Genomic DNA, 42,175 nt, shown 5'->3' on the forward strand with positions numbered 1-42,175 from the left:
CGTCTGGTACTGAGGTCGCCTGCGTCGACTTTGAGCCAGAATCTATCTCAAATTTCTATTAAGCGATTGGTTCTACTGGCTAACAGATATGCGCGAATACTAACAGGATTAAGCACTAGCATGGAAGTGACCATCCGTGACAGGACGTCACGGTTGAGCATCCAGGGATGGACTTGCTGCGAGTCACTGGAATGCAAGTGCTTGATAACATACCTAACCCTTATCGTTTCAAACTGAGTGGCAATAAGTATCTGGTACTTCGTCCGCCTGCGTCGGCTTTTACTAAAAAGCGCTGTTCGACCATTTGCGCAAGATGACGGGTGGCGGTGGCGCGACTCACCTTCGCGACTTTTTGATACTGGCTACTATTAATCCCTAGTTCAAAATCGCCGTCTAACATCCGATTGAGCACTTTAGCTTGCTCCTGACTCAATAAAGACTGGTCGACACTTTGCCAATACTGAGTTTTCGACAGCGTTCTGCTCACATCTGCCATCGCATTGAGTAAGCAATCATTGAGGGTTTCAAAAAACCAGACTAACCAAGGAGTAATATCTACATCGCCCCTTTGAGTGGACTCTAAAATATCATAGTAGGTTTGGCGACGGGCAAGAATACTGACCGACATAGCGTAAAAACGAATCGAGCGTTTTTCCGCTTGTGCCAAGGCCAAATCGGTCAATAGGCGAGTGATGCGCCCATTGCCATCATCAAGCGGATGCAGCGTCACAAACCAAAGGTGAGTTATCGCCGCGCGGATAAGCGGATCTAAAACCTGCGCTTGCCGTGATGCATTAAACCATTCGATAAACTGTGACAGTTCAGCATCCAAGGCTGCTCTAGAAGGTGCCTCAAAATGCACTGTTGGTTTATCAATCCGGCCAGAGACAACCTGCATAGGTGTATCGCCACGCAGCGCTCCGCCAATAACAGGGTTAAACAGCGTATAACCCTGGGGAAATAACTGTTTATGCCAACCTAATATCCGCTCAAGGGTTAATTCAGTCTCTAAATTTTTTAAGGCATCGAGCATAATGTCAGCCAAACCATCGGTTTGCGCTGTTGTCGGATACGGTTTATCTTCAGTCACGCCGAGTTTTTTAGCTAAGGATGAGCGCACCGAAGCCGCATTGAGCTTTTCACCTTCAATGGCACTGGAATGGATAATGTTAGCGAGTAAGGTGTCGAGTGCAGCGTCTGAAGTTAATAGGCTATCGTCGTGACTTAGCATTTGCTTGCCAAGCAACTGGCCCTGATTGAAATAGACCTGACGCAGCAAGGCATCAATGCTGCTGGTGTTCCAATGAAACTTAGGCCAATCGGCTTGCTGCCAAATCCACATATCTACCCCATGAGTCGAATAACAAGCCTATTCTACTCACATAATGAGGCGATTAACAAACCTATTTGCCTCACATTATGAGTCGAATAGCGTTAATAATCGCCTCATCAATACCAACATGGCTATGCAATGCAGAGAAATGAGCCTTGTTGGTAATCCGGGAGCTCGTTTCTAAGCCTTGCGGTCATCCACTTGTATTATTGTGCAGCTACAGTGCAGCTATCATACAATTTAGTGCCGCCTTTACTGTGGCGCATTGCCGTTGCGCGTGACTTTTATGTATAGCCACCGACAAATATGTATAGCCACGGACAAAGCCTTCGCGCTGAGATATACTGCCGCCGCTGATTTGACACGCCAATGTGACACGCCGAGGTGATAACTTACGGCTTTACCGCACCACTGACACACATTCTGAGCCTAACCTATGCCTGATAACGCCAACAATTCACCAACCTCTACTCACGTACAATGTACTGCTAATGCACAGCGTATCGGCAATGTTCAACCTACTGGTAATTCACCGATTGTTACGCCAGATGCAATGCATCCAGTCCAGTCGAATGCGCTCAGTGACGAACAGGTAAAGGTAAAAAAGCAGAAGGTCTTTATCATAGGTTTGCCACGCACAGGCACCACGAGTGTAAGTGTGGCGTTGTTGGAGCAAGGGCTAAAAGTGGCACACATGGCCTTTACTAAGCAGGCGTTTATGCTGGCCGACGCCGTGTCTGACACGCCTTGTTTCAGCGATTATCAGCAGTTGGATTTATTATTTCCCGAGGCTGTGTTTGTCTATCTCGACCGCGATATCAATACTTGGTTGCCTTCGATGCAGATGTTACTTGGTAAAATGGCACCCCATTTAGATGAAAAAACGGGCCGCTTCCATCCAATATTAAAGCGCAGTTTTAGGCATACTTTCGCCATAGATAAAGTGGCGGAACCTGCCAGCAGTGAGCACTTAATTGCTTGTTATCAAAAGCATCAGCAAGAAGTGTTCGCTTACTTTAGTGGGCGGGAAGACTTTATTTCAATTGATGTTAGCCATGCGGGGAGCTTGAGTCAGTTACTGCAATTTTTGGGAATGGAAGCAAACGCGGAGAATAGCGATGTCGTATTAGGTTTAAGCGAGCCACTGAGTTTCCCTAAACTTAACGTGGGCCGCAACGTGGCAAGTTGGGGCGAATATAAACACCCCAACAAGGTCAACACCAATAGCGCAGGCCCACAAAGCCGTAAGTTTTTCGACTACACGCTTTAACATTGGATCAGTACACAGATACCAATACACAGATATCCAAGCGCTGAATTAGAAATTAGCTTTAAGCACAGTCTCTTGGTCGAGCAAGCTTTGGTACAAGGTAAACTGGTTCGCGGCGCGGTCTAAATTATGGCCTTCGCGGTGGATATGGAAATACACATCACCATTAAGATAATCCGTTAAAAAACGAACACCTATCATCAAACAAATCACCCGAGCACCGAGCCACAGACTGCGCTTTTCGTCTTCCGTTAAAACGTCACCCAACTCACTCAAGTAGCCACGGCAAATCGCGGCGAAGATGTCTTGGCGCACTTGGACTTTATCTAAGGCCGTAGAGTCTTCCTCCTCTGGCGAGCAGAAAGTGCGGACCATGTCGCCAAAGTCATACATCAGATGACCTTTCATACAGGTATCTAAATCGATAATCGCCATGCTGGACATGTCGCGTTTATCGAAAAGCATATTATTGATTTTAGTGTCGTTATGGCAAATTCGCAGCGGCAGCTTTGGCGATATTTCTGCAAGTTCATCAAGCAACGCCTGCTGAGATAACGCGTAATCAACCCAATGACGGCAGAGCGCTAAGCGATGTTGACTATCGAGTTCACCGGCCTGCTTTAGTAAGGCCATGCGTCCCGGTAAATGGTGAAACTGAGGGATCACATCTTCAAGCTCTGTCGCATCAAAATCACTCAAGGCAGAGGCAAAATGACCAAAGGCCTTGGCCGCCATTTCCGCTTCTTGTTCCGACTTAACCACTTCAATGCTAAGACTATGGGGCAAGTAACTGATAGCACGCCAAAATCCTTGCTCGCCTAAATCGATAGCCAGCTCACCCTCTTGGGTTAAACATGGGCTAACGACTTTAAGGCCGTATTGTTGCTGCAACGACTTAGCGCATAAATGATGGCTAATTTTATCGGCATTGCAGACCAAAGCGTTGGGCGTTTTAAATACCTCAGTATTAATTCGCTGCAATACTAATTCGCCCGCAGGCCAGCGCACCAAAAGGGTGTCATTGATGTGGCCATTACCGAGGGCAGAAATTTTTGCCTCGGCAGATTCAATACCAAAATGAGGCAACACTGACTGCCTGATGAGTTTAATCACTCAATAACTCCGTTAATTTTTGTTTTACCCAGACAGTGTCCTGCGGATAAGTCACGCCAAGCCATGGCTCACAGGCAACATCGACATACACAGGCAAACCTTGCTCAATTCCTGCTTGTACTATGGCGGGTAAATAGCATTCAGACTTAGGTTGTTGCCCCTGTTGCCCGATAAATTCGGTTAATTCACGTTTAATAACATCAAATATGTTTGGGGAGAAGCCCCAGCATGTCATAGAGACCAAGGAGTGCGCCGGCAAATTAGCATGACCCTGCGGGCCATCACCCATTAAGTGGCCAGCTTGCTCGGCGATATTGAGCCATTCGGCGACCGATTTAAGCTGACCATTTTCAACCTGACACAAACCACGATTAACGCCACCGTGTTCCGACAACGTGAGTTCTATGGGATAGGCCACCATCATCCACTCAGTTGGCCTCATGCTTAAGCCTTTGGCTAAGGAAACAAAAGCGCTATCACCATAAAAATCATCGGCATTGATAACGGCCATTGGTCCTTTAACGAGATGGCGCGCACTCCAGAGTGCATGGGCCGTCCCCCAAGGTTTAAGCCTGTGGCTAAGATCCGCCAATTGCGCCGCTTCAGGTAAATCCGTTAAGACTTGATAGCAAAAATGATATTCAAAATCGGCTGGCAAAAATCGTGTCAGGATCTCAGTTAATTCACTTTCTAACTCTGGGCGGATCACCAGCACAGCACGCTGAAAACCACTGCGAATGGCCGACATGATTGATAGCACCAACATGGGTTCACCCGCGGGACCGAGTGCCGCCAATTGCTTATCGCCGCCGAAACGACTACCTAGCCCCGCAGCCATAATGACTAAGGTCAATTCTGTATTCATGCTGGATTGATATATTCAGTTCAAATTTAAAGGTGTTTCCCCAAACCGCAGCGACCTAAACAACCTAAAGTACGGTTTGAGAAAAAGAGGAGCAAAAGTGTAATCTACCCCTCTAATTGTGACTAGCATTTAAGCAGAATTTTTATCGACTTAGCTGCAGACTTTTTTAACGAGCAATATAATCGCCAAAGGTGCGATTTTGTTCCAATATCGCTTGGCTGCCCTTAAGACTGAACTTATAACCACACAGGCTAATATTACCTCGACGGGCGAGATCAATAATGATGGCCTGAGTATCGAGTGGTGAGAATCGCGCCTCTGAAGCGGAATCCGCTTTCAGATCCACAGTCACAGGGCGATAGTCAGTGCCATTGTTAAAGGATAAGACGCTGCAGGTTTTATCTCCCTTTGCCGTCGCTAAGGACCACAGGTTTTGTGCTTTACCTTTCTCACCGAGCCAACGCATGATCAAGATGTCATCCTCCAGCGCCACAGAAAAACCGTCCGGTAACGCGAGCGTCACCCGCTCACCCGCATAGGGCGCAATCGCGTTAACTGTGACAACTTCTGCACCATCACCCGTTTCTGCGTCGCCATTTGGCCAAAGGCCCCACACCAAGGCAATCAAGAGCACCACACCACAGCCAATTCCTGCTGGGCGCCAATAACGGCGTTCTACTTTCGGCAGTTTAATCTTAGGCAACACCAAGAAACGCTTTAGTGGCGCCAAAAACTCAAATAAACCGCGAAATAGCTCGGTCATCGAACCAGAATCTTTTGCTTCGGCGCGGCGCTGACGCACTTCTTCGGCATGATCTCTATCGTTAAAGCTGTCAGACTCATCATCTTCTTCGGCGGTAAAACGCCAACCGGGTTCAGCACTACGCTCGGCAGGATCTAATTGCGCCGCAGTAAAGTCGACATGTTTCAAATCAACATTGTCCACATCGACATCGACCAACTCAATGTGGGTCTGTTCAACGCGGCTAGTATTAGCAGGACGGAAATCCGCATGGCTGTCTGGTATCACAAAATCGGCAGGATTCTGCGTCATTCGAGTTAACGCATCAAAGCGCAGCTCATCTTGACGCAACGCCTCTCGCTCTGCCTCCGCCGCGCTAACACTCGGCTCAATCCTCGGCGATGTTAAAACAGATTCAACATGGGTCGATAAATCGACCTCTGGCTCAGACACAGTCTCAGCACTAATGGTTTGGGCATGAAGCTGATCAACATGCGGCTCATGCCTTTCAGCTTGAGGTTGTGCTTGAATATGAGAGGTAGATTTTGCCGATTGTCTTACCGCAACGTCTTGAGCAACAATAGGTTTAGGATCAATGATGTTAGGATCTATGGCAGTTTTAGATGCCATGACTTTAGTGTCTATGGTTTTAGGATCTACGATTTTAGGATCTACGATTTTAGGATCTATGGTTTTAGGTGCGATGGTTTTAGGAACGATAGTCGGTTCCACACGGCGCCTAGGCATTGCCTGTGATGTTGGTGCATCCAGCTCAGGACCGAAATAACCGTAGCGATAATCCACTATCGTTGGTGCAGGAAAGCGCCAGCCCCAAAATGTCAGTCCCACGGCTAACGCTAAACTCAATCCAATTAAGGCAATATGCACACCGGCCGCTAACAGGCCGATGAAAATTATTAACGGCAATAGAAATACGCCAATCAAGCCTTTTGACTTATCGGCATCAGCCAAACGACGCAAACTGGTGAGCCCTAATAAAGGTAGACCCAACAATGCCAGCAAATACATCAGAAAATTAGCCCCAAAAGCAGCGGCTGCAAATGCAATACAGACGTAAACGCCAACACTGATTGCGACAAAACGGGGACGAGAATCACGCCCGTGAAGGCAGAAAAGAGATTTTAACAGCACGACCCTTCCTTTATTGTTGTAAAAACGAGATACAAAAAGACACTCATTGCCTTATTCGCACGAGCGTAACCAATTTACCCGCAATTGTCAGTGCCTACGACCCAAGTCGGATAAAAATGCACATAATATCGAAGTAAATCTAAAATAGGCTTAAATTGCCAGCCAACAAGCCCTAGTATTTCTATGGTCAAAATCGGTATAATGCTCGGCTTTCTGGGCCCTTCTTGCGTTAACCCATTGGATATTTAGCTCATGACCGCACGCGGAAATTTATTTATTGTGTCGGCGCCAAGTGGCGCAGGTAAATCCTCGTTGATTTCAGCCTTGCTTAAAGACAAGCCAGCCGACATGCAGGTTTCGGTATCTCATACCACCCGCGCACCACGCCCAGGTGAAGTTGATGGTCAACACTATCACTTCGTTAATGTTGAGCAATTCAAAGCCTTAATTGCTGAAAATGCCTTTTTTGAATGGGCAGAAGTGTTTGGCAATTACTATGGTACCTCGCGCCATGTGATCGAGCATACGCTCACCCAAGGTATCGATGTTTTCCTCGATATCGACTGGCAAGGTGCCGAACAAGTTAAAGCCGTGATGCCAGAAGCCGTTGGTGTGTTTATTCTACCACCCTCTAAAGCCGAGCTAGAGCGCCGCCTCACTGGTCGCGGACAAGACAGTAGCGATGTTATCGCCAACCGTATGGCACAAGCCGTATCGGAAATGTCCCACTATAAAGAATATGATTTTATTATCGTCAACGACGATTTTGACACTGCCTTAGCCGATTTGCGTGCCATCATTCGCAGTCAGCGCTTAACAGGTGCTAGTCAGATCCACGCGCAAAATGATATGCTTCACGATCTGTTGGCAGGATAGCTGTCATAGTGTACAATTTTGCGTCATTTTTTCCCTAGATAAACTGGAGTTTCAACACATGGCTCGCGTAACTGTAGAAGACGCCGTAGAACAAATCGGCAACCGTTTTGATATGATCTTGGTTGCGGCGCGTCGTGCTCGCCAAATCGCCGTGCAGGGTAAAGACCCTATGGTTGAAGAGATGAACGACAAACCCACGGTTATCGCCCTGCGTGAAATCGAACTAGGTTTAGTTAATGCTCACACCTTAGATGCCGATGAGCGTCAAACGGTACGTGAACGTGAAGCCGCTGAAATTGCAGCGGTTGCAGCCATTGCTGAAGGTCGTTCATTATAGTTTTTGAGTAAAAACCTATTTAGGTAAAAGGAGAGCTGCCACTTGTATCTGTTTGAAGGTCTAAAGGAGTCTGCTTCCGGTTACTTAGAACCTGAACAGGTAGAATTGCTCAAGCAGGCGTACCAGATTGCGCGCGATGCCCACGAAGGGCAAATGCGCACGAGTGGCGAACCTTATATTACTCATCCGGTTGCGGTTGCCCGCATCCTTGCTGACATGCGTCTTGATCATGAGACGCTGATGGCAGCACTACTCCATGACACCATCGAAGATACCCATGTCACCAAAGACGACTTAGCCGAACTATTCGGTGTCGCGGTGGCCGAACTCGTCGAAGGCGTGTCAAAACTCGATAAGCTAAAATTTCGCGATAAGAAAGAAGCTCAGGCTGAAAACTTCCGTAAAATGATGATGGCGATGACGCAGGATATCCGCGTTATCCTCATCAAGCTTGCCGATAGAACCCACAACATGCGTACCTTAGGCGCACTGCGTCCCGACAAACGTCGCCGTATCGCCCGCGAAACCTTAGAAATCTACGCACCTATCGCTAACCGTCTTGGTATCCATAACATCAAGACTGAGTTAGAAGACTTAGGTTTCCAAGCTTATTATCCAATGCGATATCGGGTGCTTAAAGAAGTCGTTAAAGCCGCCCGTGGCAATCGCAAAGAATTGATCCAAGGCATCGAAGCCGCTGTGTATACGCGCTTAAACGATGCGGGTATTCCAGGGAAAGTCAAAGGTCGCGAGAAAAACCTCTACTCCATCTATAACAAGATGCAGAGTAAAGAGCTGCAATTCCAAGAAGTGATGGATATCTACGCCTTTAGGGTGATAGTCGATTCCATCGACACTTGTTATCGCGTACTCGGTGCCATGCACGGACTGTACAAACCTCGTCCCGGTCGTTTCAAAGATTATATCGCTATCCCCAAAGCCAACGGTTATCAGTCTCTCCATACCTCTTTATTTGGTCCACACGGCGTGCCCGTTGAGATCCAAATTCGTACCGAAGATATGGATCAGATGGCCGACAAAGGGGTCGCCGCACATTGGGCCTACAAAGGCGGAGCACAAACAGGCCAAGGCACGACGACTCAAGTACGTGCCCGTAAGTGGATGCAAAGCTTGTTGGAGCTACAACAAAGCGCTAGCACCTCATTCGAATTCGTTGAAAACGTGAAGACTGAACTCTTCCCTGAAGAGATTTATGTGTTCACCCCTGAAGGTCGCATTCTGGAATTACCCGTCAATGCCACCGCGGTAGACTTTGCCTACGAAGTGCATACGGACGTAGGTAATACTTGCGTCGGCGCCCGTGTTAACCGCCAAGCGTATCCGCTTAGCCAACCGTTAATTTCAGGCCAAACCGTTGAAATCATTACCGCTAAAGGCGCGCGTCCTAATGCCGCTTGGCTGAACTTTGTGGTAACCGGTAAGGCCCGCGCTAAAATCCGCCAAGTGCTGAAAAGCCTTAAGGGTGATGACGCAATTGCGCTCGGTCGCCGCCTGCTCAACCATGCGCTCGGCAAGACTAAGCTCGACAGCATTGCGCCTGAGCAGATTGAAAAAGTGATCCGCGATACTAAACATACGACGCTCGATTCGCTGCTCGCCGATATCGGCCTTGGCAATGCCATGAGTATTGTTATCGCCCAGCGTTTGATTGGCGATAATCTTGAGAATCAAGAGAGCCGCGACGGCCACATGATGCCAATTCGTGGCGCCGAAGGCATGCTCGTTACCTTCGCTAACTGTTGCCGCCCCATCCCAGGTGATGCTGTGATAGCCCACGTGAGCCAAGGTAAAGGCTTAGTGGTACACATGGAAAACTGTGCCAATATTCGCGGTTATCAAGGTGAGCCAGACAAGTATATTCCCGTACAATGGGATAATGTTGAAGGCGTTGATTACCAAGCCAATCTGCGGGTGGAAATTGTTAACCACCAAGGTGCACTGGCAAAGATCACCTCGATCATTGCCGCCGAAGGTTCAAACATTCACAACCTCAGCACTGAAGAACGTGATGGTCGCGTGTATTTGATCAACCTGCGGATTTCGGTGAAAGACAGGATCCATTTAGCCAACGTGATGCGCCGAATTAGGGTACTGCCCGAAGTACTGCGCACGTCCCGTAATCGTTAATTAACTCAACACTAGAGAGAGCGTCATGGCAGAAAAAATCATCATAGCGACCGAAAACGCCCCTGCGGCCATAGGCACGTATTCACAAGCGGTTAAAGTCGGCAGCACAGTGTATTTATCTGGCCAAATTCCGCTCGTGCCAAGCACAATGCAAATTGTCAGCGATGATTTTGAAGCACAAGTCGTGCAAGTATTTGAAAACCTGACGGCAGTTTGTACTGCTGCGGGTGGTTCAATCAACGATATCGTTAAGCTCAACATCTTCCTGATTGATTTAAGCCACTTCGCTAAAGTGAATGAAATCATGAGCCGTTACTTCAGCCAGCCATACCCTGCCCGTGCTGCTATCGGCGTGAAGCAATTGCCGAAGGATTCTCAAGTTGAAATGGACGGCGTGATGGAGCTGTAAGCGCTAGCATTTCACCTTCTATAAACGAAAAGGCGCTACGGCGCCTTTTTGTTGCCAACACAATCCAATCCCCGCTCGCCACTCTCTTCATCTTGCTTTCATACCAATCACATTAAATATCTAATCAGTTCAGAGCCTCACAGGCATTTCAATCCAAGGCGCATTGACGCAGAAATGGTTATTCCCTTTTAAGTCAATGCAACACCGGAGTGGGATGCCTGTGTGGCTCCCGAAGGGCGGCTGATGTTCACTACATGGCAACGTGCTTTATACTGCGTTTAAGGCTTTCGACAGAGCACCACTATGCCTTCAAGCCTTCGCCTTGTCTAAAGCGCGTTGAACTCCCGCTGAATGAACAGATATTTAATACGATTGGTATAACACTCAACTTGTAGGCTTTGCGCTCCATTCTCATATTTTACAATCTTGTAAACTATTTGCGCGAGCTCACAAAACTCGCCATACTGGGTGCAGCCAAAAGAACAATAAATAACAGGGAATTGCCAATGGATACAGCGATTAAGACGCCAATTGAAATGCTGGCGCACTGGGCTAATACTCAGGGGGACCAAGTCTATTTACGCCAACCGATCAAGGGTCAATTCCTTGATTTTACTTGGGCTGAAGTTCAAGAAAAAGTTCAACAACTTGCCGGAGCCTTACATCACTTAGGCTTAGAGCGTGGTGATAAAATTGCCGTTCTCTCTAAAAACTGTGCCGAATGGTTTATCACCGACCTCGCGTTGATGCACGGCGGCTATGTCAGCGTACCTATTTACCCTACCGCCAACACAGATACTATTCGCTATGTGCTGCAACACAGTGGCGCAAAAGCCATTTTTCTCGGCAAGCTTGACCATTGGGCTGACCAAGAGGCTGGTGTCGGCGGCGAGCTACTACGCCTTGCCATGCCCTATGATACGATGCCAGCACAATATCAATGGGAACAATTACTTAAGCTAGGCTATCCCTTAGTTAACGCCCCGCTGCCTACTCCAGATCAAGTGATGACACTCATCTATACCTCTGGCTCGACTGGCCAACCTAAGGGCGCGATTCAAACCTTCGCCAGCTATGGCTGGACTTGCCAAGCGGTAGTCCGTGACCTGCGCACCGATGGCGACGATAGACTTTTATCCTATTTACCCTTAGCCCACATCACTGAGCGCGTTGCGATTGAAGGATCATCCTTCTACTCAGGTAGTGTGGTGGCTTTCGTTGAAAGTCTCGACTCCTTCGTTGTCGATGTTCAACGGGCAAAACCAACGGTATTCTTCTCGGTACCACGGTTATGGAGCCTGTTTCAGAAAAACATTATCGACAAAATTGGGGTCAGTAAACTTAATCTATTGTTGAAAATCCCACTGCTTAGCAGCTTTGTGAAATACAAAATCCATAAGGGTTTAGGCTTGAACCATTGTCGTCTACTCGGCTCTGGCTCGGCGCCAATTCCGCCATCACTGATCCACTGGTATCACAGTATTGGTCTTAATATCTGCGAAGCTTGGGGTATGACAGAAAACTGTGCCTATTCGATCATCAACTATCCTTTTGATGCGCGTAAAATTGGTACTGTTGGCCGCCCAGTTGAGGATTGCCAGATCCGCCAAGGCGAGGATGGTGAGCTACTGCTCAAGAGTCCGGGATTAATGACTGCTTATTATCTTCAGCCAGAAGCTACCGCAGCGGCATTCGATGCTGATGGTTTCTTCCACACAGGCGATCTGTGCTCAATTGATGCCGATGGTTGTGTCACTATTACTGGCCGAGTGAAAGACAACTTTAAAACCGCCAAGGGCAAATATGTAGCGCCCGTGCCTATCGAACGTAAACTGGCACAGGATCCCCATGTTGAACTGATCTGCGTGATTGGTTCTGGTCTGCCACATCCCATCGCACTAGTGCAGTTATCCGAAGGGGCAAATCTACAAGCCCGCGAAGAAGTCCGCACCTCACTCAAAGCGACACTCGATAGCGTTAATCCGCACTTAGAGTCACACGAACATGTCGATGCGATTGTCGTGGTCAGTGATCCTTGGACGATTGAGAATGATGCGCTCACGCCTACCCTCAAAATCAAACGCCATGTGCTTGAAAAAGCCTTTAGCGAACGAGTTGACGGCATTCGTGGCGCCCAAGTCCGCTGGGAAGATGAATTGACTCAAAAATAACTAGACCAAACAATCAGTTGGCGAGTATGGTCATCAGCTAAAACTAAGCACACCTAGGGTGTGCTTTTTTATGACATATTCTGTCAAAATCCGATAAAACCACGTATCATATGCGCCAGTCGGCCAAGGGGCAATTCCCTTGTACTTTTCCATTCAATATTAGGTTTAACAGAGTCTAACGATGCTAATTACACTATCGATTATTGGCGGTTTTATTATTTTAACCTTAGGCGCAGAAGCCCTAGTGCGTGGCGCGAGTTCAATCGCTCTACGTTTAGGCATTACGCCACTTATCATAGGCTTAACTATTGTAGCCTTTGGTACTAGCGCACCAGAACTGGCTGTGAGTGTAAAGTCTGCTCTAGCAGGAAACAGCGGTATCGCCTTAGGTAACGTTATTGGCTCTAACATTGCTAACATAGGTTTGATTTTAGCCATCACGGCACTTATCCGCCCTATTCAAGTGCAATCTCAAGTTGTAAAGCGTGATATCCCTTTGATGATATTGGCTTCTATGTTGTTCTGGGCACTCTTGTTAGATGGCGAGCTCAGCCTAATTGACGGTGTGATATTGCTGTCACTACTGTTCGGTTATTTAGCCTTTAGTTACATCAGCTCGAAAAATGGTAATGAAGAGGAAGAGATTGAAGCAGGTCCAAATAATCCGCTACTTTCAGCCCTATTTATCTTAGTCGGTATTGGTATGTTAGTCGGTGGCGGTATTTTGTTTGTCAACGGCGCAGTAGATTTAGCCAAGACCTTCGGTATCAGTGAAGTCATTATCGGCTTAACGATCGTGGCGATTGGTACCAGTATGCCAGAGTTAGTAACTTCTGTTCTAGCGGCACTGAAAGGTCAGAGTGACATAGCCATAGGTAACGTTGTCGGTTCTAACATATTCAATATTTTGGGTATTTTAGGTATTACTGCAATAGTACAGCCGGTATCATCACTTGGCTTCCAACCCTTTGATTTCATCGTGATGTTGGCATTTGCCATCATGATTTTACCTTTCGCTTGGACAGGATTTCGTATTGGCCGCCGCGAAGGTTCAGTATTACTACTGTGCTACTTAGGTTACTTGGGCTACTTAATAAACCAAGCAAGCACTCAAGCTGTGGTATAACACTTAGCTGCTCATTTGCGATTAAAAACACCGGAGCCTCTCCGGTGTTTTGCTCTCTAGGTATTGCTGTCCTTTATTCATCACGCACTTTCTTTAAAGCACACCTCATAAAAAATATAAGCACACAACTCAACTGATGACATTTGTCATGCCAAAGCCATGACCTTTGTGTCTGCACTTCTTCTATCGAATTTCTGATAATGAGCCCGTACCCAAACATTGGGAAACTAACTCAATAAGGAAATACCATGAAAACATTACTCCTCGCTTCCAGCTTTATGCTTATCAGTACTCACACGTTTGCAGCAACGCCATCAAACACTAACATCACCAACGTAGACGCGGCCTCGAATGCGATGAATCTAACCCAATTACAACAACTAAGCGGCAGCACTCAAGATTATGATAAAGCCTATGCGAACTATCGCTTAGCCATCAGTGCCAATGTAATGGGGCAGAAAACACTCGCTAGCAGCGCACTGAGTGCAGCGCAAACCACATTAGAAGCACTCGAAACCAGCCAAGCGAATGTAGAATCCCTCGCGCTATTATCGTCGGTTTATGGCATGCAAATCGCCTTAGACAATAGCAAAGGTGCAACGCTCGGCATGAAATCCGCCAAGGCGATTGCCAGTGCCGAACAATTAGAACCACAAAATCCACGGGTAGCGCTTGTTAAAGCCATCGCCGCCTATAACACGCCAGCCATATTTGGCGGCAGCATGCAAAATGCTAAGACCTTAGCCACTACGGCCATAGAAAGATTCGCCCAGCCTTGCGACAACATTTGCTGGGGTGAAGCCGAAGCCTACACGTGGCGCGGGCTCGCTAAACAGGAATTAGGCGATAGCCAAGGCGCGATTGAAGATTGGCAACAAGCGATCAAAGTACAAGCAGATTACGGTTGGGCAAAATTTTTGCTTCAACAAAATCAGCAATTAAGTGCAAAATAGACAAAGTTGTTAACGGGGATCTATGGCGCTGACGATAGCGCCAATCCCTAAAAAGAATAAATTAAAACAGATGCCATCGGTGGGCATTCAACAACCAACTCAGTGACACAGAGGCATCATGATAAGCACTCCCCTTCAGCTCGAACGAAAACTTGCTTGGGTGTATTTGATAAACTTAGTGTTTTATCTGATCCCACTTGCCATAAATCCCTATCCAAGCTGGAAAATCGCCCTCAGTTTTGCCGTGTTAATCCCTTTTATTGCCAGTTATTTTTGGACCTATAAGTGCAATAGCCGTAGCGCCTATCTGCCCATTCTCATTATGGTGGCCATAGCAATAGCGATCACACCAATCAACCCAGGCTCTATCTCGCTATTTACCTTTGCCGCCTTCTTCATTGGCTTTTTTTATCCTCTCCGGACCTGTCTGTTGGCTATTGCAGCCCTCATCGGCCTGTTGTTTGCCCTCAATGAGATTTACCACTTTAACAGTTACTACTTTCCACTTTACGGCTCGGGATTAGTGCTCGGCGTGGGCATGTTTGGTGTCGCCGAACGCAGACGTTATCGGCATAAATTGAAAGAACAGCAAAGTGCCCAAGAAATTACCACCTTGGCCACTATGCTTGAGCGTGAACGTATCGCGCGGGATCTACACGACATTATGGGGCATAGCCTATCTTCCATCGCCCTTAAGGCTGAGCTAGCCGAAAAGCTAATCGCAAAACAAGAATATGAACTCGCATCAACCCAATTGACTGAGCTAGGACAAATTGCAAGGGAAAGTTTAAGCCAGATCCGCCACACAGTGTCAGACTACAAACACAAGGGTCTAGAGAGTTGCGTGACGCAGCTTTGTAAATCCTTAAGGGATAAAGGCTTAAGTGTCGAGCTCAGTGGTGAGCTACCCAAGCTAGGTGCAACCACAGAAAGCCAACTGAGTTTGATCCTCACCGAACTCATTAATAATATTCTTCGCCATAGCGGTGCAAGTGAATGCTCTATCCACTTTTCTAAGCAATCAGACCACCTGCAGCTCGAAGTCAAAGACAATGCCGTGGCCAAACCTTTTATAGAGGGTAATGGCCTCACTGGTATACGCGAGCGTCTCGACAGTTTAGGCGGCAGCTTGAGCTATAATCTCGAACAGGGATATACCTTTACCGTCAGTTTACCTTTGCAGGGAGCAACACATTAATGAAGATTTTATTGGCGGAAGATCAAGCTATGGTGCGAGGAGCACTCGCCGCACTCCTCACGCTTGCTGGGGGTTTTAGTATCACCCAAGCGAGTGACGGCGACGAAGCTCTAAGCTTACTCAAACAGCAAAGCTTTGATCTCTTGCTAACGGATATCGAGATGCCCGGCCGCACAGGTTTAGAGCTGGCCACATGGTTAAAGGAGCAACATAGCCAAACTAAGGTTGTGGTCATTACCACCTTCGGCCGTGCGGGCTATATTAAACGTGCCATCGAAGCGGGTGTGGGCGGCTTTCTGCTTAAAGATGCGCCCTCGGAAACCTTAGTCAACGCGATTCAACAAGTAATGGCGGGAAAACGAGTGATCGATCCTGAACTTGCGATGATGGCGATTGGCGATGTCGACCCACTCAACGACAAAGAACGCCGCGCTCTTCGCCTCGCTAGCGAAGGCAAATCCACCTCCGACATCGCCGAAACTCTTTTTATCGCCGAAGGGACTGTTCGCAACTACCTCTCAGAAGCCATAGCCAAACTCAATGCCAGTAATCGAATCGATGCAGCCCGCATTGCCAAGCAAAAAGGCTGGTTGTAATAACACTCACAGTTAACCACGCTTTCAGCCTAACGATATCTTATCAACAATTTTGTGGTCTTAAGGCCACAGAAGGATATTAGCTATGCTTCCAAACAAAATTTGATAACACCCTAATTCCCCTTGAGATTGCCTTACGCTTATTCTCTGTTAATATATGTATAAATTCACAGTGATTGAGTGCTAACGACTTGCAGCAATTGGATCTTGTTCCGATCACCGACCTCAAAGGCGTCGCCAAAAAGGTCGCGGAGAAACTCGCAAAGCTCGGCATCACAACAGTACAAGATCTGCTGTTTCACTTACCCCTGCGCTACGAAGATAGAACCCAAATCTATCCCATTGCCGCCCTAAGCCTAGGCGGTTATGGCACTATAGAAGCTGAAATCCAATCGACACAAATCATCCAAGGCCGCAAGCGCATGCTGGTCTGCAATGTGCGCGACGATACGGGCAGCTTAAGCCTGCGCTTCTTTAACTTTTCCGTTGCTCAGCGTAATGCCATGCAAAATGGTTTGATGATCCGCGCCTATGGTGAAGTGCGCCGTGGTAGTCATCAAGCTGAGATAGTGCATCCAGAATATAAAGTGGTGTATCCCGGTGAAGATGTTCACTTGAGTGATACCCTAACGCCGATTTATCCCACGACTGAGGGCTTAAAACAGGCGAGTTGGCTAAAGCTGACGGAGCAAGCCTTGGTATTGCTGGAAGAGGGTGGCTTAACTGAGCTGCTGCCACCGCAGTTGCAACCTAACAACATCAGCCTTAAACAAGCGCTGCAGACGCTACATCGCCCTCCTGCGGGGATCTCTCAGTTCGATTTAGAGCTAGGCCAACACCCAGCCCAGCAACGACTCGTGCAGGAAGAATTACTCGCCCACAATCTCAGCATGTTACGCCTAAGGCAGCGCAGTAATTTAGATGCCGCTGTCACCATGCAGGCCACGGGGCAGTTGCTCAATCCTTTCCTCGCCGCTTTGCCCTTTAAACCGACTGGCGCCCAGCAAAGAGTCGTGGCTGATATAGGCAAAGATTTAGAAAAGCCGCACCCTATGATGCGCTTAGTGCAAGGGGATGTTGGCTCGGGCAAAACCTTAGTCGCGGCGATGGCGGCATTACAAGCGATTGAAAACGGGTATCAAGTTGCCATGATGGCACCGACCGAGTTATTGGCCGAGCAACATGCAACTAACTTTGCCGCTTGGTTTGAGCCACTCGGACTTAAAGTCGGTTGGCTGGCGGGAAAACTTAAAGGCAAGGTCAGAGCGCAATCCCTTGCGGATATTGAATCCGGCGCCGCCCAGATGGTGATTGGCACCCATGCCATCTTCCAGCAGCATGTGGTCTTTAGCAAACTCGCGTTAATTATTATCGATGAGCAACACAGATTCGGCGTACACCAACGCTTAGGCCTGCGGGAAAAGGGCGTGAGCCAAGGTTTCCACCCGCATCAATTGATCATGACAGCCACACCCATTCCCCGCACGCTGGCGATGACGGCCTATGCAGATCTCGACACGTCCATTATCGATGAACTGCCGCCGGGGCGAACTCCAGTGACCACTGTGGCGATTGCTGATTTACGCCGTAACGAAGTGCTTGAACGGGTCCGCAACGCCGTCATCAGCGACCAACGTCAGGCCTATTGGGTGTGTACTCTGATTGAAGAATCCGAAGTGCTCGAATGCCAAGCCGCCGAAGACACAGCCGAAGAACTGCGCCTCGCCCTGCCCGAGCTCAATATTGGCCTAGTGCATGGCAGGTTGAAGAGCGCCGAGAAACAGCAAATCATGGCTGACTTTAAGGCTGGCATTATTCATCTACTGGTAGCGACAACCGTGATTGAAGTGGGCGTCGACGTACCTAATGCCAGCCTGATGATCATTGAAAACCCTGAACGTTTAGGTCTAGCACAGCTGCATCAACTGCGCGGACGAATCGGTCGAGGCGCCATCGCAAGCCATTGTGTGTTACTCTACAAGGCGCCGTTGAGCCATACCGCCACCCAAAGACTGAGTGTACTCAGACAAAGCAATGATGGTTTCATCATAGCGCAGAAAGATTTAGAAATTCGTGGCCCGGGTGAAGTGCTTGGCACTAAGCAGACGGGACTGGCTGAGCTCAAAATTGCCGATCTGGTGCGCGATCAAGCTTTGATCCCACACATTCAGAAATTAGCGAGCCATGTAATGGCGCAAGCTCCCGAAAAAGTCGATGCAATTATTTTACGTTGGCTCGGGCACAGACAGCACTATGTGCAGGCTTAAGCCGTAAATATTAAAGGGTAAAGAACGAGGCGTAACATCAGCCTTTACTCGAAATAAATTGTTTATGTTCAGCTAAGCGCTATAGACAAGCGCATGGAAACTTGCAAAATGAACCTGCGGCCTTCAAATAGCCCGCTCTTGCACTTTAATGTTAGCTGCATGTATTCACCAAGTTACCTTGACACTCAAGCGAAGGATGTAAAATGCAAGTTAATCAAGATGATAGAATAACACCTCAAGAGACGTCTTCTAGCAGCAATCGCTTTGCGCTTTTTGCGATAGTGCTCGTCGTGCTACTTTCTGCCGGAGGATATTATTACTACAGCGGTGATTCTGACTCACCTAAACTCATTCCTAACGCCCCTATTGTATTGCCTGAAACACCGCCATCTGAACCTATGACGCTCGAAAGTGCGCCAGAGCCTGAAACCACTGAGACGACGCCTGCCGTTACAGAAACGAACACCAATAGCACTGAAACCACTGCAGTGGCAGAGCCTGAAGTTGTCGTAGAACCTGTGCCTGTGCTGGCTGAAAGTGATGCATTTGTGCAACAAAAAGCCCTCGCCATGATCAATAACAATGTGTTGAGTTCTTCATTAGTGCAGCAAGATCTCGTCCGCCAATTTGTGGTATTCGTGGATAACCTAGCTCAGGGTGAATTAACCCGTAAAGTTAGCCCACTTAAAGGACCAGAGAAGCTGTTCTCAGTCTCAGAAATCACCAACAAAGTGTATTTAAATCCTGAGGGGTTCCACAGATACGACGCCTATGTTGACTCGATTGCCAAAATGGACGAACAGAGCTTAATCACAACTTACAAGCAACTGACGCCGCTCCTAGAGGAAGCCTTTACCGAACTCGGCTACAGCAACGCCAAATTTAACGACAGAATGCTGCAAGCGATTAAAATGTTACTCGCAGCACCTATTATTGAAGATCCGATTGAGCTGAATTCAATTAGCGTTAACTATCAATTCGTTGACCCTAACTTAGAGGCATTACCCAGTGCACAAAAACTGTTGATCCGTATGGGTCCAGAAAATACTCGCAAGTTGAAAGTAGCGCTGCGTAAAATCGAGAATCAATTGTCGCAATAGGTTATCAAGCTCATGCCAAAAGGCGCTCAGTGCGCCTTTTTTCATTTTAACCTGTAAGTTAAAGTGTCTGCGAAATCAGATAGCCACTGCGATATTTGTTACTCAATGTCGAATAAGTGCTGCAAATCACAGCACTTGATCCCATTCCGTTAACCCGCACAATGCAAATGGCTTCATAAAAAGAAGGGGCATAGTGTAGAATGACCACGCTGTAGAGGGCATTTCGAGCGTCATTCTTCTAACGCGTATACTCCTCACTATGGTATGACAATCCATTAATGTTCTAACTTAGTTAGGGATAACTAAGACAGCTTAAATTTAGTGTCGAGGCAAAGTAGTGCAACTAACATTCAGCATTCTCTCTTGGGGCGCTTGGGCCCCCCAATATCAGCACCATCAAAGTTGGCAAACTTGGTGCGAGAGTTCGGCTGAGCTCAATCTCGATACGCCACAACAGTCGGATACCACCGCTCCCGCACTCAAACAAATTCCCGCCATGCAGCGCCGCCGTTTTAGTCGCTTGACTAAGATGATGTTAGAGGTGAGTTTTCAGTGCGAAATGCCTGCAAATTGTCGCTCTATTTTTGCATCGCGCCATGGAGAGTTGCAGCGCACCATTGGCCTGCTCGAAGACATTATCGCCAAACAGCCCTTATCGCCCTTAGGTTTTAGTCAGTCAGTGCACAACACCGCCAGCGGCATTTTTGGCATAGTGGCGGCCAATACCGCGCCTTCAACCTCAGTTGCGGCGGGCACAGAAACCCTGTCCCAAGCTATGGTCGAAGCCTTCGCCCAATTACATCAATCGCCAGAACCATTGTTATTGGTGTTCGGTGATGATCCAGTGCCTCCTGTGTACGATGAGTTTACCCAAGAATTTGAATTACCTTTGGCCCTAGGCCTACAGCTCGCGCCCTTCGATACACCCGCTTCGGCCAAGCTCACGGTGAGCCGCATTTCTAAAGCAACAGCTTTAAATCCGCTGACCTATGGTGCATTTATCCACGCCCTAGCGACGGCGCAAAATATTTCAGGCTGCTTATCCCAATGGCATTGGAGACTTGAGCATGTTTGATGCAGCCCACAGCAATGACGCCGCTAAGGGCCATGAAGATTCAATGCTCAATGCCGCTTATACCTTGCCGGAAACTCGCCGCGAAGGGCTGAATTATGTGCCACGTTGGCTAGGCGGTGTAAGTTGTTATATCGCCTTTGGCTTAGGCGGCTTATTAAGCTCCTTGACCATTTTACCTTTGCTGCGTTTTTGGCCAGGCACACCAGAGGCGCGGATTATTCGGGTACAAAAGGCCGTGCATTTAATGTTCAAAGGCTTTGTCGCCATGCTCACTTGGGCAGGTGTGATTAAGGTCAGCAGCCACGATGCCCAAAAATTACATGATGCCAGAGGCGTTATCGTCATTGCCAATCACCCCAGTTTAGTGGATGTGGTGGTATTGATAAGTCTCATGCCCAATGCGGGCTGTATAGTCAAACAAGCTTTGTGGCGTAATCCATTTTTGCGTGGTGTGGTGTCCTGCGCGGGTTATATTCCCAATCGCGGCGCCGAACTCATGCTAGAGGATTGCCGCGAAGTGCTCGCAAGAGGCACCAATTTAATTATCTTCCCCGAGGGCACGCGTACGGTGGTCGGTGCGACCATTAACCACTTTGCCCGCGGCGCTGCCAATATAGCCTTAAGGGCCGAAGCGGATATTTTACCTGTGGTGCTACGTACCAATGTGCGTGGTTTGACAAAGGAGCAACCTTGGTATGAAATCCCAAGGCAAACCATGGGAATGGCCGTTGAAATCGGCACAATCGTTTCTTACCAGAAGTACCAAGCGGCTTTAGGTGAGCATGCAAAAATGGCCCGGCAGCTGACGCGGGATCTTGAACATTACTATAAACAACAACTCGAAAATAATTATGAACTTAAACAATGAAATAAAGCAGTTAATCATCGACTGTCTCGATCTAGAAGACGTCAGCATTGATGATATTGAAACCGATGCACCGCTATTTGGCGAAGGTTTAGGCTTAGATTCTATCGACGCCCTCGAGCTCGGCTTAGCCATCAAGAAAAAATTTGATGTCAAAATCGAAGCCAATTCGGATGCCACTAAGGCCCATTTCCACAGTGTTGCCAGCTTAGCTCGGTTTATCGAATCACAGCGTCCATAGGAGAGGAATATGCAAAATCGTGAACAAATCCTCGCTATGCTGACCACTATTTTAGTGGACGAATTCGAAATTGATGCCGAGGCGATTACGCCTGAGGCCAACCTGTATGAAGAGCTCGATCTCGACAGTATTGATGCAGTCGACTTAGTGATAAAACTGCAGCAACTGACGGGTAAAAAGATCCAACCTGATGAATTTAAATCAGTTCGCACAATCAACGATGTGATTAATGCTATCGAAGGTTTAGTTAAAACCTAATGCGATCCTTGCTACAGGTCTTAACCGCCCTAACTTTGCTGGCCTACCCCGTTGCCGTGTATTTAGGGCTCAGTTACTTGCCTGCTGGCACCATAGCGCTCGTGCTGTGTTTATTGCTGATAGTGCGGCTAATGCTACAAAAGCAAAGGGTTAAGACATTAGTTTTACCACTATTGGTGGGGATTGTGCTCACGGCTGGCAGTTATCTTGCCAAGCGCAGTGACTGGCTGCTGTATTACCCAGTAGTGATAAATCTCACTATGCTGGCGCTGTTCAGTTATTCGCTGCACACTGGCCCTAGCATGATCGAGCGTTTAGCCCGTTTGAAAGAACCCGATTTACCGGATGAAGCCACTGGGTATCTTAAAAAAGTCACGTTACTTTGGTGCGGCTTATTTATCTTCAATGGCACTATGGCGGCTTACACCGCTGGCTTTACTAGCTTAGCAACCTGGACCTTGTATAACGGTTTGATTGCATACGTACTCATGGGACTGCTCCTCGGTGGGGAATGGTTATATCGCAGCTTTTGGTTGAAGAAAACATGACACAGCTACTCAAAAACTGGTTAACCCAAGGGCCCTTTGCCCAACAACTGATCAGCTTTAATCACCACGACATAGTCACAGGTGCATTATTTACCAATCAGGTGGCGTATTTTTACGAGCAACTGCTGGCCGCGCCAGAGAAAAAATGGCTGCTCGCGAGTGATACCAGCGATCTGTTTGCTGTGGGTTTATGTGCGGCGCTGTTAGCAGGCAAGGAAATTATCCTGCCAGCCAACACCCAAACCGGCACCTTGAGCGAGCTAACCCACCAGTTTGAAGGTATCTTGTCGGACAAGCCCTTGTGCGAAAGTCAGGCCTTTATCCTGCTGAAAAAAGAGCTGAGCCTACCGAGTCAAACCTGGCCCGCGAGCGAAAACCTAGGCGAGCTAGTGCTCTTTACCTCGGGCAGCAGCGGCGAACCTAAGGCGATCCGCAAAACATTAAGGCAGCTAGATGTCGAAGTCTCAGTGCTCGAACAGACTTTTGCCGAACATTTGCCCCATTGCAGTGTGGTATCCACGGTTTCCCACCAGCATATTTACGGCCTGTTATTTAAGATTTTGTGGCCGCTCGCCGCCAGTCGGCCGTTTTTAAGCGAGCAAATTGAATACCCAGAAACCTTAAGCTATTACACTGCCTTACTGCCAAACCTGTGTTTGATCAGTAGCCCAGCCCAGTTATCGCGCTTGCCTAAAGCCTTAGAACACGAACGCCAACTGCGCTCACCTAGCTTAGTGTTTAGCTCTGGCGGGCCCTTAAGTTTTGCGGCGGCTCAAGGGATCAGCCAATGCTATGGTCACTTGCCCATCGAAATTTTTGGTAGCACAGAAACGGGCGGCATCGCCTATCGCCGTCAGCATGAGGCCGATGAACCTTGGCAAGTGTTTGACAGAATATCGATAGATCAAGATCCTAGCGACGGAGCCTTGCTACTTAAATCACCCTATTTAGCCGACGATGAATGGTTGCGCTGCGAAGATAAAATCGAACCGACCGAAAATGGCCAGTTTAGACTCAAGGGCCGACTCGATCGCATCGTTAAGATTGAAGAGAAACGCCTGTCACTGGCGCAAATGGAAACGCTGTTAGGCAGTCACGCCTATGTTGAGCAAGCGGCACTTGTCGTATTGCCGCAGTTTAAATCCCAACTGGGCGCGGTAGTGACCCTCTCCGCACTTGGCCGCAGTGTGCATCAAGAGCAGGGAAAACTCAGTATCAACAATGCGTTAAAAGCACATTTACTGACGCAATTTGAGCGAGTCACCCTGCCACGCCGCTGGCGTTATCCCGATATTTTGCCGCTTAACACTCAGGGTAAGCGTGTCACTGCCCAGTTAGTCGAGTTATTTGATCATGATTAAATCGAGTTTACCGCCGATCCTGCATTCCAATATCGGCATGGATAACATTGAATTACGTCTGTTAGTGGCGGCCGACCTTGAATCTTTTAAAGGACATTTTCCCGAGCAAGCCGTACTGCCAGGCGTGACGCAATTAGATTGGGCGGTGCGTTTAGGCTGCCAATATTTCGGCTATTGCGAAGCCGTAGCCAACTTAGAAGTGCTTAAGTTTCAGCAACTCATACTGCCGGGGCAAGAAGTCACCTTAAGCATTAGCAACAATGCGGCTAAGGGGAAACTCACCTTCGCCTATAGCGATGGTGAAAACCGCTACGCGTCAGGTCGTATCGCCTTCGATATCTCGCCAGTTAACAGCAGCGATGGGGCGAGCCAGTGCTAACACCTCCCAGCGACTTAGTTGAGTCGGCGCCCATTAAGCTCGCCTTAGTGATCCCCAATTACAATCACAGTGCCGCAATTGCCCAGACCTTGGCCGAACTAGCCCAATTTAATCTGCCCTGTTATTTGATTGATGATGGCAGCAATGACGAAACCCGTTATCTACTGCAATCCTTAGCCCAAACCTATCCTTGGGTGACTTTGCTGCTGCATCCTTACAACCGTGGTAAAGGCGCTGCTGTGATGACGGGCCTACGCCGAGCCTACCGCGATGGCTTTAGTCATGCACTGCAGGTCGATGCCGATGGTCAACACAATCTGGCCGATATTCCAGCTATGGTAGCAAGGGCGCAGGCTAAACCCGATGCGCTGATTTCAGGCAAACCCGAGTACGATGAATCCGTGCCTAAGGGCAGGCTTTATGGCCGTTATATCACCCATTTTTGGGTGTGGGTCGAAACCTTAAGCTTTGATATTCAAGATTCTATGTGTGGCTTTCGCATTTATCCCCTCGCCGCCACCGAGCGATTACTGTGCCAGCAAGAATTAACGGAGCGAATGGATTTTGATATTGAAATCCTCGTCAAACTCTACTGGCAAGGGGTGGAAATTTTATTCCAGCCGACGAAGGTGATTTATCCCGAAGGCGGCGTCAGTCACTTTCAAGGTGTGGCCGACAATGTGCGCATCACTAAACTACATACCAAGTTGTTTTTCGGCATGCTCAAACGCCTGCCTTGGCTGTTGCAGCGAAAGCCGTTGCGACAAGCCGCGCAAAACTCCCATTGCTCGTCAGCAACATCATCGACTTCAGCCACCCATTGGTCGGGCATGAAGGAGCGCGGCAGTTACTGGGGCATAAAACTGTTAGCCGAGAGCTATCGTATTGGCGGCCATTGGTTGTGCCGCGCCATTATGTATCCGGTGATTTGCTATTTCTTTCTCACAGGCAAAGTCACCCGTAACGCCTCGTTAGACTTCCTGCGCCGCGTGCAAACGCTTGAGCCGCAACATCCTAAGCTCAATCAGCCCATAGGCTGGCGCGATAGCCTGAATCACTTTTTAGCCTTTGGCAATGCCGCACTCGATAGAATCGATGCCTGGTGCGATCGCATCCAATTGAGCCAAGTGGATTTCCCCGATCGCCAACTGCTGGCAGGTCAACTCGAAAGCGGTAAAGGCGCCGTGTTATTAGTGTCGCACCTCGGTAATTTAGAGCTCTGCCGCGCCATTTCGGTCCACCAGCGCAAGGTCAAAGTAAACGTCATGGTGTTAACGAGCCATGCTGAAAATTTCAATAAGGTACTCAAACAGTTAAACCCTGATAGCACGCTTAATCTTATTCAAGTGACCGAGCTTAACCCCGCGACGTCTATGCTGTTGCAGCAAAAGATAGAAGCCGGTGAACTGGTGGTGATCGCGGGCGATAGAACCTCGCCGAATACCCAAGGTCGCGTCATGTATGCGCCCTTTATGGGGCAAGACGCAGCGTTTCCCCAAGGGCCGTTTATTTTGGCAGGCTTACTCGATTGCCCTGTATTTTTAATGTTTTGCCTGCGGGAACAGGGCCGTTATCGGGTGCATTTAGAGCACTTCGCCGAAACACTTAAAGGCCCAAGGGCGGGCAGAATGGACAGATTACAGCAGGCGGTAAATCGCTACAGCGAGCGTTTAGAATACTTTGCCAGACGCGAGCCTTTGCAATGGTTTAACTTCTTCGATTTCTGGCGTAAAGACAGCGAGTTAGAACGCGCATCAACCAATTCAGTACAAGCCGATGCTGTAACAACAGAATCAGCATCACAGCAGATCCCAGTGCAGGATCATAAGACAGACAGGACTAGTCATTCATGAGCCACACCCAAGCCGCCGACTCAAAGAATCAATCAGACTTAAAGACTGTTGAGTTCGGCCGTCAATTTCTTACATTAGAACAAGTGGTTGCCGTCGCCAAGGGCGCACCAGTCAAGCTCTGTGATGCTGCGGATTATCAAGAATATATACAAAAAGGTGCGCGCTTTATCGATAGCCTGCTGCACGAAGAAGGCGTGGTTTATGGTGTAACAACTGGTTATGGCGACTCTTGCACAGTCAATGTGAGCTTAGATCTGGTCCACGAATTGCCACTACATTTAACCCGCTTCCACGGCTGCGGTTTAGGCGAGACCTTAAGCATAATGCAGGCCCGCGCTATGATGGCTTGCCGCTTAAACTCCTTAGCTATTGGCAAATCTGGCGTGACCTATGAGCTATTAAAGCGCATCGAAACTTTGCTCAATCTCAACATAGTCCCTGTAATCCCAGAGGAAGGTTCGGTCGGTGCCAGCGGCGACTTAACGCCGCTGTCATATTTAGCCGCCGTGTTAGTCGGTGAGCGTGAAGTAATCTACCAAGGTGAACGCCAAGCGACTCAAGATGTCTATGCTAAGCTCAACATCACCCCGCATGTCCTGCGCCCAAAAGAAGGCTTAGCCCTGATGAACGGCACGGCTGTGATGACGGCCTTGGCCTGTTTAGCCTTCGATCGCGCCCAATATCTTGCCCGCTTAAGTAGCCGCATTACCGCTATGGCTTCGTTAACGCTGAAGGGCAACTCGAACCATTTTGATGAAATCTTATTTGCCGCTAAACCGCATCCGGGACAAAACCAAATCGCCACTTGGATACGGGAAGATTTAAATCACCACGAACATCCGCGCAATTCGGACAGGCTGCAGGACAGATATTCCATCCGCTGCGCACCGCACATTATCGGCGTGTTGCAGGATGCGCTGCCGTTTATGCGTCAGTTTATCGAAACCGAAGTCAACAGCGCCAACGACAACCCGATTGTCGACGGCGAAGGCGAGCATATTCTCCACGGTGGCCATTTTTACGGCGGCCATATCGCCTTTGCGATGGATTCACTGAAAAATACTGTGGCTAACTTAGCCGATCTTATCGATCGCCAAATGGCACTGGTAATGGACCCTAAGTTTAATAATGGCTTACCCGCTAACTTATCCGGCTCAACCGGCCCGCGCCGCGCGATTAATCATGGCTTTAAAGCGGTGCAAATTGGGGTATCGGCGTGGACAGCAGAAGCGCTCAAGCACACTATGCCCGCCAGCGTGTTCTCGCGCTCGACCGAATGCCACAACCAAGACAAGGTGAGCATGGGCACCATTGCCGCCCGCGACTGTATGCGCGTGCTGCAATTGACCGAACAAGTCGCGGCGGCAGCCCTGCTCGCCATGACCCAAGGTATTGGTTTACGTATCGCCCAAAATGAACTGGACGAAGCCTCGCTCACCCCTTCATTGGCGAAAACCCTCGCTCAAGTGCGCGGTGATTTTGAGACCTTAATCGAAGACCGACCGCTTGAAGCCGTGCTGCGCCAAACCATAGCTAAAATCCAAGCGGGCGAATGGGAAGTGTGCCGATGAAATCATTGCTCACTATCGATATGGAAATGCAAATCCCCTTCCACGATGTGGATTCCATGGGGATCACTTGGCATGGCAATTACCTGCGTTATTTCGAGATTGCTCGCTGCAAACTGCTCGATGAGCTGGGCTATAACTACCGCCAAATGCAAGCATCTAACTATGCGTGGCCTATTATCGATTTGCAGATTAAATACGTCAAAGCCAGCACCTTCGAGCAAAAAATCACAGTGCGCGCCGAGTTAGTCGAGTGGGAAAACCGCTTAAAGATCAATTATCAAATTCGCGACGTTGAAACGGGTGCGCGCATCACTAAGGGTTATACCATTCAGGCAGCGGTCGATATGAGCACCCAAGAATTGTGCTTTGTCACCCCAGAGGTGTTCCGTGACAAAATAACCATCCTGCTCGCTAAGGTTGAAGACTAATGAACTCAGTACTCGCGAAGAGCTCTGCGCTGACAAAGAATCCTGTGCTGGCAAAGTGTGCATTACTCCTCTGCCTTGCTTGCGGCTTGGCTTGTGCTTTGATAACCCTGCCACTCAAGGCAGAAACCTTAGCAGAGCCCGGCGCTTATCAAACACTCTTTAGCCAAAGTGCGGATACCGCGCAGCTTGTCGCCCTGAGCCAAAAGCTTAACTTGGGCAAAACGGTGCGAGGCCAGTTTGTGCAATCTCGGCAACTAAAGGTGCTCAAAAAGCCGTTAATCAGCCAAGGTCAGTTTATCTTCGATCAGACCCAAGGGCTGTTCTGGCAACAGATAAAGCCCTTCGAATCCCTGCTGATTTTAAAAGATAAGCAGCTTATTCAGCGCGATAGCCAAGGTCGAGTCCAAGTCAGCAAGGCCGATGCCTCGGCGAGCGCAGCCGCTATGGGAGACGTATTGCCCAGCCTAGTGCGCGCTATGCTCGGCGGTGATATTTCCGGTTTAAGCGAAAACTTCGAGCTGCACTTTCTCATCACAGATAGGTTAAAAATAGAAGGCTTGAGCACAGACGGTCAATGGCAATTAGGCCTAACGCCCAAAGATCCCTTAATGAAAAAAGCCATCGCCAATATGGTGTTAGAGGGGAGCGATGTGTTGCAATCCTTAGTGCTGCTGAGCGCGGCGCCGAGTGTGGCACAACAGGATATGACCCGCATCGACTTTAGTGCGCTTTCCCAAGGTAAACTCAGCGAAACCGAATTGACGCAGTATGCTGTGGCGATAGAGGCGAATAAACCTTAACCATGGCCGCCAATTTCACCGCGCGCGCCAATCAAGCGCTAATACAATCATCCCCTAAATGGCGCCTCGCCATTTGGTTGCTATTGATGCTGTCTGCTAGTCTATGGACGTTGCAACTTTGGCAAAACGGCGCAAGGGTGCAGAGCGATATTCTCGCCATGCTGCCCCATTTACAGCAGGACAAACTCACAGAACGCGCCCTTAACCAAGTTGAAGCGACACTCGCCGATCAAGTCTATATGGCGCTCGTCGCCAAGGATGAAACCACGGCAATCGCTGCGGCTAAGCTGTTGATGCAAAAGCTTGAAACTGACCTTGTTGCTACTGGCAAAAATGCAGCACTCACAGATATTCGCAGCGCAGATATGCAGCTCGGTGAAGCCTTGGGGCAATATTATTTCCCCCACAGATTTAAATTACTGACAGCGCCACAAGCTGAGGCGTTAGCAACGAAAGACATTGGAAATCTGATTGAAGCGGCCACAGCGCAGCTTTACAACGCCTTTAGTTACGCCAATAGCAACTTGCTTGCCCAAGATCCGCTGCTGTTATTCCCCGCCAATTTACTCGCCCTCGCGCCGAGTTCAAAAGTCAGGGTCAGTCAAGGTATTCTGCTGGCTAATCAAGGCGATAATGTCGCTGCGGTTGTTATGGCAAAGGGCCAAGAAAGTGCTTTTAATCCCAATGCGCAATTGGCGCAGATGACGGCATTAGCCCTAGGATTGGATGCGGTTAAACAAAGCTATCCAGATATTACCCTGCTTAAGGCTGGTGCCCTGTTTCACGCGATTGCGGCGACCCAAACGGCTAAGAGTGAAATCTCGATCCTCGGTCTTGCATCCTTACTTGGGGTAATAGCTTTAGTCTGGCTGGCGTTTCGCTCAATGATGCCGCTACTGTTGGCAATCGTTACCATTTCCAGCGGGCTGTTGCTGGCAGTGACTTTTACCTTAAGCGTGTTTGGCGAGCTGCATTTACTCACCTTAGTATTTGGCACTAGCTTAATTGGCATTGCCATCGACTACAGCTTTCATTTTTACTGCGAGCGCTTAAGCGATACCGAACGGAGCGCTCAGGCGACGGTCGCGTATATCTTCCCCACAGTGACACTTGCCTTTATCACCAGTGCGTTAGCTTATGTGGGCATAGGTTTAGCGCCGTTTCCAGGAATGCAGCAAGTGGCGATTTTCTGCGCCGCGGGGCTGCTCGGGGCTTATCTCACCCTCATTCTCGCCTACCCACTGTTAGCGGGAAGTCGTTTGCCATCTGGCTCCCGCCCATTAGCGTTAGCGGGGAAGTACCTTGCCAACCTCACTCAGTTATCCAACAGATTGACCACGCCTTTAGGCATGAGCATGTTTGCTTTAGTGATAGTAATGTGGTGTCTGGTTGGCGTAACCAAGTTAACCGTCGATGACGATATTCGTCATTTACAGCAAAGCCCTGCAAGCGTAACTGAGCCAGAAAACCAGCTACGCCAGTTACTCAGTGGTGGCACAGACAATCAATTCTTATTGGTACGCGCACCGAGCGAAGAAGCGTTGCTGCAGCAGCTTGAGCGAGTGTCACCCATGCTCAATGCCGCTATCGCTAACCAAGAGTTAGGCAACTATGTGAGCCTCAGCCGGTATCTGCCCAGCCATCAAAGGCAAGACACGGCTTATCGCTTACAGGGTGAAATCTATCAAACTCAGATAGATACTGTGCTCACAAGCCTTGGGTTGGATGAGAACTTAAAGCCAGAGCTGCAAGCAAGCTACTTAGCAGCTAAAGAGCAATATATCAGTCCAGCAGATTTCTTTACGCAAGAGGCAGGCAAGCAACTCGCACCGCTGTGGCTAGCACCAAATGGCAAGGCCACCGACTATGACGTTCTAAATGATGGGGCGAGCGCTGAGTATGGTGCAATTGTCTTGCTTGGCGGCATTAAACAGCTCGACGCGCTCAAGGCGCGCTTTGCCAATGATCAAAGCGTACAACTTATCGATAAAGTCGCGGATATCTCCGCCGTCATGGGCCATTACCGACTGTTAACCCTAAAGCTGTTAGCGCTCGCACTTGGTATCGCACTCTTGTTGTTTAGCCTGAATTTTGGCATTAAAAAAGCCACGGTTGTGGTTGCCGTTCCAGCCCTTGCGGCCTTGCTAACGCTTGCAACCTTAGGCTTAACAGGCTCGCCGCTGAGTCTGTTCCATGCACTCGCGCTCATTTTAGTTTTCGGGATTGGGATAGACTACAGCTTGTTCTTTGCCTCTGCTCAAAACCACGGCAAGGCAGTGATGATGGCGGTATTTATGTCCGCCTGCTCGACCCTATTAGCCTTTGGTTTACTCGCCTTTAGCCAGACCCAAGCGATTCATTATTTTGGTTTAACCCTGTCACTAGGTATAGGTTTAACCTTTTTACTTTCGCCACTGATTTTAACGACTAAAAAGTCCTGATAACGACAAGGAACGTACTTTACATGACTACACCCGCTCACGATTTATCAGCTATGCCAAATTCACTTGCCGTCAATGTGGCTATTATCGGCGCAGGACCTTCAGGCGCCATTGCCGCCAGCTTGCTACACCAACAAGGCAAGCGCGTGCTGGTGTTAGAAAAACAACATTTCCCCCGTTTTTCCATCGGTGAAAGTTTACTGCCCTGCTGCATGCAATTCATCGAAGAAGCCGGCATGTTAGACGCACTCAATGCCGCTGGATTCCAGCATAAAAATGGCGCCGCCTTTCGTCGCAATGACACTTACACTACCTTCGATTTTACCGATAAATTTACCCCAGGGCCGGGCACCACATTCCAAGTGCAGCGCGCCAGTTTTGATAAACTGTTAGCCGATACCGCCCAAAGCCAAGGGGTCGACATCCGCTATGGCGAAACCGTCGAGGCGATAGATTTAACCGAGAATCCATGCTTAATGGTGCGCAATGAACAGGGCGAGCTTTATCAAATCAGCGCCCAATATGTGCTTGATGCCAGTGGTTTTGGCCGTGTGTTGCCACGCTTGCTCGACTTAGAAAGTCCATCTTGCCTACCACAGCGCAGCGCCATCTTTACCCATGTGGAAGACAACATCAGCGATCCTCACTTTGATCGAAATAAGATTTTAATCAGTGTCCACCCTGAGCATAAAGACATTTGGTATTGGCTCATTCCCTTTAGCAATGGCCGTTGTTCACTCGGCGTAGTGGCAGAACCGCAATTACTGGCGCGTTTACAAGGTTCGCTTGAGCAACAATTGATGAGCATAGTCAATGAAGAACCAGGACTAAAAGCCCTGCTGGCCAATGCGAAAGTGGTGCAGGAATGCGCCACGCTCAAAGGTTATTCTGCCAATGTGTCACGCCTTGCGACCGACAAGTTCGCGCTATTGGGTAATGCGGGCGAATTCCTCGATCCTGTGTTTTCCTCCGGTGTGACTATCGCCATGCAATCGGCGTCTATGGCGGCAAAATGCCTAACGAAACAACTCAATGGCGAAGCGGTTGACTGGCAAGCCGATTACTCAACGCCTTTGATGCAGGGCGTGAATGCCTTCCGCACCTATGTGCAAGCTTGGTATGATGGCCGCTTTCAGGATGTGGTCTTCTATGAAGAACCGAACGAGCGTATCAAGCAAATGATTTGCTCGATTCTGGCGGGCTATGCTTGGGATACGAATAATCCCTTTGTTAAAGACTCGGAGCGCCGCCTGAATATGATAGTCGAACTGTGCCGAAATCCAGCCGCCACTCCAGCATTCGCAGAGGTCTAATCGCATGCTGCTAAACCTTAACGCTAAATGGCTAATCATCCCCGCGCTATTGCTCGCAAGCCTTGGGCTAACGGGCTGTAGTGAACTGCTGTTCAGGCAGACCTGTGTCGGACTCGCTAAGGATATGCGTTATTGTTTGGCACCATTGCCCCATGATTTTGCTCCCGCGACCGATAAGCCGTTGACTCAGCCAAGGATAAAGTCCACGACTGAGCCTACAACTAAGCCCGCCATCATGGCGAGTCAGCAAACCGACAGCAACACAGGCGTATCTTCTCCCCAGTCCTTTAGCCAAAAGGTCAGCATTAAAGTGGGTGATAAATCCCACGAGCTGCTCACTCAATTAGAGTTAGAGGATGAGCGCATGACGCTCGTTGGCTTAGCGCCACTCGGACAGGCTTTGTTTACCTTAGTTTATGATGGTAATACACTCAGCAGTGAACAAAGCGTGCTGCTAGGGAACAGTTTTAAAGCTGAGTATTTAATGGCGATGATGCAACTGATCTATTGGCCTGAGCAGAGTATTCGCGCCCATTTAGAAGGTGGTCATTTAGTCACAGGTCTTTGCGATACGATTGGGGGAAATCAGGGCGATACGCTTGAAGGCACCCGAGTGAATACAATCCCCTGTCGCCAGATCTATAGTCAAGATACCTTGATCAGTAAAAGCGGCCAGCAAACCCATGTGGTGCAAATCCGTTATCAGCAAAATATCGGCGATGCTCTTTGGCAAGCCCACATCAGCTTAACTATGCCACAAGCTAAATTTGAGCTAGAAATCGAACCTATTTAATCTGTTAGCATCCGCACTTAACTGTGCCATGGTAAAAAGACACACAATGATGAACAGAGTAGCTATTACACAGATTGGATTGTGTACCCCGCTAGGGCAAGATCCCCAGCAAGTTTTAGACCGCCTGATCGCCGGTGATACCAGTGCGATGCTGCGCAGTGACACTCTCCTGTTCGAGCACCCAACCTTAGTTGCCCCCGTGACGACAGCGCTACCAACCATTCCCGAAAAACTCATTCAGTTCGATTGCCGTAACAACCAATTACTGCTGTGCGCCGCACTGCAAATTGCGACCACAGTTGAACAAGCGAAACGGGATTTTGGTCATGCCCGTATTGGTGTTGTGCTAGGCACAAGCACTTCAGGGATTTCAAAAGGTGAAGCCGCGCTGAGCTACCGCAATCAACACGGATACTTTCCCGCGGATTACCACTATTTCCAGCAAGAGCTCGGCAGCACCAGCGACTTTTTACGCCAATATTTTGAGCTAGATGGCCCTTGCTACACAATTTCAACCGCCTGCTCATCCAGCGCCAAAGTGTTTGCCAGTGCCAAACGCCTATTAAAGGCTAACCTCTGCGATATGGTGATTGTCGGCGGTGTCGACAGTTTATGCCAACTCACAGTCAATGGTTTTCACGCCTTAGAGTCTGTCTCGAAAGGCCACTGCAATCCTTTTAGTATCAACCGTGATGGCATCAATATCGGCGAAGGTGCGGCGTTATTCACCCTCACTTTGGGCGAGTCAGAGGTCATGCTAGCGGGTATTGGCGAGTCGAGCGATGCCCACCATATGTCGGCGCCACACCCCGAAGGCGCAGGCGCGATCAAAGCCATGCTCGCGGCGTTGCAAGATGCACACATTGCAGCAAAAGACGTTGGTTACATAAACTTACACGGTACAGCCACGCCTAAAAATGATGCGATGGAAAGCCGCGCCGTGGTTGAAGTGTTTGGCGTGAACACGCCTCCTTGTAGCTCGACCAAGCCCTTAGTCGGCCATACCTTAGGTGCCGCTGGCGCCATTGAAGCCGCCTTCTGTTATTTATTACTTTCAGCACATAATCACGGCAAAGCCCTGCCGCCCCACCAATGGGACGGACAAGTCGATCCACAGGATCCGTCCATTGCCTTAGTCGAGCGCCATCAAGTCGCCGCTAAGGGCGCGCTTAATTATGTGATGAGCAATTCCTTCGCCTTTGGCGGCAGTAATGCCAGCCTGATTTTCTGCCGTAACGAGGCCTAGTACCATGCAGTTACTTAAGATTAACCAACCCTTTGCCGAACAGGATATTGCCGATTTTATTCCCCATAGGGCACCGATGATTTTGCTCGATAAAATCATTGGTTATCGGCGCGATAACCTAGAGACCGAAGTCACTATCACGGCCAAGAGCCCCTATTTCAATGATAAATATCAAGCCGTACCCAATTATGTGGGTATCGAATATATGGCCCAAAGTATTGCCGCCCTTGCAGGGGTTGAGGCAAAGCTTCGCAATGATAAAATCCGCGTGGGCTTTCTATTGGGATCGCGCAAATTAACCTTGTATGCAAAGCAATATGAGCTCGGGCGCACCTATCGCACCCAAGTCAGCCGCCTCTATCAAGAGGAATCGGGATTAGCGGTATTCGATTGCCAAATTTATCTGCTGCCCGAAGCCGGCACTGAGCTAGAAAAGAGCTTAGTGGCCCAAGCCAATGTGAATGTGTTCCAGCCTCAGGACACACAAGCCTATCTTGCAGGCAATCAAGACGCGGCAAATAGAAGCCTTGGGCACTAAAGCAATGATGTAGATAAAAAGCGTTAAAGCGCCTTAACAAGCGACCTTTTTACCATAAATACATGAAACCCCATACCGACACATAACGATAAAATGGGGTGGAGAAAAAAGATGAATAACAGAGTATTAGTTACCGGTTCGAGCCGCGGCATTGGTAAAGCCATCGCCCTAAAACTCGCCGCGACGGGTTTCGATATCGCCCTGCATTACCACAGTAACCAAGCGGCTGCCGATGACACTGCCGCGCAAATCCGCGCGCTTGGGGTGAATGTGAGCCTGCTGAAATTTGATGTCGCCGACCGCGCCAGCGTCAGAGCCGCCATTGAAGCCGACATCGAGGCCAATGGTGCCTATTATGGCGTGATCCTCAATGCTGGCATCAACCGCGATACCGCCTTTCCCGCCATGACAGAAAGCGAGTGGGACAGCGTCATCCACACTAACTTAGACGGCTTTTATAATGTCATCCACCCCTGCGTCATGCCTATGGTACAAGGCCGCAAGGGCGGGCGCATCATCACCTTAGCTTCGGTTTCTGGGATTGCGGGCAACCGTGGCCAAGTCAATTACAGCGCCTCAAAAGCGGGTATTATCGGCGCAACTAAGGCATTGTCATTAGAACTAGCAAAACGCAAAATTACCGTCAACTGTATCGCTCCCGGCTTGATTGAAACCGACATGGTGGCCGATATTCCTAAGGATATGGTCGAGCAATTAGTGCCGATGCGCCGCATGGGTAAACCGAGTGAAATCGCCGCCTTAGCCGCATTTTTAATGTCTGACGATGCCGCCTATATCACTCGCCAAGTGATATCGGTCAATGGAGGCATGATCTAAATGAGCGAGCCGACAAATCAAACCCGCTTAGGGAAACGAGTGGTTGTCACTGGCATTGGCGGCATTACCGCCCTGGGCCATGATTGGGAGGCGATAGCGGCGAGCCTTAAGGCGCAGAAAAACTGTGTTGTCACTATGGGTGACTGGGATAAATACGATGGCCTCAATACCCGCTTAGCCGCGCCCATTAACGACTTTGAAGTGCCAAGCCATTATTCGCGCAAGAAAATTCGTTCTATGGGTCGGGTTTCTATCATGGCGACCCGCGCCAGTGAACTTGCATTAATCGATGCGGGATTGTTGGACGATCCTATCGTGTCCTCGGGTGAAATGGGTATCGCCTATGGCTCGTCCACTGGCAGTACCGATGCCATCATCGCCTTTGGCGATATGTTGAAAACCGGTGATATGTCGGGCGTCACCGCCACGAGTTATATCCGCATGATGGCACACACCACAGCGGTGAATGTGGGGGTATTTTTCGGCTTAAAAGGCCGAATTCACACCACTAGCAGCGCCTGTACCTCGGGGAGCCAAGGCATAGGTTACGCCGATGAAGCCATCAAATACGGTCATCAAACCTTAATGTTGGCGGGCGGCGGCGAAGAACTCTGCCCCACAGAGGCCGTCGTGTTCGATACCCTGTTTGCCACTAGCACTAAAAACAGCACCCCCGAACTCACGCCACGCCCCTTCGATGTGAGCCGTGATGGCCTCGTGATTGGCGAAGGTGCTTGTACACTGGTACTCGAAGAGCTAGAACACGCCAAGGCGCGCGGTGCCAAGATTTACGCTGAGTTAGTCGGTTTTGGCACGAATTCAGATGGCCAACACGTCACCCAACCAAACGCGCAGACCATGGAAATCGCCATCAGGTTGGCCCTCAAAGACGCACAGCTTGAGCCTAGCGCCATAGGTTATGTGAACGCCCATGGTACGGCAACGGATCGCGGTGACATCGCCGAAAGCCACGCGACCCATGCAGTTTTTGGTGCTGGTATGCCGATTTCATCCCTTAAAAGCTACACGGGCCACACCTTAGGTGCATGCGGCGCGTTAGAGGCTTGGGTGAGTATTGAGATGATGAATGCGGGCTGGTTTGCGCCGACACTTAATCTTGAAAGTATCGACCCACAATGCGCCGATTTGGACTATATCCGTAGTGATTTACGTCCAATCGATACAGATTATGTTATGAGTAATAATTTCGCCTTTGGCGGTATTAATACCTCGCTGATTTTTAAACGCTGGGCCAATAACAACATATAAAAACCACATAAGGACATCACCATGAAACCACTGTTTGCAGGTATGCTGCTTAGCATCAGTTTATTAAGCTCGCCTTTATTGGCTCAGGAATATACGGTTGAAACCTATCAAGAAATCTTTAAGGGTGATAACCAATTCAAGCAAAAAGAAGCCATTGAATCACTCACCATCACTGGTTTATCCGATCCTGCCATTTTTGATGCGCTCGAAGCAAAGCTACTCGCATCTTTGCCCCAAGCCACTGAAAAAAATGCCATTGACTACAGTGCTTGGTTAGTCAAAGGCTTAGCTTATTCAGGCAATGATAAGTACAGCGAAACCATCAACAAGATTGTTAATGGTGATTATCCTAAAAAACTCAAAAAATACGCAGGTCAAGCTTTAGAAAACATAACGATATATAAAAAATGGAATGCGATTCTTGCGGATAAAAGCCAATATACTGCCGATCAAAGTCAGCAAAATAATGCCTTCGCCAATGCCCTACGCAGCAATGATTTAGAATTAATGCGTCTCGCGGCTAAACGCATCATAGATGACCGCCAGTACGATGATTTTATCCTAGCCGTACTCAGTAACGAATTGAAAACACCACGCTTAATGGCCGATGACAAACTCGCCATCGATACCTATGCCAACATGGCAAAAGCGCTAGCTAGTTCAGGGAATACCGCTTACCGCGATGTGATTGAAAATATGGCAACCGCGAGCTCAAACAAAAAACTCAAAAACTACGCCGAGAGTTATTTGAAGAAATACTACTAAACCTACCCATTTTACGCTTAATCGAGTAAATCATGGCCGAGCTTATCCTCGGCCATTTTTATATCCGTTTGGATCACTTTTTAAATTACTGTTGGCCTTAGCGTTTGCTGAAATTGCCTATACAGGCTTGCCATGGCATTCACTCACCGACACTGTGAATAGTTTCAAAGTTTATGAACGAGAGCTATGAAAGGCGAAGAGGCTATTAAACATAGATATTGCTCAGAGTGAGGCCAACCATGGTACTGGCTCTACGACGCGCAGCAAGTCCTATATGGACACCTCGAATAGATCAACCACTTTTTGAGTAACAGAAAGTAATACTGCGTACGTATATCCGACCTGTTTGTGAGAATCTTTGTTCTCTGGCCTTAATGAGAACCGCGCCTTTGCTGCTTATCGTCCTTTCGGAGTCATATGCTCCTTGTACTCTCTCAGCATCTGCAAAGGCCGGTATTACCTGTTACTTCATTATCTGTAGTCGTGTTTTTGGGGTGAGGTTAATACTCGATTTTTACATATTAACAAGGCCGATATTCGCTGCGATGAAACAGCATAGCCCAGATGATCCGCGCCAATTTGTTTGCAATTGCTACTGCCGCTTTCTGTTTACCTCGCCGCTCAATCACCTTTAAGGCCCATACGGAGATCCTGTCATTACTCTTACTTGCATAGCGAATAATCGACCAAGCTCCCTGGATCAGTTGCCGCCGCAGATAGCTGTTACCTCGTTTGGTTATGCCGCCCAATTTCTGTTTCCCCCCACTGGAAAACTCTTTAGGAACCAGTCCTAAATTTGCAGAAAAATGCCGAGCACCATGATAGCCAGAGCCATCACCGGCAAATGACACCGCAGCAGTGGCAATTATTTCTGCAACGCCTCTTATACCCATCAGTCGCTTGGCATCTGGGTGCGTTCTTGCCTGCAGTTTGATATCTTTTTCCAGCGAACCTATTGCAACGTTGATCGCACGCAACTCTTCCATCAGCTCACGCATGTATTGGCGTGCAATCGTAGTGAGTTGATTACTGGCATCCTCAAGTAATTCCGGCAGCAAAAGATTCAATGGATTACGTCCTTTAGGGAGGGCTATTCCATATTCACTTAGTAAGACTCTGATTTGATTGGTTAGTGCAGTGCGTATTCTGATCCGGCGCTCGCGAATTCTGTGGGTAATGATGATATCAACCTGCGCTAAGGTTCTCGGCTGGACGAAAATCAGGTTCGGTCTCTGCGCCGCCTCACAGATAGCGAAGGCATCATTGCGATCGTTCTTATTGCCTTTGACAAATGGCTTAACATGCTGAGGCGGGATCAGTTTGACGTCATGCCCGAGAGAAAGTAACTCTCTGCCCCAATAGTTAGAGCCACTGCAGGCTTCCATCGCAATAGTGGCATCAGGGTAAGTACGCAGAAAAGTCAGGAGCTGAGCACGTTTAATCGAACGGTTAAAAACACTCTTGCCTGCTTGATTAACTCCACATACTTGGAAGATATTTTTTGCGAGATCAATTCCTATTAGTGTAACTTTCATTTTGGACACCTTTTGTTGTTATTGAACGTGCAAATTCAATATGGCGTAAATGACGCCTACTTCACAAGAGGTGTCCATCCCATCATCCTTGGATGCTCGACCGCCCCGTCCATGGGGCGGACGGTAGTCTCGCCAATCACCATGGTTTGCCTTTCGATCATTAACATAGCCTCTAAGTTCAAAAGACTAGAGCTAATATTTAACGATTACAGGTTTCACCAAACTTTTTGGGAAAACTAACAATAGAAGTATTGTTAAATAAGAGCTTAATGATTCACTGGGTGAGGATAAATACTACAATTTTGGATTAATATCTTGGTAACCGGCTTGTATAAGTAGGTGGCTTTTTCGCACAAGCAAAAAAGGGGACAGCTTATACAAGTCCGTGTTCATAAACTTGTTATACGTATTTCAAATACTCATCAAATCGACTACTTAAAATATCGTAACTCCCTTTAAGCCCTCCAATATCATTAGCATTTTTTATAAATGAATCAAAAGTTAAATACTCTTGCTCCACATCTGCAGAACCAAGCTTAGATAAATCGACATTTTTCTTTCGCTCACTCATAAACTCTAATAAGAAAGGACGTATGAATTCTAATTTTTGTTTATAATCTCTAACCAAAACATAAAAAATCGAAAGCATTCCCTGTGCACTAAGAAGATGGTCTCTCTCTTCAAATATTTCATGCATAATGTCGATTATTTTTTGTGCAGCAAAAGCAGAGTCAATATATAGTTCAGGATTTTCTGCTTTAGTTCCTTCATTAACAAATTTATCTAAGTTTGCTTTTTTTGTATCAACAAACCGTCCTCTATGTTGGATCAGAAGTATTTTGGCTGCAGCATTACTATCTTGACCTCGTTGTGTTGAAAACTTTATATTAACCTTAAAGAATGGTCTATCTACCAACCCCCTAATCAAGTCAGGTATTATTCCCTCCATCGCATTTCTCAATTCAGCGCCAGTCAAAGGCTTGCTTTTGTTTAGGCGAATAAAAAGATCTTTAATTTTTTCAACATCATCTGCAACAACGCTCATTACGTCTAAATTAAACTCTTCAAGTACCTCAATGACTTTAGGTTGATTCATTTTAAGGTCAGAGTAGTATTTTCCACCTATTTTAATGCTGGGATTTGCATAATAAACAAAATCACTATTCAATGGGATCTTGTCTGCCATGAATGCAAAAATAGATTCTAATCTCTGACGACCATCAATTACTGAGTACGAAAGATTCCTTTCGTTTAGAGGAGAATTTACAATTGTAAAGTCAGTCAAATATATTTTCGGCACATCAAAACCATTAATTATTGAATCTATTAAATATGCTTTATCTCTATCCCCCCAAAGATTTCCTTTTCGTTGATATGAAGGTTCAAAATCAATTTCATTACGTTGTTTATACCACCAACTGAGCGTTCTAGTTTGATGCGACTGCACTTTAAACATATTAAACTCCAAACCCAAATAGACGCTTTGTTTCTTTAGCCAACCCTTCCAGATCAGGATACACGACAGAATCAGTAATACCCATCCAAACTAATTTATCTAGTAAATCACCAATAATTTCATGAGGTATTTCTATTTTTTTTAGCGTATCCTGTTCAAATGCACCATTTTTATAAATTGTTTCCATTGGAGTTAACGACTTTCCGAACAAACAAAATGATCCTCTTTGAGCAACTATTCGAGGACTATTATGAATTCCAAGTATTGCAACAGGGTTTTCATGCATTAACTGAGATTCAGTGTTTGGCTGATAGCTTGTAACAGTTGTCTCAGATGGCGACATAGGTCCTCCCCGATAACTTATATTACTAAATACACATTGATTCCATTTTGGAGGTGACAATACCCAAACAGCTGCATCGTCAACATAATTACCACTAGCATCTTTATTTGCAGAACTCAGCGCAAAAAACAGAGATATAAAGGGATTTTCAGTCCAATCTAATAGTCTCGTTGGCATACCGTAGTGCTGCATTAAAAACAACAATTCCCAAACATCATCTATACGATGCTGTAAATATGGTACTGACCGCTCCTTAAATCTAGTTAATAGTTTTTTTTCATAATCTAGTAAGGAAGCAGTATCTGTCACTTTTAGATGACGATGAAGAGATGGTGATAATGTATAGCTAGACTTACCAGCCAGGGCAAGATCACGAACATTTTTCAACCAAACCAAGCTAGTAGTTGACCCAATCGCCAGCTTATGATCAGATACTGCCTTTTGCAAAAGGGCAATTCCGTGAACCTGAACGTATTTTCTGAACACTTTTCCAGCATCGAAGACACTCGCCAGTCCGCCAAAGTCACTTACCCACTGTTTGATGTGCTGTTTCTCACGCTATGCGCTGTGATTGCTGGCTGTCAGGGCTGGGAAGATATTGAAG

The 42,175-nt window shown here is 48.0% G+C and carries 39 protein-coding genes; 32 read left to right on the plus strand and 7 right to left on the minus strand.

Annotation, left to right across the window (positions count from 1 at the left end; all coding sequences use genetic code 11):
• Nucleotides 1–220: 220 nt before the first annotated feature.
• Complete coding sequence (locus L5M49_RS16910) at nt 221–1,342, minus strand: Fic family protein (protein ID WP_263182093.1); 1,122 nt, start codon at nt 1,340–1,342, stop codon at nt 221–223.
• 427 nt (nt 1,343–1,769) lie between these two features.
• Between L5M49_RS16910 and L5M49_RS16915 the strand changes: the two genes are divergently transcribed.
• Nucleotides 1,770–2,603, plus strand: coding sequence for a sulfotransferase (locus L5M49_RS16915; protein ID WP_263140704.1), 834 nt, complete (start codon nt 1,770–1,772; stop codon nt 2,601–2,603).
• Between the two features lie 48 nt (nt 2,604–2,651).
• On the opposite strand, the gene L5M49_RS16920 is transcribed toward L5M49_RS16915, so the two are convergent.
• The 3 genes from L5M49_RS16920 to L5M49_RS16930 all read right to left on the minus strand — a co-directional run bounded on the left by L5M49_RS16920 (nt 2,652) and on the right by L5M49_RS16930 (nt 6,475).
• Nucleotides 2,652–3,716 (minus strand): phosphotransferase enzyme family protein, encoded by a 1,065-nt coding sequence (locus tag L5M49_RS16920; protein WP_263140707.1) that lies wholly within the window; start codon nt 3,714–3,716, stop codon nt 2,652–2,654.
• Complete coding sequence (locus tag L5M49_RS16925) at nt 3,709–4,581, minus strand: NTP transferase domain-containing protein (RefSeq protein ID WP_263147746.1); 873 nt, start codon at nt 4,579–4,581, stop codon at nt 3,709–3,711. The genes L5M49_RS16920 and L5M49_RS16925 overlap by 8 nt, the downstream gene beginning before the upstream one ends.
• A 166-nt stretch (nt 4,582–4,747) precedes the next feature.
• Nucleotides 4,748–6,475: a hypothetical protein gene (locus L5M49_RS16930; RefSeq protein WP_263266492.1), complete on the minus strand. Its 1,728-nt coding sequence runs from the start codon at nt 6,473–6,475 to the stop codon at nt 4,748–4,750.
• 252 nt (nt 6,476–6,727) lie between these two features.
• Here L5M49_RS16930 and gmk point away from each other — a divergent pair, with 252 nt between their 5' ends.
• From gmk to L5M49_RS17080, 30 genes are all read left to right on the plus strand, one after another.
• Nucleotides 6,728–7,351, plus strand: coding sequence for a guanylate kinase (gmk, locus tag L5M49_RS16935; RefSeq protein WP_263266493.1), 624 nt, complete (start codon nt 6,728–6,730; stop codon nt 7,349–7,351).
• A 58-nt stretch (nt 7,352–7,409) separates the two neighbouring features.
• Nucleotides 7,410–7,688 carry a DNA-directed RNA polymerase subunit omega gene (rpoZ, locus tag L5M49_RS16940; protein ID WP_007651394.1) on the plus strand — a complete coding sequence of 93 codons (279 nt, stop codon included), beginning with the start codon at nt 7,410–7,412 and terminating at the stop codon, nt 7,686–7,688.
• 42 nt (nt 7,689–7,730) lie between these two features.
• Complete coding sequence (gene spoT / locus L5M49_RS16945) at nt 7,731–9,836, plus strand: bifunctional GTP diphosphokinase/guanosine-3',5'-bis pyrophosphate 3'-pyrophosphohydrolase (protein WP_105251161.1); 2,106 nt, start codon at nt 7,731–7,733, stop codon at nt 9,834–9,836.
• A 25-nt stretch (nt 9,837–9,861) separates the two neighbouring features.
• Nucleotides 9,862–10,245, plus strand: a complete 384-nt coding sequence (locus L5M49_RS16950) for a RidA family protein (protein ID WP_006079838.1) — start codon at nt 9,862–9,864, stop codon at nt 10,243–10,245.
• 506 nt (nt 10,246–10,751) lie between these two features.
• A complete protein-coding gene (locus L5M49_RS16955; protein ID WP_263207437.1) occupies nt 10,752–12,416 on the plus strand; it encodes an AMP-binding protein in 1,665 nt (554 codons plus the stop codon).
• Nucleotides 12,417–12,597: 181 nt separating this feature from the next.
• Nucleotides 12,598–13,542: a calcium/sodium antiporter gene (locus tag L5M49_RS16960; protein WP_105251158.1), complete on the plus strand. Its 945-nt coding sequence runs from the start codon at nt 12,598–12,600 to the stop codon at nt 13,540–13,542.
• Between the two features lie 248 nt (nt 13,543–13,790).
• Nucleotides 13,791–14,495 (plus strand): tetratricopeptide repeat protein, encoded by a 705-nt coding sequence (locus L5M49_RS16965; RefSeq protein ID WP_263266494.1) that lies wholly within the window; start codon nt 13,791–13,793, stop codon nt 14,493–14,495.
• A gap of 118 nt (nt 14,496–14,613) precedes the next feature.
• Nucleotides 14,614–15,693 (plus strand): sensor histidine kinase, encoded by a 1,080-nt coding sequence (locus L5M49_RS16970; RefSeq protein WP_263266495.1) that lies wholly within the window; start codon nt 14,614–14,616, stop codon nt 15,691–15,693.
• A complete protein-coding gene (locus L5M49_RS16975; protein WP_198572537.1) occupies nt 15,693–16,289 on the plus strand; it encodes a response regulator transcription factor in 597 nt (198 codons plus the stop codon). The genes L5M49_RS16970 and L5M49_RS16975 overlap by 1 nt, the downstream gene beginning before the upstream one ends.
• Nucleotides 16,290–16,480: 191 nt before the next feature.
• Nucleotides 16,481–18,556, plus strand: coding sequence for an ATP-dependent DNA helicase RecG (recG, locus tag L5M49_RS16980; RefSeq protein WP_263266496.1), 2,076 nt, complete (start codon nt 16,481–16,483; stop codon nt 18,554–18,556).
• A 203-nt stretch (nt 18,557–18,759) separates the two neighbouring features.
• Entirely contained in the window at nt 18,760–19,656 is an 897-nt protein-coding gene (locus L5M49_RS16985) for a DUF3014 domain-containing protein (RefSeq protein ID WP_219255063.1), read from the plus strand.
• 337 nt (nt 19,657–19,993) lie between these two features.
• Nucleotides 19,994–20,731: a beta-ketoacyl synthase chain length factor gene (locus L5M49_RS16990; protein ID WP_263266497.1), complete on the plus strand. Its 738-nt coding sequence runs from the start codon at nt 19,994–19,996 to the stop codon at nt 20,729–20,731.
• Nucleotides 20,724–21,599: a lysophospholipid acyltransferase family protein gene (locus tag L5M49_RS16995; protein WP_263266498.1), complete on the plus strand. Its 876-nt coding sequence runs from the start codon at nt 20,724–20,726 to the stop codon at nt 21,597–21,599. Before L5M49_RS16990 ends, L5M49_RS16995 begins: the two co-directional genes overlap by 8 nt.
• A complete protein-coding gene (locus L5M49_RS17000; protein ID WP_011787697.1) occupies nt 21,583–21,837 on the plus strand; it encodes a phosphopantetheine-binding protein in 255 nt (84 codons plus the stop codon). Before L5M49_RS16995 ends, L5M49_RS17000 begins: the two co-directional genes overlap by 17 nt.
• A gap of 9 nt (nt 21,838–21,846) precedes the next feature.
• Nucleotides 21,847–22,095 carry an acyl carrier protein gene (locus L5M49_RS17005; RefSeq protein WP_011787696.1) on the plus strand — a complete coding sequence of 83 codons (249 nt, stop codon included), beginning with the start codon at nt 21,847–21,849 and terminating at the stop codon, nt 22,093–22,095.
• Complete coding sequence (locus L5M49_RS17010) at nt 22,095–22,643, plus strand: hypothetical protein (RefSeq protein WP_263266499.1); 549 nt, start codon at nt 22,095–22,097, stop codon at nt 22,641–22,643. Before L5M49_RS17005 ends, L5M49_RS17010 begins: the two co-directional genes overlap by 1 nt.
• Entirely contained in the window at nt 22,640–24,004 is a 1,365-nt protein-coding gene (locus L5M49_RS17015; protein ID WP_263266500.1) for an AMP-binding protein, read from the plus strand. Before L5M49_RS17010 ends, L5M49_RS17015 begins: the two co-directional genes overlap by 4 nt.
• Complete coding sequence (locus L5M49_RS17020; protein WP_173242763.1) at nt 23,997–24,383, plus strand: thioester dehydrase; 387 nt, start codon at nt 23,997–23,999, stop codon at nt 24,381–24,383. The genes L5M49_RS17015 and L5M49_RS17020 overlap by 8 nt, the downstream gene beginning before the upstream one ends.
• Nucleotides 24,377–26,236, plus strand: coding sequence for a glycosyltransferase family 2 protein (locus L5M49_RS17025; RefSeq protein ID WP_263266501.1), 1,860 nt, complete (start codon nt 24,377–24,379; stop codon nt 26,234–26,236). Before L5M49_RS17020 ends, L5M49_RS17025 begins: the two co-directional genes overlap by 7 nt.
• Nucleotides 26,233–27,807 carry a histidine ammonia-lyase gene (gene hutH, locus L5M49_RS17030; RefSeq protein WP_263266502.1) on the plus strand — a complete coding sequence of 525 codons (1,575 nt, stop codon included), beginning with the start codon at nt 26,233–26,235 and terminating at the stop codon, nt 27,805–27,807. The genes L5M49_RS17025 and hutH overlap by 4 nt, the downstream gene beginning before the upstream one ends.
• Nucleotides 27,804–28,235 (plus strand): acyl-CoA thioesterase, encoded by a 432-nt coding sequence (locus tag L5M49_RS17035; protein WP_263266503.1) that lies wholly within the window; start codon nt 27,804–27,806, stop codon nt 28,233–28,235. Before hutH ends, L5M49_RS17035 begins: the two co-directional genes overlap by 4 nt.
• Nucleotides 28,235–29,035 carry an outer membrane lipoprotein carrier protein LolA gene (locus L5M49_RS17040; protein ID WP_263266504.1) on the plus strand — a complete coding sequence of 267 codons (801 nt, stop codon included), beginning with the start codon at nt 28,235–28,237 and terminating at the stop codon, nt 29,033–29,035. Before L5M49_RS17035 ends, L5M49_RS17040 begins: the two co-directional genes overlap by 1 nt.
• A gap of 2 nt (nt 29,036–29,037) precedes the next feature.
• Entirely contained in the window at nt 29,038–31,476 is a 2,439-nt protein-coding gene (locus L5M49_RS17045) for an MMPL family transporter (RefSeq protein WP_263266505.1), read from the plus strand.
• Nucleotides 31,477–31,499: 23 nt separating this feature from the next.
• Nucleotides 31,500–32,789, plus strand: coding sequence for an NAD(P)/FAD-dependent oxidoreductase (locus L5M49_RS17050; protein WP_263266506.1), 1,290 nt, complete (start codon nt 31,500–31,502; stop codon nt 32,787–32,789).
• Between the two features lie 4 nt (nt 32,790–32,793).
• Nucleotides 32,794–33,582: a DUF3261 domain-containing protein gene (locus tag L5M49_RS17055; protein ID WP_263266507.1), complete on the plus strand. Its 789-nt coding sequence runs from the start codon at nt 32,794–32,796 to the stop codon at nt 33,580–33,582.
• A 46-nt stretch (nt 33,583–33,628) separates the two neighbouring features.
• Entirely contained in the window at nt 33,629–34,828 is a 1,200-nt protein-coding gene (locus L5M49_RS17060) for a beta-ketoacyl-[acyl-carrier-protein] synthase family protein (RefSeq protein ID WP_263266508.1), read from the plus strand.
• Nucleotides 34,829–34,832: 4 nt separating this feature from the next.
• Nucleotides 34,833–35,366, plus strand: coding sequence for a hotdog family protein (locus L5M49_RS17065; RefSeq protein WP_263140757.1), 534 nt, complete (start codon nt 34,833–34,835; stop codon nt 35,364–35,366).
• 111 nt (nt 35,367–35,477) lie between these two features.
• A complete protein-coding gene (locus L5M49_RS17070) occupies nt 35,478–36,203 on the plus strand; it encodes a 3-ketoacyl-ACP reductase FabG2 (protein ID WP_263266509.1) in 726 nt (241 codons plus the stop codon).
• Nucleotides 36,204–37,472: a beta-ketoacyl-ACP synthase gene (locus tag L5M49_RS17075; protein WP_263266510.1), complete on the plus strand. Its 1,269-nt coding sequence runs from the start codon at nt 36,204–36,206 to the stop codon at nt 37,470–37,472. It abuts the gene before it with no gap.
• A 21-nt stretch (nt 37,473–37,493) separates the two neighbouring features.
• Nucleotides 37,494–38,237, plus strand: coding sequence for a hypothetical protein (locus L5M49_RS17080; RefSeq protein ID WP_263266511.1), 744 nt, complete (start codon nt 37,494–37,496; stop codon nt 38,235–38,237).
• A gap of 521 nt (nt 38,238–38,758) precedes the next feature.
• On the opposite strand, the gene L5M49_RS17085 is transcribed toward L5M49_RS17080, so the two are convergent.
• The 3 genes from L5M49_RS17085 to L5M49_RS17095 all read right to left on the minus strand — a co-directional run bounded on the left by L5M49_RS17085 (nt 38,759) and on the right by L5M49_RS17095 (nt 42,018).
• Entirely contained in the window at nt 38,759–39,772 is a 1,014-nt protein-coding gene (locus tag L5M49_RS17085; protein WP_263266512.1) for an IS110-like element ISShes7 family transposase, read from the minus strand.
• 400 nt (nt 39,773–40,172) lie between these two features.
• Nucleotides 40,173–41,228 carry a DUF262 domain-containing protein gene (locus L5M49_RS17090; RefSeq protein WP_263266513.1) on the minus strand — a complete coding sequence of 352 codons (1,056 nt, stop codon included), beginning with the start codon at nt 41,226–41,228 and terminating at the stop codon, nt 40,173–40,175.
• A gap of 1 nt (nt 41,229) precedes the next feature.
• Nucleotides 41,230–42,018, minus strand: coding sequence for an FRG domain-containing protein (locus L5M49_RS17095; RefSeq protein WP_263266514.1), 789 nt, complete (start codon nt 42,016–42,018; stop codon nt 41,230–41,232).
• Between L5M49_RS17095 and L5M49_RS17100 the strand changes: the two genes are divergently transcribed.
• On the plus strand, nt 41,995–42,175 hold a 181-nt coding region (locus L5M49_RS17100; RefSeq protein WP_411569111.1), incomplete at its 3' end, for a transposase family protein. The genes L5M49_RS17095 and L5M49_RS17100 overlap by 24 nt on opposite strands.

This window comes from Shewanella sp. SM74 (assembly GCF_025653725.1).
Lineage (GTDB): Bacteria > Pseudomonadota > Gammaproteobacteria > Enterobacterales > Shewanellaceae > Shewanella > Shewanella oncorhynchi.

Bases quoted from the DNA above. Each gene is read 5' to 3' on its own strand.
- L5M49_RS16910 (WP_263182093.1), bottom strand. From the start codon at position 1,342: ATGTGGATTTGGCAGCAAGCCGATTGGCCTAAGTTTCATTGGAACACC.
- L5M49_RS16915 (WP_263140704.1), top strand. From the start codon at position 1,770: ATGCCTGATAACGCCAACAATTCACCAACCTCTACTCACGTACAATGT.
- L5M49_RS16925 (WP_263147746.1), bottom strand. From the start codon at position 4,581: ATGAATACAGAATTGACCTTAGTCATTATGGCTGCGGGGCTAGGTAGT.
- gmk (WP_263266493.1), top strand. From the start codon at position 6,728: ATGACCGCACGCGGAAATTTATTTATTGTGTCGGCGCCAAGTGGCGCA.
- rpoZ (WP_007651394.1), top strand. From the start codon at position 7,410: ATGGCTCGCGTAACTGTAGAAGACGCCGTAGAACAAATCGGCAACCGT.
- L5M49_RS16950 (WP_006079838.1), top strand. From the start codon at position 9,862: ATGGCAGAAAAAATCATCATAGCGACCGAAAACGCCCCTGCGGCCATA.
- L5M49_RS16955 (WP_263207437.1), top strand. From the start codon at position 10,752: ATGGATACAGCGATTAAGACGCCAATTGAAATGCTGGCGCACTGGGCT.
- L5M49_RS16960 (WP_105251158.1), top strand. From the start codon at position 12,598: ATGCTAATTACACTATCGATTATTGGCGGTTTTATTATTTTAACCTTA.
- L5M49_RS16965 (WP_263266494.1), top strand. From the start codon at position 13,791: ATGAAAACATTACTCCTCGCTTCCAGCTTTATGCTTATCAGTACTCAC.
- L5M49_RS16970 (WP_263266495.1), top strand. From the start codon at position 14,614: ATGATAAGCACTCCCCTTCAGCTCGAACGAAAACTTGCTTGGGTGTAT.
- L5M49_RS16975 (WP_198572537.1), top strand. From the start codon at position 15,693: ATGAAGATTTTATTGGCGGAAGATCAAGCTATGGTGCGAGGAGCACTC.
- L5M49_RS16985 (WP_219255063.1), top strand. From the start codon at position 18,760: ATGCAAGTTAATCAAGATGATAGAATAACACCTCAAGAGACGTCTTCT.
- L5M49_RS16995 (WP_263266498.1), top strand. From the start codon at position 20,724: ATGTTTGATGCAGCCCACAGCAATGACGCCGCTAAGGGCCATGAAGAT.
- L5M49_RS17000 (WP_011787697.1), top strand. From the start codon at position 21,583: ATGAACTTAAACAATGAAATAAAGCAGTTAATCATCGACTGTCTCGAT.
- L5M49_RS17005 (WP_011787696.1), top strand. From the start codon at position 21,847: ATGCAAAATCGTGAACAAATCCTCGCTATGCTGACCACTATTTTAGTG.
- L5M49_RS17010 (WP_263266499.1), top strand. From the start codon at position 22,095: ATGCGATCCTTGCTACAGGTCTTAACCGCCCTAACTTTGCTGGCCTAC.
- L5M49_RS17015 (WP_263266500.1), top strand. From the start codon at position 22,640: ATGACACAGCTACTCAAAAACTGGTTAACCCAAGGGCCCTTTGCCCAA.
- L5M49_RS17020 (WP_173242763.1), top strand. From the start codon at position 23,997: ATGATTAAATCGAGTTTACCGCCGATCCTGCATTCCAATATCGGCATG.
- hutH (WP_263266502.1), top strand. From the start codon at position 26,233: ATGAGCCACACCCAAGCCGCCGACTCAAAGAATCAATCAGACTTAAAG.
- L5M49_RS17035 (WP_263266503.1), top strand. From the start codon at position 27,804: ATGAAATCATTGCTCACTATCGATATGGAAATGCAAATCCCCTTCCAC.
- L5M49_RS17040 (WP_263266504.1), top strand. From the start codon at position 28,235: ATGAACTCAGTACTCGCGAAGAGCTCTGCGCTGACAAAGAATCCTGTG.
- L5M49_RS17045 (WP_263266505.1), top strand. From the start codon at position 29,038: ATGGCCGCCAATTTCACCGCGCGCGCCAATCAAGCGCTAATACAATCA.
- L5M49_RS17050 (WP_263266506.1), top strand. From the start codon at position 31,500: ATGACTACACCCGCTCACGATTTATCAGCTATGCCAAATTCACTTGCC.
- L5M49_RS17055 (WP_263266507.1), top strand. From the start codon at position 32,794: ATGCTGCTAAACCTTAACGCTAAATGGCTAATCATCCCCGCGCTATTG.
- L5M49_RS17060 (WP_263266508.1), top strand. From the start codon at position 33,629: ATGATGAACAGAGTAGCTATTACACAGATTGGATTGTGTACCCCGCTA.
- L5M49_RS17065 (WP_263140757.1), top strand. From the start codon at position 34,833: ATGCAGTTACTTAAGATTAACCAACCCTTTGCCGAACAGGATATTGCC.
- L5M49_RS17070 (WP_263266509.1), top strand. From the start codon at position 35,478: ATGAATAACAGAGTATTAGTTACCGGTTCGAGCCGCGGCATTGGTAAA.
- L5M49_RS17075 (WP_263266510.1), top strand. From the start codon at position 36,204: ATGAGCGAGCCGACAAATCAAACCCGCTTAGGGAAACGAGTGGTTGTC.
- L5M49_RS17080 (WP_263266511.1), top strand. From the start codon at position 37,494: ATGAAACCACTGTTTGCAGGTATGCTGCTTAGCATCAGTTTATTAAGC.
- L5M49_RS17085 (WP_263266512.1), bottom strand. From the start codon at position 39,772: ATGAAAGTTACACTAATAGGAATTGATCTCGCAAAAAATATCTTCCAA.
- L5M49_RS17090 (WP_263266513.1), bottom strand. From the start codon at position 41,228: ATGTTTAAAGTGCAGTCGCATCAAACTAGAACGCTCAGTTGGTGGTAT.